This is a genomic window from Natronorubrum halophilum (assembly GCF_003670115.1).
Lineage (GTDB): Archaea > Halobacteriota > Halobacteria > Halobacteriales > Natrialbaceae > Natronorubrum > Natronorubrum halophilum.
Window position 1 is genome coordinate 448,627 of record NZ_QQTY01000004.1, and the last position, 57,359, is coordinate 505,985.

51 protein-coding genes (1 of these 51 running past the window's edge) are annotated in these 57,359 nt (G+C 64.6%); 25 read left to right on the forward strand and 26 right to left on the reverse strand.

What is annotated here, in order from left to right; translation table 11 throughout:
• Together metX and DWB23_RS17665 are read right to left on the reverse strand one after the other, a co-directional pair.
• On the reverse strand, nt 1-1,237 hold the 5' portion of the coding sequence (gene metX, locus DWB23_RS17660) for a homoserine O-acetyltransferase MetX (RefSeq protein ID WP_121744091.1). It extends 17 nt beyond the left edge of the window; the window shows 1,237 of its 1,254 coding nt (coding positions 1-1,237); its start codon is at nt 1,235-1,237; the stop codon falls past the left edge of the window.
• The gene (locus tag DWB23_RS17665) at nt 1,234-2,571 is read right to left on the reverse strand and encodes an O-acetylhomoserine aminocarboxypropyltransferase/cysteine synthase family protein (RefSeq protein ID WP_121744092.1); all 1,338 of its coding nucleotides are present in this window, start codon (nt 2,569-2,571) and stop codon (nt 1,234-1,236) included. The genes metX and DWB23_RS17665 overlap by 4 nt, the downstream gene beginning before the upstream one ends.
• A gap of 218 nt (nt 2,572-2,789) precedes the next feature.
• On the opposite strand from DWB23_RS17665, the gene DWB23_RS17670 reads away from it, so the two are divergent.
• Nucleotides 2,790-3,128: a DsrE family protein gene (locus DWB23_RS17670; RefSeq protein ID WP_121744093.1), complete on the forward strand. Its 339-nt coding sequence runs from the start codon at nt 2,790-2,792 to the stop codon at nt 3,126-3,128.
• A 76-nt stretch (nt 3,129-3,204) separates the two neighbouring features.
• Here the strand turns inward: DWB23_RS17670 and DWB23_RS17675 are convergent, their stop codons facing one another.
• Nucleotides 3,205-3,858: a DUF6517 family protein gene (locus DWB23_RS17675; RefSeq protein WP_121744328.1), complete on the reverse strand. Its 654-nt coding sequence runs from the start codon at nt 3,856-3,858 to the stop codon at nt 3,205-3,207.
• A gap of 131 nt (nt 3,859-3,989) precedes the next feature.
• Between DWB23_RS17675 and DWB23_RS17680 the strand changes: the two genes are divergently transcribed.
• The 3 genes from DWB23_RS17680 (at nt 3,990) to DWB23_RS17690 (ending at nt 7,414) form a co-directional block, all read left to right on the forward strand.
• Nucleotides 3,990-5,222: an MFS transporter gene (locus DWB23_RS17680; protein WP_121744094.1), complete on the forward strand. Its 1,233-nt coding sequence runs from the start codon at nt 3,990-3,992 to the stop codon at nt 5,220-5,222.
• Nucleotides 5,223-5,281: 59 nt separating this feature from the next.
• The gene (locus tag DWB23_RS17685; RefSeq protein WP_238717496.1) at nt 5,282-5,905 is read left to right on the forward strand and encodes a cupredoxin domain-containing protein; all 624 of its coding nucleotides are present in this window, start codon (nt 5,282-5,284) and stop codon (nt 5,903-5,905) included.
• A 396-nt stretch (nt 5,906-6,301) separates the two neighbouring features.
• Nucleotides 6,302-7,414, forward strand: a complete 1,113-nt coding sequence (locus DWB23_RS17690) for a pyridoxal-phosphate-dependent aminotransferase family protein (RefSeq protein WP_121744329.1) — start codon at nt 6,302-6,304, stop codon at nt 7,412-7,414.
• Nucleotides 7,415-7,480: 66 nt separating this feature from the next.
• Here DWB23_RS17690 and DWB23_RS17695 read toward each other — a convergent pair whose 3' ends face one another.
• Both DWB23_RS17695 and eif1A read right to left on the reverse strand, forming a co-directional pair.
• Nucleotides 7,481-8,821 (reverse strand): S8 family peptidase, encoded by a 1,341-nt coding sequence (locus DWB23_RS17695; RefSeq protein WP_121744096.1) that lies wholly within the window; start codon nt 8,819-8,821, stop codon nt 7,481-7,483.
• Nucleotides 8,822-9,215: 394 nt separating this feature from the next.
• Nucleotides 9,216-9,506 carry a translation initiation factor eIF-1A gene (eif1A, locus tag DWB23_RS17700; RefSeq protein WP_121744097.1) on the reverse strand — a complete coding sequence of 97 codons (291 nt, stop codon included), beginning with the start codon at nt 9,504-9,506 and terminating at the stop codon, nt 9,216-9,218.
• 126 nt (nt 9,507-9,632) lie between these two features.
• On the opposite strand from eif1A, the gene DWB23_RS17705 reads away from it, so the two are divergent.
• Nucleotides 9,633-9,812 (forward strand): DUF7470 family protein, encoded by a 180-nt coding sequence (locus tag DWB23_RS17705; RefSeq protein WP_121744098.1) that lies wholly within the window; start codon nt 9,633-9,635, stop codon nt 9,810-9,812.
• Between the two features lie 299 nt (nt 9,813-10,111).
• Here the strand turns inward: DWB23_RS17705 and DWB23_RS17710 are convergent, their stop codons facing one another.
• The 5 genes from DWB23_RS17710 to DWB23_RS17730 form a co-directional block, all read right to left on the reverse strand.
• Complete coding sequence (locus DWB23_RS17710) at nt 10,112-12,085, reverse strand: DUF460 domain-containing protein (RefSeq protein ID WP_121744099.1); 1,974 nt, start codon at nt 12,083-12,085, stop codon at nt 10,112-10,114.
• A gap of 275 nt (nt 12,086-12,360) precedes the next feature.
• Entirely contained in the window at nt 12,361-13,320 is a 960-nt protein-coding gene (rnz, locus tag DWB23_RS17715) for a ribonuclease Z (RefSeq protein WP_121744100.1), read from the reverse strand.
• Between the two features lie 78 nt (nt 13,321-13,398).
• The gene (locus DWB23_RS17720; RefSeq protein ID WP_121744101.1) at nt 13,399-14,499 is read right to left on the reverse strand and encodes a hypothetical protein; all 1,101 of its coding nucleotides are present in this window, start codon (nt 14,497-14,499) and stop codon (nt 13,399-13,401) included.
• Nucleotides 14,496-15,734 carry a Mur ligase family protein gene (locus tag DWB23_RS17725; RefSeq protein ID WP_121744102.1) on the reverse strand — a complete coding sequence of 413 codons (1,239 nt, stop codon included), beginning with the start codon at nt 15,732-15,734 and terminating at the stop codon, nt 14,496-14,498. Before DWB23_RS17725 ends, DWB23_RS17720 begins: the two co-directional genes overlap by 4 nt.
• Before the next feature lie 37 nt (nt 15,735-15,771).
• Nucleotides 15,772-16,953 carry a poly-gamma-glutamate biosynthesis protein PgsC/CapC gene (locus DWB23_RS17730; RefSeq protein WP_121744103.1) on the reverse strand — a complete coding sequence of 394 codons (1,182 nt, stop codon included), beginning with the start codon at nt 16,951-16,953 and terminating at the stop codon, nt 15,772-15,774.
• Between the two features lie 623 nt (nt 16,954-17,576).
• On the opposite strand from DWB23_RS17730, the gene DWB23_RS17735 reads away from it, so the two are divergent.
• On the forward strand, nt 17,577-18,719 hold the full coding sequence (locus DWB23_RS17735; RefSeq protein WP_121744104.1) for a DUF7282 domain-containing protein: 1,143 nt from the start codon (nt 17,577-17,579) through the stop codon (nt 18,717-18,719).
• Between the two features lie 59 nt (nt 18,720-18,778).
• Complete coding sequence (locus DWB23_RS17740; RefSeq protein ID WP_121744105.1) at nt 18,779-19,783, forward strand: AAA family ATPase; 1,005 nt, start codon at nt 18,779-18,781, stop codon at nt 19,781-19,783.
• Nucleotides 19,784-19,803: 20 nt separating this feature from the next.
• Here DWB23_RS17740 and DWB23_RS17745 read toward each other — a convergent pair whose 3' ends face one another.
• Complete coding sequence (locus DWB23_RS17745) at nt 19,804-20,316, reverse strand: DUF21 domain-containing protein (protein WP_121744106.1); 513 nt, start codon at nt 20,314-20,316, stop codon at nt 19,804-19,806.
• Between the two features lie 100 nt (nt 20,317-20,416).
• Between DWB23_RS17745 and DWB23_RS17750 the strand changes: the two genes are divergently transcribed.
• Nucleotides 20,417-20,860, forward strand: a complete 444-nt coding sequence (locus DWB23_RS17750; protein ID WP_121744107.1) for an acyl-CoA thioesterase — start codon at nt 20,417-20,419, stop codon at nt 20,858-20,860.
• Between the two features lie 25 nt (nt 20,861-20,885).
• Here the strand turns inward: DWB23_RS17750 and DWB23_RS17755 are convergent, their stop codons facing one another.
• Nucleotides 20,886-22,286, reverse strand: a complete 1,401-nt coding sequence (locus DWB23_RS17755; protein ID WP_121744108.1) for a hemolysin family protein — start codon at nt 22,284-22,286, stop codon at nt 20,886-20,888.
• A gap of 101 nt (nt 22,287-22,387) precedes the next feature.
• Between DWB23_RS17755 and DWB23_RS17760 the strand changes: the two genes are divergently transcribed.
• From DWB23_RS17760 to DWB23_RS17770, 3 genes are all read left to right on the forward strand, one after another.
• Nucleotides 22,388-22,711, forward strand: a complete 324-nt coding sequence (locus DWB23_RS17760; RefSeq protein WP_121744330.1) for a glutaredoxin family protein — start codon at nt 22,388-22,390, stop codon at nt 22,709-22,711.
• Complete coding sequence (locus tag DWB23_RS17765) at nt 22,711-23,223, forward strand: redoxin domain-containing protein (RefSeq protein WP_121744109.1); 513 nt, start codon at nt 22,711-22,713, stop codon at nt 23,221-23,223. Before DWB23_RS17760 ends, DWB23_RS17765 begins: the two co-directional genes overlap by 1 nt.
• A 151-nt stretch (nt 23,224-23,374) precedes the next feature.
• A complete protein-coding gene (locus DWB23_RS17770) occupies nt 23,375-24,028 on the forward strand; it encodes an L-threonylcarbamoyladenylate synthase (protein WP_121744110.1) in 654 nt (217 codons plus the stop codon).
• Here DWB23_RS17770 and DWB23_RS17775 read toward each other — a convergent pair.
• Both DWB23_RS17775 and DWB23_RS17780 read right to left on the reverse strand, forming a co-directional pair.
• Nucleotides 24,011-24,697: a CRISPR-associated protein Cas4 gene (locus DWB23_RS17775; protein ID WP_121744111.1), complete on the reverse strand. Its 687-nt coding sequence runs from the start codon at nt 24,695-24,697 to the stop codon at nt 24,011-24,013. The two genes, DWB23_RS17770 and DWB23_RS17775, sit on opposite strands and share 18 nt — an antisense overlap.
• A gap of 265 nt (nt 24,698-24,962) precedes the next feature.
• Nucleotides 24,963-25,553, reverse strand: a complete 591-nt coding sequence (locus tag DWB23_RS17780) for a conditioned medium-induced protein 4 (RefSeq protein ID WP_121744112.1) — start codon at nt 25,551-25,553, stop codon at nt 24,963-24,965.
• Nucleotides 25,554-25,755: 202 nt separating this feature from the next.
• On the opposite strand from DWB23_RS17780, the gene DWB23_RS17785 reads away from it, so the two are divergent.
• Nucleotides 25,756-27,954: a (Fe-S)-binding protein gene (locus DWB23_RS17785; protein ID WP_121744113.1), complete on the forward strand. Its 2,199-nt coding sequence runs from the start codon at nt 25,756-25,758 to the stop codon at nt 27,952-27,954.
• Nucleotides 27,955-28,138: 184 nt separating this feature from the next.
• On the opposite strand, the gene DWB23_RS17790 is transcribed toward DWB23_RS17785, so the two are convergent.
• Both DWB23_RS17790 and DWB23_RS17795 read right to left on the reverse strand, forming a co-directional pair.
• Nucleotides 28,139-28,885, reverse strand: coding sequence for a type 1 glutamine amidotransferase (locus DWB23_RS17790; protein WP_121744114.1), 747 nt, complete (start codon nt 28,883-28,885; stop codon nt 28,139-28,141).
• Nucleotides 28,886-29,014: 129 nt separating this feature from the next.
• Nucleotides 29,015-30,247: a class I adenylate-forming enzyme family protein gene (locus DWB23_RS17795; RefSeq protein ID WP_121744331.1), complete on the reverse strand. Its 1,233-nt coding sequence runs from the start codon at nt 30,245-30,247 to the stop codon at nt 29,015-29,017.
• Between the two features lie 247 nt (nt 30,248-30,494).
• Here DWB23_RS17795 and DWB23_RS17800 point away from each other — a divergent pair, with 247 nt between their 5' ends.
• Nucleotides 30,495-32,573: a cation:proton antiporter gene (locus DWB23_RS17800; RefSeq protein WP_121744115.1), complete on the forward strand. Its 2,079-nt coding sequence runs from the start codon at nt 30,495-30,497 to the stop codon at nt 32,571-32,573.
• Between the two features lie 78 nt (nt 32,574-32,651).
• Here DWB23_RS17800 and DWB23_RS17805 read toward each other — a convergent pair whose 3' ends face one another.
• Nucleotides 32,652-33,446, reverse strand: a complete 795-nt coding sequence (locus DWB23_RS17805) for an alpha/beta fold hydrolase (RefSeq protein ID WP_121744116.1) — start codon at nt 33,444-33,446, stop codon at nt 32,652-32,654.
• Nucleotides 33,447-33,549: 103 nt separating this feature from the next.
• Between DWB23_RS17805 and DWB23_RS17810 the strand changes: the two genes are divergently transcribed.
• Nucleotides 33,550-34,860, forward strand: a complete 1,311-nt coding sequence (locus DWB23_RS17810; RefSeq protein ID WP_121744117.1) for an ArgE/DapE family deacylase — start codon at nt 33,550-33,552, stop codon at nt 34,858-34,860.
• A 101-nt stretch (nt 34,861-34,961) separates the two neighbouring features.
• Here DWB23_RS17810 and alaS read toward each other — a convergent pair whose 3' ends face one another.
• Nucleotides 34,962-37,736, reverse strand: coding sequence for an alanine--tRNA ligase (gene alaS / locus DWB23_RS17815; protein ID WP_121744118.1), 2,775 nt, complete (start codon nt 37,734-37,736; stop codon nt 34,962-34,964).
• 327 nt (nt 37,737-38,063) lie between these two features.
• Between alaS and DWB23_RS17820 the strand changes: the two genes are divergently transcribed.
• Nucleotides 38,064-38,744, forward strand: a complete 681-nt coding sequence (locus tag DWB23_RS17820; RefSeq protein ID WP_121744119.1) for a hypothetical protein — start codon at nt 38,064-38,066, stop codon at nt 38,742-38,744.
• Complete coding sequence (locus DWB23_RS17825; protein ID WP_121744120.1) at nt 38,741-39,430, forward strand: hypothetical protein; 690 nt, start codon at nt 38,741-38,743, stop codon at nt 39,428-39,430. The genes DWB23_RS17820 and DWB23_RS17825 overlap by 4 nt, the downstream gene beginning before the upstream one ends.
• Nucleotides 39,431-39,544: 114 nt before the next feature.
• On the opposite strand, the gene DWB23_RS17830 is transcribed toward DWB23_RS17825, so the two are convergent.
• Nucleotides 39,545-40,537, reverse strand: coding sequence for a replication factor C small subunit (locus tag DWB23_RS17830; RefSeq protein ID WP_121744121.1), 993 nt, complete (start codon nt 40,535-40,537; stop codon nt 39,545-39,547).
• Nucleotides 40,538-40,710: 173 nt separating this feature from the next.
• On the opposite strand from DWB23_RS17830, the gene DWB23_RS17835 reads away from it, so the two are divergent.
• The 6 genes from DWB23_RS17835 (at nt 40,711) to DWB23_RS17860 (ending at nt 45,067) form a co-directional block, all read left to right on the forward strand.
• Nucleotides 40,711-41,793 carry a bactofilin family protein gene (locus DWB23_RS17835; RefSeq protein ID WP_121744122.1) on the forward strand — a complete coding sequence of 361 codons (1,083 nt, stop codon included), beginning with the start codon at nt 40,711-40,713 and terminating at the stop codon, nt 41,791-41,793.
• Between the two features lie 131 nt (nt 41,794-41,924).
• Nucleotides 41,925-42,158, forward strand: coding sequence for a ubiquitin-like small modifier protein SAMP2 (gene samp2, locus DWB23_RS17840; RefSeq protein ID WP_121744123.1), 234 nt, complete (start codon nt 41,925-41,927; stop codon nt 42,156-42,158).
• Nucleotides 42,159-42,304: 146 nt separating this feature from the next.
• Complete coding sequence (locus DWB23_RS17845; RefSeq protein ID WP_121744332.1) at nt 42,305-42,841, forward strand: redoxin domain-containing protein; 537 nt, start codon at nt 42,305-42,307, stop codon at nt 42,839-42,841.
• Between the two features lie 3 nt (nt 42,842-42,844).
• Nucleotides 42,845-43,261, forward strand: a complete 417-nt coding sequence (locus tag DWB23_RS17850) for a GNAT family N-acetyltransferase (RefSeq protein WP_121744124.1) — start codon at nt 42,845-42,847, stop codon at nt 43,259-43,261.
• Between the two features lie 196 nt (nt 43,262-43,457).
• Nucleotides 43,458-44,615, forward strand: coding sequence for an MFS transporter (locus DWB23_RS17855; RefSeq protein ID WP_121744125.1), 1,158 nt, complete (start codon nt 43,458-43,460; stop codon nt 44,613-44,615).
• Between the two features lie 92 nt (nt 44,616-44,707).
• The gene (locus DWB23_RS17860) at nt 44,708-45,067 is read left to right on the forward strand and encodes a hypothetical protein (protein WP_121744126.1); all 360 of its coding nucleotides are present in this window, start codon (nt 44,708-44,710) and stop codon (nt 45,065-45,067) included.
• A 68-nt stretch (nt 45,068-45,135) separates the two neighbouring features.
• Here the strand turns inward: DWB23_RS17860 and DWB23_RS17865 are convergent, their stop codons facing one another.
• The 3 genes from DWB23_RS17865 to DWB23_RS17875 all read right to left on the reverse strand — a co-directional run bounded on the left by DWB23_RS17865 (nt 45,136) and on the right by DWB23_RS17875 (nt 48,272).
• On the reverse strand, nt 45,136-46,485 hold the full coding sequence (locus DWB23_RS17865; protein WP_121744127.1) for a tryptophanase: 1,350 nt from the start codon (nt 46,483-46,485) through the stop codon (nt 45,136-45,138).
• A gap of 147 nt (nt 46,486-46,632) precedes the next feature.
• Nucleotides 46,633-46,947, reverse strand: a complete 315-nt coding sequence (locus tag DWB23_RS17870) for a hypothetical protein (protein WP_121744128.1) — start codon at nt 46,945-46,947, stop codon at nt 46,633-46,635.
• Nucleotides 46,948-47,093: 146 nt separating this feature from the next.
• On the reverse strand, nt 47,094-48,272 hold the full coding sequence (locus DWB23_RS17875; protein WP_121744129.1) for an aspartate kinase: 1,179 nt from the start codon (nt 48,270-48,272) through the stop codon (nt 47,094-47,096).
• Between the two features lie 273 nt (nt 48,273-48,545).
• Here DWB23_RS17875 and DWB23_RS17885 point away from each other — a divergent pair, with 273 nt between their 5' ends.
• On the forward strand, nt 48,546-48,983 hold the full coding sequence (locus DWB23_RS17885) for a hypothetical protein (RefSeq protein WP_121744131.1): 438 nt from the start codon (nt 48,546-48,548) through the stop codon (nt 48,981-48,983).
• A gap of 357 nt (nt 48,984-49,340) precedes the next feature.
• Complete coding sequence (locus DWB23_RS17890) at nt 49,341-51,023, forward strand: acyl-CoA synthetase (RefSeq protein WP_121744132.1); 1,683 nt, start codon at nt 49,341-49,343, stop codon at nt 51,021-51,023.
• A gap of 75 nt (nt 51,024-51,098) precedes the next feature.
• Here the strand turns inward: DWB23_RS17890 and DWB23_RS17895 are convergent, their stop codons facing one another.
• Together DWB23_RS17895 and DWB23_RS17900 are read right to left on the reverse strand one after the other, a co-directional pair.
• Nucleotides 51,099-51,857, reverse strand: coding sequence for a hypothetical protein (locus tag DWB23_RS17895; protein WP_121744133.1), 759 nt, complete (start codon nt 51,855-51,857; stop codon nt 51,099-51,101).
• Nucleotides 51,858-52,029: 172 nt separating this feature from the next.
• A complete protein-coding gene (locus DWB23_RS17900) occupies nt 52,030-53,586 on the reverse strand; it encodes a DNA-directed DNA polymerase II small subunit (RefSeq protein WP_121744134.1) in 1,557 nt (518 codons plus the stop codon).
• Between the two features lie 256 nt (nt 53,587-53,842).
• Between DWB23_RS17900 and DWB23_RS17905 the strand changes: the two genes are divergently transcribed.
• Nucleotides 53,843-54,796: a S24/S26 family peptidase gene (locus DWB23_RS17905; RefSeq protein ID WP_121744333.1), complete on the forward strand. Its 954-nt coding sequence runs from the start codon at nt 53,843-53,845 to the stop codon at nt 54,794-54,796.
• Nucleotides 54,797-54,931: 135 nt separating this feature from the next.
• On the opposite strand, the gene DWB23_RS17910 is transcribed toward DWB23_RS17905, so the two are convergent.
• A complete protein-coding gene (locus DWB23_RS17910) occupies nt 54,932-55,375 on the reverse strand; it encodes a hypothetical protein (protein WP_121744135.1) in 444 nt (147 codons plus the stop codon).
• Between the two features lie 195 nt (nt 55,376-55,570).
• Nucleotides 55,571-57,265, reverse strand: coding sequence for a Cdc6/Cdc18 family protein (locus DWB23_RS17920; RefSeq protein WP_121744137.1), 1,695 nt, complete (start codon nt 57,263-57,265; stop codon nt 55,571-55,573).
• Nucleotides 57,266-57,359 lie beyond the last annotated feature (94 nt).

Consider the following 57,359-nt stretch of genomic DNA (forward strand, 5'->3'; position numbering starts at 1 on the left):
TCGTGTGGACAGGCGCGAACGATTCCGGTTCGTCGGATTCGGACTCGGTGTCGGTGATCGTCCGCCCCTCGAGCCCCATCTCGAGCAACTCCGAGAGCGGCGGCCCGACCTTCTCGGGTTCGACGAGGAAGGCGTCGTGGCCGTGGTCGGATTCGACGACGTGGTGGGCGACCTCGACGCCGGCCGTCCGGCAGGCGTCGGCCAGCACCTCGGCCTGCTCGACGGTGAAGTGCCAGTCGCCCGTAAAGGAGAGGAGGAGGAGTTCCCCCTCGAAGGCCGCGAGCGCGTCGGCGTCTGACTCGTAGCCCGCCGAGAGGTCGAAGTCGTCCATCGCGCGGGTCATGTAGAGGTAGCTGTTGGCGTCGAAGCGGTCGACGAACTTGTCGGCCTGGTAGTCCAGGTACGACTCGACCTCGCGGTAGGGGAAGAAGGCGGCCGCGGGGTCCGGCGGTTCCTCGCGAACGGCCTCCCGCCCCGCCGATCGGCGGCCGAACTTCCGGGACATCGAGGCCTTCGAGAGGTACATGATGTGACCGATCTGGCGCGCTCGAGCCAGCCCGTCTACGGGCTCCGAGCCGCCGTCGGACGAGTCCGACGAGCCTCCGGTCTCGTCGTTCGCGGAGACGCCGTAGTAGTGACCGCCGTTCCAGTTCGGATCGGCGGTGATCGCTCGCCTGGCGACCGTATCGAGCGCGAGACACTGGGGATCGAGTCTGGCGGCGGTGGCGACGGCACCCGCGCGGTCGACGTCGTCCGGGAAGCGCCGCAGCCAATCAAGGACGTTCATCCCGCCGACGCTGCCGCCGACGACGGCGTGGAGGCGACCGACGCCGAGTTCGTCGAGGAGCGCTCGCTGGGTGCGCGTCCAGTCGCCGACGGTAACGGGCGGGAAGTCGGTACCGTAGGGCTCGCCAGTTTCGGGGTTCTCGCTCGACGGTCCCGTCGTGCCGTAACACGATCCCGGCGCGTTCGCACAGACGACGTAGTACTCGCTGGTGTCGATCGCCTTTCCGGGGCCGACGACATCGCCCCACCAGGAGCGGGCCTGTCCGGCGGTCTCGCCGCCGGCGTCGGGTCGACGGGCGACGTGAGCGCTGCCGGTCAGGGCGTGACAGACCAGCACCGCATTGTCGCCGGTGAACTCGCCGTAGGTCTCGTAGGCGACCTCGAGGGACGGAATCGTCTCGCCCGAGAGGAACTGAAACTCGCCGAGGTCCATCGTGTTTTTCGTCGTCATGGATCAGTCGGTGCTCGTCCGCCCCGCGACGCCGTCGCGATCGCCTGCTCGAGGTCGGCCAGAACGTCCGCGGGATCCTCGATCCCGACGGACATCCGAACGAGGTCGTCCGTCACGCCCGCTTCCTCGCGTTCGTCGGACGAGAGTTGACCGTGGGTCGTACTCGCCGGATGGATAACGAGCGTCTTCGCGTCGCCGATGTTGGCGAGGAACTGCGCGACCTCGACGCTCTCGCAGAACGTTTTGCCCGCCTCGAACCCGTCTTCGAGCCCGAACGCGACCATCCCGCCGAAGTCCTCGAGATACCGCGTGGCGTTGTCGTGGGTCGGGTGGTCCGCGAGTCCCGGGTGGGTGACCCAGGCGACGTCCTCGTGATCCGCGAGATACTCCGCGACGATGGCGGCGTTCTCGCAGTGTTTTTCGACGCGCAGGGGCAGCGACTCGAGGCCCTGGAGAGTCTGCCAGGCGTCGAAGGGGGACTGCTGGTTGCCGAGACTGCGCAGCGAGCGGAATCGGGCCGCCGCGGCGAACGGAGCGTCCGAAAAGTCCCGGGAGAAGTCGACGTCGTGGTAGGCGTGGTTCTCCCCCGCGATCTCGTCGTAGCCGTGCTCGCCCCACGGGAAGGAACCGCCGTCGACGAGGATGCCGCCGACCGTCGTCCCGGAGCCGTGGAGCCACTTGGTGGTCGACTCCCAGACGACGTCGGCCCCATGCTCGAGCGGCCGACAGAGCGCCGGCGTCGCGAAGGTGTTGTCCACGACCAGCGGAACGCCGTTGTCGTGGGCGATTTCGGCGACGCGCTCGAAGTCGGGCGTGACCAGTGACGGGTTGCCGATCGTCTCGACGTGAACGAACGCGGTGTCCTCGTCGATCGCGTCTTCGTAGGCGTCGTACTCTAACGTGGGGACGTATTTCGTCTCGATGTCGCGCCGACTCGCGGTCTTCGAGAAGTAGGCAGTCGTCCCGCCGTAGGTGTCCGTCGAGCAGACCACGTTGTCGCCCGCCTCGGCGAGGATGAGGACGGCCGAATCGAGGGCGGCCATCCCGCTGCCCGTCGCGACCGCGCCCGCGCCGCCCTCGAGGTCGGCGAGGCGGTCCTCGAGCGTCGTGACGGTCGGGTTGGCGATTCGAGAGTAGATGTAGCCCTCGGCCTCGAGGGCGTAGCGGTCGGCGGCGGTATCGGCGTCGTCGAAGACGTAGGAGGTCGTCTGATAGATCGGCGGGGCCATCGCGCCCGTCTCGGGGTCGGGGGATTGGCCGGCGTGTACGCTTCGCGTCCCGAGACCGCGCTCGGGACACGGTTCATCAGTCCCGTCGCTCGCATCGTCGCTCATGTTTAGTATGCATACTGCTGCACGTTCTTATGCGTCGCAGTAACGGCAAAAACCGCAGCCGATTCGGGGTGATTCACACACGAAGCCCGGAAGGAGTCGGTCGGACGACCGCTCCGAACACGGTGCGGTTCACGACCCGACGCGACACGTCACTCGGTTGCTGGAGCGCTTCTCTTGCAGGCCCAACCACTACCGCAGCGTACAACGGAGGGACGAACGTGCAGACAGTCTTCCACCTCACGAGCGACGATCCGGAACAGCAACAAACCGTGCTCACGATCGCCGAGAACCTCAGTACAGACGACTCCGTTGAGATGGACGACATCGCGATCGTCGCCCAGGCGGGCGGCATCGAACCGCTGACGGCCGGCGGCGACGGCAGCGACACGGTCGAATCACTGCTCGCCGACGGGTTTTCGGTGAAAGCCTGCGGCAACACGCTGGATCTCGAGAACCTCGAGGAATCCGACCTCGTCGACGGCGTCGAGACCGTTCCCTCCGGCGGCGGCGAACTCACGCGCCTTCAGGACGACGGCTACGCCTATATCCGACCGTAGCGATCGACAGCAAACCGTACTGAACCATCGCGCCGTCGCCATCGCACTCCGGTATCGTAACGTCAGAACGAACTATTCACTCGTGTTCGACGCTCTCGAGTAGCGTTCGAACCGCGCCGGATTCGGTCTCGAACCCGCGTACTTGCGGGTAGACCGCGACGCAGATCACGAAATCGTCGCCGTGAGCGACGGGTTCGCTGAGTTCCACGAAAACGTCGACCGTCGCGTCGACGGCGGCCAACCGGGCGCGCGCGGCGTAGCGGGAGAGCGCCGTCTCGGTACCCAGAATCGAGACGGGCCGGTCGTCGACGTACTGCACGTCCTCGAGTTCGTCGTACCGGTTCTGGATCAGTTCGACGAGTTCGTCCGTCGAGTACTCGCCGACGGGGTTGAACGTTCGGCCGAGGAACGACACCTGCGGCGTGGTAAGAACGGAGACGATCGCCGCCTGCACGCGCGTCAACCCGAACATATCGAGCGAAATCGAGCGGTCGTACTCGGCGTACCAGTTCGTCACCTCGATCGAGCGCTCGAGGCCGAACCGACTGATCGAGCGTTCGACGGGGAACTCCTCGACGGTGTGCTCGCCGTAGCCGGTGTCCTCGAGCGCCGCTCGAGAAACGATTGCCGGCCTCGATGCGAGTTCCTCGGAGAGGTCGGTACAGCCGGCGATCATCCCGCCACCGACGGTCGCCCCGGCCGCGAGGAAGCGTCGGCGCGTGACTGTCATCGAGAAAAACAGGCCGGCAGCGAACGAAAACGTGTCGGTTCGGCCGGTATCCGGTGGGTTCAACGGCGACTCCCGCCGTCGCTCGAGGCGAGACGAACGGCTTGATAGTCCCGTAGTGTCAAGTAACGACCGTGCACTCGAGTGACCGCGACCGCATCGTCCTCGCCACCGTCGTCTTCGCCGTCTTGTTCTCACAGTTGTTGCTCTATCCGGGCGTCGGGACGCTCGTCGAGACGCTGGGAGCCGACGAGACGGCGTCGTCGTTGGCGGCGACCGAACTCGACGCGAGCATGTGGTTTCTCGTCGCCGAATTTGGAGGCTACGTCGCCTTCGTCGGCGTCTGGGGCGCTGCGAGCGACGTAACGGGTCGACGAACGCCGTTCATCGTCGCCGGAGCGCTGGCCGGAGCCGTCGGCTACGCCGCCCTCGCCGCCGTCCCCGCGGTGGGATCGATCCCCTTCGAGGGGGTCCTCCTCCTGCGAGTCTTCCAGGGCGCGATGACCATCGGCGCGTTCTCGCTGACCATGACCATGCTCATGGATCTCGAGGGCGGTCACGGTCGAAACATGGGCGCGGCCGGGATCGCCATCGGACTCGGGGCCGCCCTCGGCGCGCCGATCGGCGGTCAACTCACCGAACTCGACCCGATCGCGCCGCTGGTCGGCGCGACCCTCCTGCTCGTCTGTATCGGCGCGCTCGTCACCCGCGTCGAGGACCGGTCGCCGAGCGGGAGGCGGACCGCTCGAGCGCTCCTCGAGGGCGTCCGAAGGCGGCCGACGCTGTCGATCCCCTACGCCTTCGGCTTCGTCGACCGACTGACGGCGGGCTTTTTCGCACTTGTCGGCACGCTCTACTTTCAGGAGACGTTCGGCCTCGAACCCGCCGCCACCGGGCTCTTGCTGGCGTGCTTTTTCGCCCCGTTCGCCCTGTTGCAGTATCCCATGGGCGCGCTCTCGGACCGAATCGGCCGGACGATTCCGATCGTCGTCGGCTCGCTGTGTTACGGGCTTGGCATCCTCGCGGTCGGTGCCGCGCCGTCGGTCGCTCTCGCAGCGGTCGCGATGGTCGCCGTCGGCGTGCTCGGAGCGCTGGTCTCGCCCGCGACGATGGCGTTGGTCACCGATCTCGCCGCCGAGAGCGAGCGCGGAATCGCGATGGCCGGGTTCAATATCGCCGGCAGTCTGGGCTTTCTCGGCGGTTTTCTCGTCGGCGGCACGGTCGCCAGCGCCTACGGGTACGACCTCTCGTTCCTTGTCGTCGGCAGCCTCGAGATCGTGATCGCCCTCGTCGCCGTGCCGGCGTTCCTCCACCTCTCACTCGGGCGAGGGGAACAGCTCACGGCGGACGACCGAGATCGCGCCTGATCGCCCTCGCACTATTTCCGACCGGTCGGTAGATGAGAATTATCGGTGTCGAACGTGGTATGGAAACGCATGACAGCGACGAGGTAGAGCGTATCAATTTTTATGTGCTCAGCGTTAATCATCGGTTGATGACGCGAGATAACACAGTCACACGGCGAACAGCGATGAAGCTCACGGGAGCAGCGGCGGCAACCGCACTCGTTGCCGGTTGTTCCAGCGACGACAGTGGCGACGATGACAGCGATGACGACAGCGGAAACGACAACAGTGCAGAAGCTTGGGAGGGGGTCTCCGAATTTTCCCTCCTTGGCAAGACAGGTGGCTGGGAAGGCGTCGAGCCTGAAGCGATCGCGGGCGTACAGAACCCGACCCTCTATCTGACCGCAGGCGAAGAGTACGAAGTCTCGTGGGAGAACGACGACGGAAGCACCCACAACTTCACCATCGAAAGCGGAGAGGGTGAGGACCTCGAGCAGACCGATGATGTGGGCGAACAGGGCGAAAGCACGTCGATGTCCTTCGACGCCTCCGAGGAGATGGCGGAATACTACTGCGTGCCACACCCCGACGCCATGCGTGGCGAAATCGACATTCAGGAAGGTAACGGCGGCGGGAACGGCAACGAAAGCGGCAACGAAAGCGGCAACGAAAGCGGCAACGAAAGCGGCAACGAAAGCGAATAACTCCACCGTCGTGTCGACGTAGCGGTTTCGTCGCGTTCGACCGGTGCCGATCTTTTGTGTATCTCCCGACGTTCGCCCCGAGTACTTCTTCGGAGATGTGCCGATTCGTTTGTACTTCGTGACGGACGTACTGCGATCGAGAACCAACTCGAGGCCGAGTCTCGCGGACGAACTCGTCGAAGACGATAGCGAGTCGCTCGAGTCGACGTGAGTTATCGGGGTCGTCACGCCCCGCGAGAACGTCCAGATCGAGAAGGACGGGAACGCGACGCTCGAGTTCGGCAGAGAGTGACCGGCAGCGATGGCAACGCGACGACGGCGGTTCGGACCGGTCCTGAGCCGCATCAAAAGTACCTTACCGCCGCACATCACAGAGGGCAGTATCAGGTGAGTTTCGTGCCCACAAAACGCGAATACAGAGACGACTATCCGGACAAGACGCTGTACATCCCGGGTCCGACCGAGGTACGCGAGGACGTCATCGAGGCGATGTGCGAGCCGATGTTCGGCCACCGAATGGACCGGATGACGGACCTCTACACGACCGTCGTCGAGGACACGAAGGAGTTCCTCGGCACCGACAACGAGGTCATCATCCTCACGGGATCGGGGACCGAGTTCATGGAGAGTTCGATCCTCAACCTCGTCGACGAGAACGTGCTCTGTACGACCTGCGGCAGTTTCAGCGAGCGCCAGGCCAACGTCGCCGAGCGGCTGGGCAAGAGCGTGGACACCCTCGAGTACGAGTGGGGGCAGGCGGTCAAACCCGAGGACGTGCGCGAGGCACTCGAGGAGAGCGACGCCGAGTACGACGTCGTCACGTGCGTGATGAACGAGAGCTCCACCGGCGTCCGCAACCCCGTCGAGGAGATCGGCGACGTCGTCGCCGACTACCCGGACACCTACTTCGTCGTCGACGCCGTCTCCGCGCTGGGCGGCGATTACGTCGATATCGACGAGCACGACATCGACGTCATCTTCACGTCGGTCCAGAAGGCGTTCGCCATGCCGCCCGGCCTCGCCGTCTGCGTCGTCAGCGACGACGCCTACGAGCGCGAACTCGAGTCCGAGTCGGCGTCATGGTACGGCGGCTTCCAGCGCACGATCGACTACTACGACCGGAAGGGACAGACGCACTCCACGCCGGCGATTCCGATCATGCTCGCGTATCGCAAACAGATGAAGCACATGCTCGAGGAGGGCCACGACGCGCGCGACCGGCGCCACCGCGAGATGGCCGAGTACACGCGCGAGTGGGCCAACGAGCACTTCGCGATGTTCCCCGAGGAGGGGTACGAATCGCAGACGGTGGCCTGCATCGAAAACACGCAGGGGATCGACGTCGCCGGGACCATCGCGGCCGTCGACGAGGAGTACGGCATGGTCTTCTCGAACGGTTACGGCTCACAACTCGGCGAGGAGACGTTCCGCATCGGCCACATGGGCGAACACGACCTCGAGTCCATTCGGGCACTGACCGACGCTATCGAGGACGTCGCCGGGCTGTAACTGCGTTCGACGCTTCGGACGAACCGCTCAGTCGAATTCGCGTCTCGTCGCTCGTCACGCGGAGAGCTACCGAAACAGCCCGGCGAGCCAGTCAACGAGAGCCGCGATCAGATCCGCGATCCACTCGAACACCGAGCGCAGCCAGCCGCTGTCGGTGAGTCTACCCCGCTCCGAGCCGTCGGTCGCGCGGTCGTCGCCGAGCGCCGCGCGGGCATCGATGAGACCCTCTCCCTCCTCACACGTTCCGAGCACTGTTTCCGCCGATTCGGTGAGGATCTCCCTGACCTGCTCGGTCGGTCCAGGACCGTCCTCCTCGCGGGTTCCCCAGACCAGCGCCGCGACGCCGGTGACGAACGGGCACGCGATGCTCGTCCCGCTCGCCCGGGCGTACTGGTTGTCGACGATGGTCGAATTGATCTCCGTGCCCGGTGCAAGCAGGTCGACGGTCGATCCGACGCTGCTGTAGGACGCCAGCGTGTCGTTCTCGTTCATCGCAGTGACCGCGACGACGTCGTCGTGCGTCGCGGGATAGGTCATCGTCTCGGCTTCGCACGATCCGTTCCCGTCGTTTCCGTCGTTGCCGGCCGCACACAGGAGCAGGTGTCCCGCCGAGTGGGCCGCCTCGATCACCCGATCCATCGTGGAACTGCCCGACTCGCCGCCGAGGCTCATCGAGATCAGTTCGATATCGTTCGACATGCACCAGTCGATCCCGGCGGCCAACTCGCTGTACCGGCCCTCGCCGTCGTCGTCGAGCACTTTCACGGCGTGGAGGTTCGCACCCGGTGCTACCCCGACGACTCCGACGTCGTTGTCGGTCCCAGCGGCGACTCCCGCGACGTGCGTCCCGTGGCCGTGACGGTCCTCGTAATCGCTCGAGATGCCGTCGCGGGTGAAGTTCCGCCCGCCGGCGACCTCGAGGCTACAGTGTTCCGAATCGATTCCCGTATCGAGGATCCCGATGTCGACGCCCGAACCGTCGGGCTCGACGGCGTCGGCACCGATTCGTTCGACGCCCCAGGACGGCCGTTGCTCCGGATGCGTCGAACAGTCGCTTCTGTCGCCGGGATTCAGGAAGTCCAACAGGGATGGCGACCAGTCCGAGGGAATCCCCGTCTCGTCGTCCTCTTCGACCGACGCCACGCGACGGTCACCGCGCAGGTCGCCCAGCCTGTTCGACGGCACCTCCGCGACCACGAACTCGAAGTTGTCGAACTCGAGGAGCGTTGTCCCGCCGACGGCCTCGATTACATCGACGAGTTCGCTGATTCCGTCGAGCAGTCCCGTCCGCGGGTGAACGAACAGCCTGGTTCGGTCGGTTTCAGCCGCCGACGCGGGCGCACCGAGTATTCCGGCCGCGACGCTAGCCCCGACACCCTGGAGTAGCCGCCGCCGGCTGAGTTGCATAGCCGGGCCGAGGAACGAGGGCGGAATAAATCTTCCGTCGGATCGTGACAGTCAGTGTGAGCGACTGGTTCGCGCCTTCGGTTCGTATTCGACGAACGGGGGTCCTCGAGATCGCCCCAAAGGTCGGTTGTCTCCCAGTGAACGCGCCGTAGCTGCTTCCGTTCCGTGAACGTCAGAAATACGACACCCAACGACGGGAACTGACTCCTCTCCTCATATCGTCGCCACGCGAGTGGTGCGAAGAACCCGAACGAAACGGTTCGGAGCCCAGAGGGCGAGAGCCGCGGACAGCGAGCGGTGAACAGAGTGAACCCGAGCGACGCCGTTCGTCGCCAGCAGCCGTTGGACCGCTCGAAGGAACGAAGCTCCCTCTCCGTTTACGGTGAGGAGGATATTACTGAATGTGGCCTTCGCGCCGAAGCTGGTCGGCGTCGCTCTTCTCGTAGCGCCACGTGATGTCGGCCTTTTCGTCCTGCCAGTCCCACGGCTCGACGAGAACGACGTCGTCCTCGCGGATCCAGACGCGCTTTTGCATCTTGCCGGGGATGCGCGCGGTGCGCTCCGTCCCGTCGGCACAGCGTACTTTCACGCGATTCGCCCCGAGCATGTTGGTGACGGTCGCAAAGACCTCGTCGTCCTCAGGCATGCGGAGGTTATTCCGACCACCCTCACCGTCGTCACTCATGGCCCGTACTTCGGATTCGAACGGTTTAATCCTTTATCGATCTCGGTTGGGAATCCGGCCGCCGGCGATGGTGCCCGAAACCGGAGAACCACGCCGTTTATTTCCCTCGGCTGGACACTCCTGGGTATGCTGAAGAACCTCGGACCGCTGGGAATTGCGGGCCTCGTGATCGTCCTCGCCGGAATCGCGCTTATCGCCTACGAGAGCCTCCTGATCGCAGCCGGGATGGCGCTGGTCCTCGGCGGCCTCGGACTGGTCGTCAAGGCGCTGGTCTCGGGACTGCTCCAGAGCTTCGGGATGTTCTAAGGGGCGGACACAACAGCTCTCCCGTGCACCGACGTGGGTTTCGTTTCTCGAACACGCTCGAAGACGCGCGTCAGTCGACGAGCGCGCCGTCTCACCTCGAGTTCCCGGATCGAGCACTGTACGGTCTGCTGTAAGTCATTTCCGGTGCAGCCGGGACCTGTTCTGCGGTTGCACCGGTAAATCGTTACAGCAGACCGTATGATCGACGACGCGATGGTGGGCCCCGAGATCGGGGAGGACCACAGCCGCCGCCACCCGTGGGATCTCCGAGCGGGCGGTTCGCGGTACCGAAGACGGACTCAGACCTCGTTGTCGCCCGCTCGGTGCTCGCTGATGAGTTGATCGACCATCGATGCCTTTCGGTTGCGCCGTCGCTCCGCCGCGCGCTCGAGCCAGTCGTCGACGACCGCGTCGACGTCGTCCTCGCGGGCGACCGCGAGTTCGTCGACTTCCTGCATGGCGACGTCGTCGGCGGGACCGACCGGGATCTCGCTGTCGAAGAGGATCTCGTCGGCGATCTCGGAGAGCCCTCCCTCTTTCAGCACGACGCGGGGATCGAACTCCGCCAGCAGTTCGGCCGTGGACCTGCCGGCACCGCTCGCATCCCGAACGTAGACGACGTCGCCGGCGACGATGCCGTACTGTTCGTCGGCCGCACGGATCGCCCCCTTCGTGAACTTCTCGATCACCTTGACGGGGACTAGCCCCTCCTTCTCCGCCGAGACGTCACTGAAGTTCGAGTGATCGAGCTTCCAGAGCGCCTTCATCCGCTCGACCTTCCGCTCGAGATCGGTGATCTCCTCGCGGGCCTCGTCGCGTTCGCGCTCCAGCCGGTTGGCCTTCCGCTCGAGGCGGTTTACCTCGCGGTCCTTGCGAACCTGCGTTCGCTCCTCGCGGCGAGCAAGGGAGAGTTTCGATTCGAGTTCGTCGATCCGGTCGTCGCGATCCTCGATGCGTCCCTCGAGCGTTCCGACGTGCGACTGGAGGCGCTCGACCTGCCGCTCGAGGTCTTTGATCCGCCGTTCTTCCTCGGTGAGCTCTCGGGGCTCGTGTTCGGTGGCCTCCTCCTCGGCCTCCTCGTCGTCCTCCAGTTCTCTGAGGACGGCCTCGACGCTTTCCTCGCCGGCGACGACGCGGGCGGTCACCTCGCCGCGATCGAGTCCTGCCGGAAGTTTGCCGGCGATGCGCTCGAACTGGTCCTCGTGAGAATCGAAGGCGTACAGCGCGGCGGCCATCGCGTCGCGCTGGTGGTCGTCGTCGTACGACTCCTCGCGCGTTCGGTGTTGCTTCTCGTCGATCGGGAGGTCGCTGCGGGGCGTCCAGCCCGCGGCGTCGAAGCTCCGGCGAAATTTCTCGACGGTTTCGGGCATCGGCGTCACGTCCGCCGCGACGATGATCGGGCGACCCCGTTCGACGATCCACTCGATCACGTCGGCGGTGTCGCTGGTGCGCGAACTCCAGACGTCGAGCACCTCGCCCTCGAGCGAGACGATGGCGACCGCGGTCGTCGTCCCGGGGTCGATACCGACGATGACGTGATCGCGGCGTTTGGCGAGGGGCCGGAACTCGATACCGTCCCGACGCTCGCGCTCGATCTCGACGCGAACGTCGCCCGATCGGTTGCGCGAGACCGGGATCTCGCCGGGCCGGGCGTGGACGGTGAAGACGGTGTTTGCGAAGCCGCCGTAGGCCTCCCGTACGTCCTTCTCGTACTCGAGGTTCGCGTCCTCGAGGTCGGCTTCGACCTCGCGGGAGCGCGTTCTGACGGAGCCGTGGATGCGTCGGGTGTAGCGGTCCTCGCTCCAGCCGCCGCTGCCGGTGGAGCGCCCCCTCGAGACCTTCACCTCGGTCGTGTCGGTAAAGGCGGAGACCTCGTGGCCGACGTTGTGTGCGGCCAGCCGAGCGGCGGCCTCGGCTTCCTGCATCGGATCCTTCCCGTAGGGAATGCCGTGGCGTTTGGCGACGCGAGAGAGGGGTTCGGGCTGTTCGTCGCCAGTCACCTGCACGAGCTTCGTTCCGGACGGGAGCGAGCCCAGAAAGTGAACGAGTTCGTTCTTATCCGCCGCTAGCTCGTACATGTTGTCCGTCGCGATGATCGCCGGCTCCTCGTCGTCGATCAGCCGCCGGAGTTTTCGGTGGGTGACGACGTCGCGGGAGACGTCGTCGCCGTCGTAGACTGCCAGCGCGTACGACGGCGCGTCGCCCCGTACGTCACCGCTCTGGATATCGACACCAAAGACGACCGTGTCAAGGGCACTCGTTCGCGTACTCACGGACGGTCATAGGGGCGAGTCGAGTATAAATCCGGCGCGGATTCGTCTCGAGCGCTGGCCCGTTCGCCACAGCCCGAAGCGTCGTCTCGGCCGTATCGACCACCCGGCGTAAATGCCGGCTCGTCGGCGAATTCCCGTCCGCGCGGAGGCCTGGTCAAGTATCGGATTCCGGCCCGTAGTACCGAACGCTCGAGAAATCGGACGAAGATCGCGTACGGAGCGTTTCGACGGATTCGGTTTCTGCCCGGACGGGTACCTCGCTCCCCGACCGCCGTTCACTCCGCCGAGTCGGCCTCGGATGAGACGTCGCCCCCGTCGGGATACGGAATCTCGAGGGCTTGCCCGTCCTCGGGCACGAACACCTCGCCGTCGTACACCTCGCGGGCCTCCGCGAGGTGGTCGTCGGTGTGCCCCGCGTACCGCGAGGAGAGGTGCATCAGCGCCAGTCGCTTCGCGCCCGCTCGGCTGGCGATTTCGGCGGCCTGCCGAGCCGTCGAGTGGGCGGTCATTCCGGCGCGTTCGGCGCGGTCGTCGGCGAAGGTCGCGTCGTGGATCAGCAGGTCGGGTTCGTCCGCGATCTCGATCGTTTCCGTCGTGGGTCGCGTATCACCGGTGTAGACGATCGATCGGCCGGGGCGGGGCTCGCCGACGACCTGCTCGGGGTCGACGACGGTGCCGTCCTCGAGTTCGACGGACTCGCCCCGGTGGAGTTTCGAGAACTTCGGACCGACCGGCACGCCGAGCGATTCGGCGTGTTCGCGGTCGAACCGGCCCTTGCGGTCGTCCTCGACGAGCGCGTACCCGACCGACCGGGCGTCGTGGTCGGTTTCGAAGGTACGAACCTCATACTCGTCGGCGCGGTAGGCGACGTCGCCGTCACCCACCTCGTTGATTCGCACCGAAAACGACGGCCGGTTGCCCAGGGCGTTCACCAGCGACTCGAGTTGGCGGCGCGTCCCGTGTGGGGCGTGGATCGTCAGGGGGTCCTCGCGGTCGTTAAAGGCCATGGTCTGGACGAGTCCGGGGATCCCGAGCACGTGGTCGCCGTGGAGGTGCGTGACGAACAGGTGCGAGATCGAAAATCCCGTTCCGAAGCGCATCATCTGGCGTTGGGTCCCCTCGCCGGCGTCGAACAGCAACTGGTCGCCCGCTCGAGCGACGAAGATGCTGCTCGGATTCCGTTCGGTCGTCGGAATCGCCCCCGCCGTCCCAAGAAACGTCACGCGCAGTGCCATCGGTTGCTGTTCGGTCCGGGACGAGTATACGGTCTTCGAATCGGGACGAAAAAATCGAACTCGAGGGGCGTTCGGTGGCTATCTGCAGCTACTGCTCAACTCGGCCGACTCGAGGTCGTCGTCGAACGCAGCGGCGACGCCGTAGGCGATCTCCTTCCAGTACGCTCGCCGGGTCGCGTAGCTCTGCGAGACGAAGATACTGTCGTCGCCCAGACGGTTGCTCAACATCGCGTCGGCGGTTCCCTTCGGTTCGTCGGGAAGCTCCGCCTCGACCGCACAGGGCGGTAGTGCTGCGTTGATCGAGTCGCGGACCGCCGCACGGAGCGTCTCGTCGGCAGTGCCGCCGATATCGATTCCCGCCTCGCAGACGCCGCCGAAGTCGACTGAAACGTCGAAGTCGGTGTCGGCGATCCGGTCGAGTTTGGGGAACGATGCCGGAGAGAGTTCGGTCGATGGGACGTACCAGCGGCGGAACGCCCCGGCGGCGGGGGTCGGCCCCCATCCGAGCGCCCGCCAGCTGGTCGCCGAAACGAGTTCGCTCGCGTAGGCTGCCTGTTCGTCGGTCCGGGGCTGCATTCCGCCGCCGTGTGGGGCGATCATGACGAGCGAACTGTCGCGCTCGTCGAGCTGTTCGATGAGTTCGCCCTGATCGCGCGCCTCCGGAACCGAGAGGTCGGCGGTCGGAATCGTCGTCGAGATGGCCGCTTCGAACTCGTCGTCCAGCGAATGCTCGCTCCGCGGGTCGGGACAGCTATTCAGGGAGTCCGACGAGGGCTCGACCTGGGAGCCGAGATCGAGTCGGGACTTCGCGCTGTCCGCCATGCGAACGATATCGTCGGGTGCTTCCGGTCGGTCTTCGGCGACCGTGTACACCGAGAATTCGTCTGTTCTGTCGATTCGGACCTGCTGGCCGACCGAGAGATTCCTGGCGTCGAGGAGCCTCGGATCGGCCGAAATCGCCGTCCGGCTGTCGACGATATCGTCCTGTCCATCAGCTGGTTTGCATATGAGGCCGGTATCGTACGCTCCGTTACCGTCATAACGCGATACCGCCTCGTAGCTCCCGACGCCGAGCCCGAGCAGTGCGGGCGAGGCGAGGGCAACCCCGAGGAACTTTCGTCGCGACGATCGGGAACTGGTCTGTTCGTCAGTGTCGTTGTCAGTGGTTTCGTCTGTCATTGATGTGGGGCGATTGGATGTTCATCCGCTGTAGTCGTGTTCCGACTCTCCGAACCGTCCTCCGATTGGAGGGACAGTTGCGGCGAGTCGAGCTGTTCGCTATCGGGTTCGGTGTGCTCGCGCTGTTCGACCGCCTCGTTCCGCCGCTGAATCTCGTCGTCGAGATCTCGCATGAACGCTGCAACCGTGTTCCCCATGATGAGAAGCGGACAGCCGTCGGCGACTGCATCGTCGAGAACGTCGCCTGCGTCTTCAGCTTCCTCGTCGTGGACGATGACCGGGAAACTGGTCTTCTCGGCGAACAGGTCCGCGTGGCCGCCAGCGACGCGCGCTTGATCGATCGCACCCTGATCGGCGAGCGACTCGAGATAGTCGCGGAACGAGGCGGTTCGAGCGCGGCGGTCGCGACGCAGGTAGACGAACGGCTGGATCACCTCGTCGTCGTCGACCAGCGACTGCCTGACGAGTTCCGTACTCTCGACGTCGTTGACGTCGGCGGCGTTGAACACTCGTCCGCCGGGAATCGACTTCCAGTCGACGCGGAACTCCTCTAGCATGTCGTCGATCGCGCGATCCGACAGCGGCGGCTCGTCGATCGCCTCGAGGACGTTGTTGATGCCGTACACCGTCTCCGCACCCGGTAAGTCGCTGTGTTCGTCCGGAACGTCGACGTGAGAGATCGTCGCGCCGACCGTCTCGAGTTCGCGCTCGAGATACGCCTGTAGCCGCGGGTCCTGCTCGCCGCTGACGACGTGGGTTCCCTCGGGGGTCGCCCTGGCGAACGCGCGAGCGATGTCGGCGCGACTGCCGCCGAGCGTATCGCGGTGATCCTGACGAACGTTCGTCACGACGAGGACGTCGGGCTTCCCGAACGTCTCGTTCATCATCCGCGTCGTATAGTCCGTAATGCCCTGATTCTCGAGAATCAGCGCGTCCACGGGCGTATACTTGCGGAGTTCGCGAACGTTCTCGTAGAGCGTGACGCGCTCGCCGCGACTGATCTCGTTTTCCGTGCCGTCGTACAACGACAGCGGGTGGTTGCCGGTTATCTTCGCGTAGGCGTCGTACCCGCGGGACCGAAGGACGTCGTACAACCGTTCGGTCGTACCGGACTTCCCGCGTGTCCCCGAGACGACGATGCGGACATCGATCTCTTCTAACCGTTGGCGGTGGTTACCGCCGCGGTTGAACGGTTTTGTGAGTCGCTTTGCGATTCGTGTAAGCGGTTCAGTCACTGGTGGTTTCGGGTTGGGATATGACATCGGAGGAGAGTTAGGTATGTTCATGCGATCTGATACGTCGACGTTCCGTTGCGCTCGGTCGACGTCGTTCGAGTCGGATCGCAGTGATCGCGCCGGCGGTGATCGCGGCGGTGATCGCGGTAGCTGCGACGCCGAGCTCGATGAGGCCTATGTCGACGAGTAATCCCGCCTCTGCCGGGGTAACCAGCAGTCCCAGGATGCCGAGGAAGAGGACGAACGCGCACGCGGAGAGCGCGATCGACGTCGATCGGTGTTTCGGCGGCATCCGGTGGAGGTTGTACGCACCGATTCCGACCAGAATCGCCGTGAAGAACAGGTGAAGCCCGGTAGTCACCGGTGCGACGATCGCGATCGGTATGGAACCGGCGACCGAAATCGCCAGTCCGGTTGCGAGCAACACCCGTCCGTACAGGAGCGTCCGGCGGTGAATCTGCGTGATCAACCAGTAGACGACTGCGAGTCCGACGACGTACAGCGGGAGCACCGAAGCCGACTGGAGCGTGAACAACGCCAGCAACGGTAAGGCGATGATTCCGTTGAGTCTGATCCCCCAGCGAAGATACACGCCCTCGGAGACGATCATCCCGACGAGGGTGGCGCCGAGAATCAACGAGAGCGATGCGTCGAGGGAGAACGTCGTTCCTCCCACTGCCGCCTGCTGGAGTGCAGCGATGTCAGAGCCATCACTGTACAACACCGGTGGCGTGTGGTGACCGAGGTGTGGGGCCAGGCTGAGATTGACGAGCCCGGCACCAAGCCCGATCAGGCCGACCAGCGTCGCGGCGCTCAACAAGACGTCTTCCCGGCGTCGGTCCGAGTCGAGTTGATGGTAGTTGTACGCCGCCACGCCTGGGAGAATACTCCACACGAACGTGACGTCGGTGAACGTGAGTCCGGGGATACCGGCCAGCGTGAGTCCACCGAGAACGCCGAGCGGGACGATCATACTGATCCCCATGCTCGCCAGCAGAAGCTGACGCCCGAACAGGAAGGTTCGGCGCTGGAGAACCGTCAGACCGACGTAAGCGGCTACGGTGCCGAGTATGAACGCCGGAACCGCCACGAAATCGTACAGCGCGTACACTGCAAATAGCGGCACGACGAGAACTCCGGAGAGTCGAAGTCCGTACCACTGGACGATTCCGATTCCGATCAATAGTCCGAGTACTGTCAGTATCGCGGCAATGATCATCGATTATCTACGTGAATCATCGTTCGATTTCGTTCAGTTCGACTACCACGGGTAACTGCTGTTGGCAGTGATACTGGCCTTTGGCGAACAAACGACCGACTGCGAAGGGTGCGATCATCGGTGCCGGTCGTTCGAGAGACAGCGTTCAGCGGCGGGGGCCTCATATATCCATACATCACAGATCCATAAATAAACTTTATCTAGCTAATATTTTATCTAAATTTTGGGTGGTTTAGTATAATCACATATCTAAATAATCATATCGTGAAAGTAACAACGCCAGGAGACAAATAGGAATTCCTCGCGTATCTCGCTAGCCGTGGGTAGAAGTAATACGCATAAAGATTCCGGCCATCAGCTATTCACACAGGATAATATATAATTAAATTTCAGCAGTGACGAGAGATAACATATAGACCGATAGCTATTCACAGACAAAGGCTCCGCCGATCGAGATCGATCGTCACATCCGAGTGATTTCGCGCGGTTTCAGATCGCACTGAATTACCGGTGCCAGCGAATCACCTCGACGTTTTACATCCATGCGCCGTTAACCGACTATCAATGGTGTTCAACACCACTCGCGTGTCTCTTCGCGACTCCCATACAGTTAGATTTCCACAATGAGCACGAAATTGACGTTCGGAACCATCAAACGCGTCGGCGCGATCCTGATCGCGATCGTGATCGTCCTCGCCGCGGGAATCGTCGTCGGTCAGGCTCCCGCCCTGTTCGGCGTCGAGGACAACCCCGAGGCGTCGATCGAGTTCGAAGACCAACGCGGCGACGGGAGCTCCGTCGTCGTCGACGAGGTTTCCCTGTCGGATGGCGGCTTCGTTGTCATCAGGGACAGCGGTGACGAGCCACTCGCCGTCTCCGACTCCCTCGAGTCGGGTACTCACGAGAACATCACTATCGAACGCGACGAAAACGAGGGTGACGAACTCGTCGGGCAGCTTAGCGCGACGGTCCACCAGGACGCACCCAGCGACGGAAGCTACACGTACGAGGAGAGCGACGGCGAGGAAGACCATCCCTACCTCGAGAACGGCTTCCCGGTTGCGGCCACCGCGACGGTAACGACGACCGAAGACGGCGGAGCACTGTCGGACTCGTTCACCGTCGACGGCCTTACCGCCCCGTCGTCGGCGAACACGAACGAAACGATCAACGTCACCGCCGAGGTCACCAATCCGACCGAGCTTGCGACCCAGCAAAACGTCGAATTCCGTCTCGACGGGACCGTCCTCGAGCAGCGGGCGCTGGAGCTCGACGCCGGGGAAACCCGCGAGATAACCTTCCGGATCGATACGAGCGGTACGCCGCCCGGCGAACAGACGATCGGCGTCTACACCGAGCGGGACGGCGCGATCGAGACGATCGAACTCGAGTTCCACACCGACCCCGCAATCGAGGTGGTCGATACGAGCGATGACGGCGTCACGGTCGACACCGCGATCCCCGCAACGGGATTCGTCGGACTCGAGAACGAAGGCGGCGATCTGATCGGGACCAGCGACGAACTCGAGGCCGGCGAACACGACAACGTCACGGTGGCGTTCGACGAGAACGTCACGGTCGAGGACGACGAGGAACTCACCGCCGTGCTCTACGAGGGCGATCCGGACGAGCGCGAAGCGGCGACGGCGATCGAACACGAGGGCGAACGCGTCGAAACGACGGTCACGCTCGCGGACGCGGCTGGCGATGACGAAGGCGACACCGGTGACGAAAACGCATCCGACGACGGCGAGGACGGAGCGTGAGACGCGCGTCCGAAGACTAACCGACCGATTCTTACCCGACCCGCTCCTACCGACTGGCGATGGACGCGCCGCTGTGGACCGACACCCACGCCCCCGAGCTGGCCGAGTTGCCACAGGACGACGCTCGCGAGTACTTACAGCGAGCCGTCGACGAGCCGATCAACCTGCTCCTCCAGGGGCCGCCCGGCAGCGGGAAGACGGCGGCGGCGCGCGCACTGGCTCGCGAGGCGCACGCGGATCCGGACAACGATCTGGTCGAGATCAACGTCGCCGACTTCTTCGGGCGGACCAAAACGGAGATCAAGAACGACCCTCGTTTCAAACAGTTCCTCGTCGGCCGGTCTGCGATGTCCAAGCGGGACATGATCAACCGCGTGCTCAAGGAATCCGCGAGCTACGCCTCCGTCTCCGGCGAGTACAAGACGATCCTGCTGGACAACGCCGAAGACGTCCGCGAGGACTTCCAGCAGGCCTTACGGCGGATCATGGAACAACACCACCGGACGACGCAGTTTATCATCGCAACCCGCCAGCCGACCAAGCTCATCCCACCGATCCGCTCGCGGTGTTTCCCCGTCTCGCTGCGGGCTCCCTCGAGCCCCGAGATCGTCGCCGTCCTCGAGCGCATCGTCGAGCGGGAAGGCGTCGCGTACGAGGACGACGGTCTCGAGTTCGTCGCCGGCTACGCCAACGGCAACCTTCGGCAGGCGATCCTGGCGGCCCAGACGACCGTCGAGGACGAGGGCGAGCTCACGATGAGCGCGGCGTACGAGACCATCGGCGAAGTCGGCCTCGAGGACGAAATCGAGGCGATGCTCGAGGACGCCGAAGCCGGCGAGTTCACGGACGCCCGGTCGACGCTGGACGACCTGCTCGTCGACGAGGGGTTAGACGGCGAGGAGGTCCTCGATTCGGTCCTCGGCGTGGCTCGCAAACGCTATCACGGCGAGAAACTGGCTCGAATGCACCGCCTGGCCGCGGATGTCGAGTTCGAGATGCACGAGGGCTCGAGCGACCGGATACATGTCTCGCACCTGTTGGCGGAACTCGGTCGAGACGCCTGACGCGATACCGACCGGCTGCCTCACTCCACGTACGGCCGCTCGAGTGCGTTTTCACCGCCGATACGGCTGCTGATCCAGCGAGTGACGACGTCGAAGACGGTCACCACCGGCGACAGCGCACGTTCGACGAGCGAAACCGGCCGTGCAACGGTGATCGCCCACCGCTGGGCGTTTCCCAGTCCGTAGGACTTGGGGATGATTTCGCCGAAGATCAGGACGATGACGCTGACGACCACCGTCGCAGCGGTCACGGCGATGCCGGTGGGAAGGTAGGTGACGAAGACGACCGTCACGATGCTCGAGAGCGCCACGTTGACGACGTTGTTGCCGACCAGCACCGTCACGAGCAGTCGGTGCGGATCGTCCCGCAACCGTTTGAGGGCGCTCGAACGCGAGTCGGCAGTCGCCCGGTCGTCGATCCACTCGATCGGCAGCGAGAAAATAGCCGTTTCGGCGCTCGAGAAGAACGCGCTACAGACGAGTAGTACGACGGTGGAAGCGAGTCCGAACCACGCCAGCGTGAGATCGACCATGCGCGCACTTTCGCAACAACACGCAAGAAGCCGTGGGTTTTATCGATCCCGACGAGTCCCAATACGGGACGTTATTCCCCTCCCGAGCGAACGAGCGGCTATGCCAACCGTACTCGAGACGCGAATCGAAAACCGATTCCGCGTCCAGCCGAACCATGCGAACAACAACGAGACGCTTCACGGCGGCAACCTCATGAAGTGGCTCGACGAGGTCGGCGCGATGTCGGCGATGCGCTTTGCCGGCGAGACGTGCGTCACCGCCCGCGTAAACGAACTCGACTTCGAACGGCCGATCGGAATCGGTGACACGGCGGTAGTCGAGGGATTCGTGTACGACGCCGGCCGAACGAGCGCCCACGTCGGCCTCCGCGCGTGGCGCGAGGAGCCACGGACCGGCGAGCGAGAGCGGACGACCGAATCGTCGTTCACCTTCGTCGCGATCGACAAGGATAACTCGCCGGTGGCGGTCCCCGAACTGAGGGTTGACTCCGAACGAGGCGAGGAGCTTCGAGCGCGAATGCTCGCGGTCGAACCCGGCGAGTAACGGCCCGCGATCGCGAGCAAAACGGTCAGTCCCGCGCGACCGACTCCTCGTCGACCTCGTCCGCTTCCTCGTCGTCGTCCGGTTCGGGTGGCTGCTCGAGCTTTCGCAGTCGCGCCTTCATAATGCGAGTGTTTTCGACCTCCTCGACGGTGATGCGGACGCCGTCGTAGGTGGTCTCCTCGCCCTCCTCGACGAGGCGGCCCGCGCGGTTGAAGATGAACCCGGCGATGGTCTCGAACTCCTCGCCTTCCGGGAGATCGATATCGAGGGCTTCGTTGACGTCCTCGATGTTGACCTCGCCGCGGACGATCACGGTGTTGTCGTCGACTTCCTCGACGGGCTCATCTTCGCCGGATTTGAGGATCTCGCCGACGATCTCCTCGATCATGTCCTCGACGGTCACCAGCCCCTCCGTCGTCCCGAACTCGTCGATAACGATCGCCATGTGCATCCGGTTTTCGCGCATCTCGGTGAGCAGTTCGTCAACGTTCTTGGATTCGGGGACGTGCAGCGTCGGCTGAATGAGATCGTCGAGTTCGAGGTCCTCGGCCTCGGTTTCGCCGTAGTTGAGGTCGCGGACGAGATCGCGAATGTGGACGACCCCCTGAACGTTGTCGAGGCTCCCCTCGTAGACCGGAACCCGGGCGTGGCCGCTCTGAATACAGGTCTCGATAGCCTCGTCGATGGCGGCGTTTTTGGGAACGGCCGTCATATCGAGTCGCGGAGTCATCACCTCCTTGACGATGGTGTTGTTAAAGCGGAAGATCCGGGTGAGCATCTCGTGTTCTTCCTCCTCCAGGACGCCCTCGCGCTCGCCGGACTCGATCATCTCCTGGATCTCGTCGCGGGTGACGTAGGGCGACTCGATCGCACCCGTCGAGCCGGTGAGTTTGTTGACCATCCGGGTGAGATAGTCGAAGAGGATGATCAGCGGGTAGAGCAGATACTCCGTGGCCTTCAGCGGCCTCGAGACCTGAATCGCCCACGAATCGGTGTTCTCGACCGCGTAGGACTTGGGGACGCTCTCGCCGAACAGCAAGACGAGCGCGGTGATCCCGAACGTCGCCAGCAAGACCCCGACCAGTCCGCCGAAGTGGAGCGACAGGATCGCCGTCGCGATGGAGGACATCGCGATATTCACGATGTTGTTTCCGACGAGAACCGTCACGAGGAGTCGGTGCGGATCGGCCTTGAGGGACTTCACCAGCTTCGCTCCCGGCACCCCGTCCTCCACCATTCCCTCGAGACGGTGTTTCGGTAGGTTGAACATCGCGATCTCCGAGGAGGAAAAGAACGCGGAGAGTGCGATGAGAACGACGATTGCGATCGTCCCGAGAACGGTCACCGTCGACTCGTCGAGCTCGAGGCCCACGACTGGCACCTCGTAGGCGGCAAACACGACCTCGAGCAGCGGAGACAACGCCATTGATTCGTGAGTTATGGCCGGATCGGTTAACCGTTTACCATTTATCGGTCGATCGGACCGCCGACGACACGTTTACCCAGCCGTTTCCCGAAGGAACGAGCATGGGAGCATCCGCCACCGAAGCCACCGACGCGCCGATCACGTTCTACCGATTGCAGGCGTGTCCCTACTGTGAACGCGTCGCCCGACTGCTCGACGAGTACGACCTCGAGTACCGATCGCGGTTCGTCGAACCGATGCACTCGCGACGCGACGTCGTCAAGCGAGTCGCCGGCGTCCGCACGGTTCCCGTCATCGTCGACGACGACACCGGCGTGACGATGGCCGAGAGCGCGAACATCGTGCGCTATCTCGAGCGGACCTACGGCGAGGACGACGCCGACCGCGCCGAAGCGACCGCGGCGGAGTCCGGAGGTGAGGCGTGATGCCCGACTTCGAAGTGGTCGAACTCGGTTCGGCGGACAGCCTCGAACCCGGCGCGGAGGTCCCCGACTTCACGCGACCGCTCGTCACCGACGAATTCTGGGAGGACCGCAGCCTCTCCGAGACGAGTTCCGACGAGGGGCGGACGATTCTCGTCTTCACGCCCATGATCGGTTCGTTCGTCGCCAAGTACATCTGGGACGAACTCGCAGACCGCGACTGGTTCGACCGCGCGGATCGCGTGATCGGCGTCACGGCCTCGACGCCATACGGCATCTCGCGATTTCTCGACGAGAACGAGTTTCCGTTCGCGATCTTTGCGGATCCGGGTAACGACGTCGCCGACTCCTTCGGCATCCCTCACGACCTCGACGGAATGGCGGGCATCAGCGAACCGCGAACGGCCGTTTTCGCCCTCGATCCGGAGCTGACCGTCGAAGCCGCCTGGGTCGCCACCGAGTGGCCAGAGTTCCCCGATTACGACGCCCTCGAGTCGCAGTTGGGACTCGAGTGAACGGGACGGGCTCCAGAAGTCGACGAGTCTCGCTCAAGCGAACGTGCGCGAACGAGCGGATCGGACCGAAACGCACCGCTCCACCCCGTCCGTTCACTCGCGAGCCACGGCGGACGGTACGCTTTTGCCGCCGAAACGGCGATGAGTAGCTATGGACGCGGACGAACTCGAGCGCGCGGCGGCGGCGATTCGTGAGGGAGAGGTAGTCGTATATCCGACCGAGACCGTCTACGGACTCGGTGCCGACGCGCTCGATCCCGACGCCGTCGAGCGCGTGTTCGAAGTCAAGGGTCGAGACCGCTCGAAACCGGTCTCGCTCGCCGTTCCGACGTTCGAAACGGCCATCGCGGAGGGATACATCCGCGCCAGCGACCGCGAGCGCGAGTTCGCCGCGACGTTCCTTCCGGGTCCGGTGACGCTCCTCTGTGAGCGTCGAGCGGTCGTTCCGGATATCCTGACGGCTGGCCGCGAGCGCGTGGGCGTTCGGGTGCCCGACTGCGAGCCCGCACTCGAGTTGCTTGAGCGCGTCGATCGACCGATCACCGCGACGAGCGCTAACGTTAGCGGGCAGCCGAGTGCCCGCCGAGTCGACGACATCGATGAGCGGGTTCGGAACGCCGCGGTCGTTCTGGATCTCGAGGGCGGACGGTACTCGCCGAGTCAGCCCTCCTCGGACCGGGACGAATCCGGCGAAGTCGGGAGCACCGTCGTGGACCTCTCGACGGCGACGATCCACCGACGCGGTGCACTCGCCGACGAGATCGAGGCGTGGCTCGAGGATTCGGACCTAACCGAACCCGAGTAACGAGCGCAACGTCCGCGTTCGAACGCCACATCGTTCGGCAAACTCACAGGACTCGCACTTCGATCGATTGGAGATTCGAGCCGGCGGTCCGTCGAGTTCCCGAACCGTTCTGAGCGCGCGACGGAACCGTGCCTTCCGGCGCGTCGTGAGTTCCACGGAGCGAACGATCCCGTAGGCGGGGTACTCGAGCCAGGCGCGGTCGACCGTCGTCTGATACTCCCAGGCCAGCGCCTTCGCGGCCGCGACGGCGTGGACCGACTGGGGCTCCCAGACGCCCCGCTCGGGCGGTTTGCCGGCCGAAACAAGGGCGGGCTCGAGCGGCTCCTCGAGAACCTTGTGAACGATCCCGCGACAGTGCTGTCCCGTCGCCAACACGTCTCGATGACTCGGTTCACAGAGCCGACGCCAGCGGCCGGCGTCCGCGAGTCGGTCGCGGGTTGCCTCGAGTCGGTCGCGATAGCGAACGGCGGCGACGGCGATGGGTTCCTCCTCGAGCGCGCCCGTCGGAGCCGCGAGTAGCTCCTCGTAGCGCGTCGCGAGCGCACGGATCGACTCGACTTCCGGCGGCGGTTCGCGGTCGTAGTCGTCGTCCGTCCGCTGATAGTAGCACTTCCGGGGACAGTACGTCGCCGTCCGCAGGTCGCTAAACGAAACGCGGGCTCGAGACACGGGCCGTCTGGCCGCCCCTTTGCATAAAAAGTCTCGTCCGGAACCCGTGGTGACGGGTTCGTTCGGGGCAAGCAGCGGCGCTGCGCGGAAGCGCAAGCAGTAGTATCGAGTGCGCCGACGGCGCGCTCGGCGTTTTTTCATCGACGTTTTTTGGCTGGGTTCGAGCGAGCGAAGTCGCTCGAAAGGCGCGAAGCGCCTTTCGTGATGACGAGAGACCTCGGTCTCTCGAACCACGAGCGAGGACCCAGTTAAAAAAGTTCGTTGGTTAGAAATCCACGTCCGTCTCCATCCCCTCGGTCGCGTCCTCGAGTCCGTCCTCGCGGACGTCGGTCGCCATCCGCTCCGAGAGCTCCGAATCCGCGAGAACGCTGTCGAACTCGTCGCGGTAGCGGTCGTTCGCCGCCCGCGACTCGTCTTCGGCGGCAGCGATTCGGCGGTAGTGCCGGATCTGTGCCTCGCTCACGTCGTACTCCGTAGCCAGCGCGGCGTCGTCTTCCTCGCGGTCGCGGATCGCCACGAGATCGACCTCGTCCGCGTCGTCATCGCTCACGAGATGCAACGACATTCGCGCCTCGAACACGTCCTCGGGTTCGATACCGAGGTCGTCGGCGATTTCCGCGTCGCTTTCGCCCTCGTAGAAGGACTTCGCGACGGTGATGAGTTCGTCGTCGGATAGCGGCGTCTCGAACTCGTATCGGTTGCGCATCTGCGTCACCACGTTCTCGAGGCGTTCCCTGGTCGTTCGCTCGTCTCGCTCGAGCGAGCCACGGGTGTCCTCTTGCGATTCGGTAACCGTGGCCTCGCCGTCGGTGACGTTGGTGAAGATATCCCGGAGTTCCTCGGTTTTTTCGTTCATGGGTGCACACTCGCGGCGGGCGGCTATTTAAGCCTGTTGCCAGATAGGATAGGGGGTGCGTGTTGAGAATGAACGTTTATTATAAACTCGAAATTAGGGGGAAATTTTCGCAAGACGGAAAGGTGGTCGGCTACTGGACAGTGGGGCAAGAATTAAGTCACATCCCTGCACGTGATTCATCATGCACGTTACCGCCCGGCCAGTGAACGTGATAGCCCAATCGGAGGCTACCAGAGAAACGTATCTGGGGATCGGTGACATCGGCTATGCGATGTTTTATCTTCTCGTCGCGATTACCCTCGCCGTCTTCGCCTACGGCGTCTACCAGCGTTTTAGCCGGTACGCACGGGGCGACGACGACCCGTTCGCTCGGCTCGACGATCTGCCGAACCGAATCGTGAGTTCGGCCAAGATCGTCCTCTCGAACGAGAAACAGTTCAACAGGGACCTCTACGGCGGCCTGATGCACTCTTTTATCATGTGGGGATTCCTGACGCTGCTCATCGCGACGCTGATCATCGGCTTCGAACAGTACGGTACCGATCTACTGCTCGGTATCCAGTTTTGGCGGGGCGACTTCTATCTCACCTACCAGTTCATCGTCGACGCGATGGGGCTGTTGTTCGTCGTCGGAATCGGGATGGCGCTCTACCGACGCTACTGGGTCCAGAACCACCGTCTCTGGGGCCGTCACACCTCTAACGAGGACGACATCTTCATCTGGACGCTGTTCGGGCTCGGCGTCGGCGGCTTCCTCCTCGAGGGATTTCGGATCTACATCACCGGGATGCCGGAACACGAAGTCGTCAGCTTCGTCGGCTACGGGCTGGCGATGGTGTTCGACGCGATCGGTATTTCGACGACCGAAGCGGCGACGGGCGCGGGCTACTCCGCCGTCGCCAATCTCGGCTTCAACGCCGAGACGCTCCACTGGCTGACCTGGTGGTCTCACTCGCTGCTCGCGCTCTTTTTCATCGCGTGGATCCCCTACGCCAAGCCGTTCCACATGATCTCTTCCTTTGCGAACGTCGTCACCCGCGACGAGAAGGCCGGCAAACGCCTGCCGAACGTCCCGTCGGACCTCGACGCGACCAACGCCGAATCCATCGACGACTTCACCTGGAAGGAGATCCTCGACCAGGACGCTTGTACCAAGTGCGGCCGGTGTTCGTCGGTCTGTCCCGCGAAGGCCTCCGACCGCCCGCTCGATCCGCGAAACGTCATCCTCGACCTGAAGACGTACCGCGAGGAACTCGACGCCGGCGGCGAAGAGAAGCCGATCATCGCCGACGGCGGCACGAGCGTGATCAACTCGGAGACGATGGAGTCCTGTATGGCCTGTATGGCCTGCATGGACGCCTGTCCCGTCGAGATCGAGCACCTCCAATCGTTCACCCGGCTCAACCGCCAGCTAACCGACCAGGGCGACGTGTCCTCGAGCATGCAGGACGTCTTCCAGAACGTCATGCAAAACGGCAACACGTTCGGCGATTCGCCTCGAAATCGCGGCGACTGGACCGACGAACTCGACTACGACGTCCCCGACGCCCGCGACGAGACGGTCGACTACCTCTGGTACGTCGGCGACTTCCCGAGCTACGACGAGCGCAACAAGAAGGTCGCCCGCTCGCTGGCGACGATTCTACAGGAAGCCGACGTCAGCTTCGGCATCCTCTTCGACGACGAGAAGTACGACGGCAACGACATCCGCCGCGTCGGCGAGGAGTTCCTCTACGTCGAACTCGCCGGTCACCACGTCGAGACCTGGGAGGACTGCGAGTTCGATACGATCGTCTGCACCGACCCGCACTCCTACAACACCTTCAAAAACGAGTATCCGGAGGTCGACTTCGAGGAGTTCGCTGACGACCCGATGATGCCCTTCGATTACGAACAGCGGTGGAACGCGGACGGCGAGACCGACGTGCTCCACTGGACGCAGGCGGTCGAGGAACTGGTCACAGACGGTAAACTCGACCTCAACGGCACCGAACTCGACTACACGGTCACCTACCACGATCCGTGTCACCTCGGCCGGTACAACGACGAGTACGAGGCTCCCCGCGAACTGATCAAAGCGACCGGCTGTGAACTCGACGAAATGCCCCGCAACCGCGACAACTCCTTCTGTTGTGGCGGCGGCGGCGGCGGCCTCTGGATGGACTTCGAGGAGGAGCCAAAGCCGAGCGAGGAACGGATTCGAGAGGCGCTCGAGGACACCGACGCCGGCGCGGGCGTCGAGAAGTTCGTCGTCGCCTGCCCGATGTGCATGACGATGTACGAGGACGGCCGCAAGACCGGCGGCTACGAGGACGAGATCGACGTCGTCGACGTCGCCGAACTGATCGTCGAGGCGATCGGCGCAGCGGAAAAAGCGAAACTCGAGGTTGCGGCCGACTGACCGCCGCGTTTCATCGAGCCGATAGCCGTTCTCCTTCGACGTGTTTCTGACCGAACGAGAGTGGTGCCACCACAGCAGTAAGAGCCGCAATCAGCCACCGGTAGTCGGTCGAGCGATACCGACGATCGAGGTTCGATTCGGCCCGAGAGACAGAAGAGCGAGACGAACGGTTTCGCGTCGGAAATTAGTCGGAACAGCCGACGGACGTCGACGCGTCCGTGCCCGGTGCATCGGCGGTGACGTCGGCCGTCTTCACCTCGCGGACGAACGCGAGGAAGTTGTCGAACACCTGTTTCGCCTCGCAGGCTCGCCGGTAGTTCTCCTCGGTGATCTCCTCCAGGACGGACTCGAGGCGATCGTCGGAGAGTTCCTTGCGGTGGACGAGTTCACGAGCGGTCCTGATGTCGTACTCGGGGTGGAACTGGACGCCGAAGACGCGGTCCTTTCGGAAGCCGTGATTGGAGTAGTGATTCTCCGCGAGCGGTTCCGCACCTGGGGGTAGTTCGACGACCTCGTCGGAGTGGCTCGTGAAGGCGGTAAAGCAGTCGCTGATGCCCTCGAACAGTCGCGAGTCGACTTGCTCGAGTTGCTCGATCTCGCTGTAGCCGACCTCGTAGGCACCCATATCCTCGACGGTTCCGCCGAGGACGTCTGCGAGTAGCTGGTGGCCCCAACAGACCCCGAAGAACGGAACGCCGCGGTCGATCGCGTCCGCGACCCATTCCTTGGTGGATTGCATCCAGTCGTCGTCCCAGTAGACCGACGATCGAGAGCCGGTGACGACGGCGCCGTCGTAGTCGAAACCGTCGGGCACCGCACCCTCGGTAGCGTCGAATTCGGAGAGGGACGCGTCGAGTTCGCGTCGGAAGTTTCGCGTCGTGTTCTCGCCCTGGTGTGACGCGTTCAGGACGGCAATACGGAGCTGACTCATCGTCCAATACTGGCTACTCCGGAAAGATATGCTTTCCGCCCTGCGTCGACGTTGCCGCAACCGTCGATACTTAGATATTCCCGTTATCGAGCGCTATAACCGACATTCAGTTCCGCTGATAACGATCGATTACCGCGGTCGGTAGGTTCCGTCTCCGGCGCGATGGAATCGTTCGTCGGTGCGGAACCAGCCGTCTTCGAAGCGGCCGCGGCCACCGGTATCGTCGTCCGAATCGCCCCGGATTTCGTCGGGTTCGTACCAGTTCTCGTCGTCGGTTCCGGCAGCGGTTACGTAGCCCTCGGCGACCACCGGTCCCGAAAGCGCGAGCCGTCCGTCAGCCTCGCCCTCGAGTACGGTTCCGTCCACGTCGATCAGACGGACTCGACAGTCCGGAACCGGCCGACCGACAGCGGCCGGGTCGCCGTCCGACGGGAACGACTGGCTCAACGCGGTCGGGCACTCGAGTCGGCCGTAGGCGCGAGCGATCGGGACGTCGGCGTCACGATACCGTCCGCGGGAATCGTCGTCGAGCGAGCCCTCGAGGACCGCCCGCTCGAGCGAGTCGACGGCGTCTTCGAACCCGGATTCGGCCGCCATATCGGTGAGCGCTCGGGCTCGCCCCGCGAGGACCGTCGCGTTCTCCGCGTCGATGGCGGTCAGCGTATCGCCGGGATCGAACGCCCGATCGAGCAGGAGGGTGCCGCCGACGTAGAGGATCGACAGCGCGACGCGAACGAGCCCATCGGCCGCCGACAGCGGCGTGACGAGCGGGGCAACGTCGTCCCCCGAGAGCCCCCAGGCCACGATACTCGAGATGCAGTTCCACTCCAGGGTGCGGGCTGAGTAGCCGACGACCGGACGTCCGTCGTCACCGTGAAGGAGCAGTAGCGGCCGCTCGGTATCGCGCCCGGATTCACGGCCGTCGTCGACCGACTCGCGGTCGGCGTCGGCGAGTTCCTCGAGCGTCACCGATCGGTCGAACGGAATCGACCGCACGAGGTCGCGTTGGGCGGCTTCCGAAACCACGAGGTCGGGGTCGACGACGTCGAACGGACGGTCGACGGAGGCGGGCGTCAGCCAGTGAGAGATCGGCGCGAGGGTCGCACCGAGGCGACGGCAGGCGAACAGGAGTGCGAGCGAAGCGACCCGGTTTCGCGTCACCAGACAGACGATATCGCCGGGTCCGACGTCGAGCGCCGAGAGGCGTTCGGCCGTTCGCGCCGCGATCCTCGAGAGGTCGCCGTACGATACCCGGTTCTCGTGGATGGTTTCGGCGGGCGCGTACAACCGCTCTTCGGAGATGTCGACGACCGCCGTCCGATCCGGAAAGCGTTCGGCCCGACGAGCCAGCGAGAGAGTCACGGAACTGCGTTCCACCCCGGAATCCGTAGTAGCTGGGGGGTCAATCGCAAGCACTCGAGGCGGCTCGAGGGGACGGAGCCGCGCTCACCGCCGGGCGCGCTGAACCGCGGAGAGCGGCGAACGAACCGACCGTTGAGGGCCTCGAGGCGGCTTCGATACTCCCGCCGCGGGAAGCGAGCGCTCCGAGAGGGGATACGACCCGGATAAAAGCACCACACAAAAGGCGGACCTGCCCGTTCGTGAACGCATGCAGTTCGCGTGGTCTGACGGACCGTCGGGATACGCAATCGCGATTCCGGAACTACCGCTCGAGGAGCCGGTGCTCGTGTTCACCCTCGCGCTGACGGTCTTCTTGGTCGGCCCCCTACTCGTGCGGCGACTCGGCCAGCCGGGCATCGTCGGGATCGTCCTGTTCGGCGCGATACTCGGCCCGGGCGGTATCGGGCTCGTCGCACATAGCGACGCGATCGTCCTGCTCGGCGAGGTCGGACTGATCTACCTCCTCTTTACCGTCGGCCTCGAACTCGACCTCCGGCAGTTCGCCGAGGATCCGGGTAGCGCGGCCCTGTTCGGCCTCACCAGTTTCGGGCTGCCGTTTATCGTCGGGACCGGCGTCGTGATGGCCCTGCTCGACGTGAATCTGCTCGCCGCGTTACTCCTCGCGGCCGTCTTCGCCTCGCACACGCTGCTCGCGTATCCGGTCGTCAACCAGTACGATATCACCCAAAATCGGGCCGTGACGGCGGTCTTCGGCGGCATTCTGTTCACGGACACGCTCGCCCTGTTCGTCCTCGCGCTGGTCCGGAGCGCGTCCGAGGGAGGTCTCACCGCCGCCGTCGTCCTCGAGAAAGTCGTGGCACTGGTCGTGCTGGTCGGGGGCGTCTGGTTCGTCGTCCCGCCGATCGCCCGACAGTTCTTCCAGAACTTCAGCGAGGAGAGCTACTTCGAGTTCCTCTTCGTCACGGTGGTCTTCTTCGCTGCGGCCAGCGTCGCGACGCTGCTGGACATCGCACCGATCCTCGGCGCGTTCGTCGGCGGTCTCGCGCTCAACCGATTGATCCCAGAGGGCGGCACGCTGCTCTCTCGTATCGAGTTCGCCGGCAACGCCCTCTTCATCCCCTTCTTCCTGCTGCACGTCGGGATGCTCGTCGACGCGACGGTCATCCTCGACGGCTGGCGGACGCTCGAGGTGGCGGCCGTCGTCATCGGCACCATGGTCGCACTGAAGTGGCTCGCCGCATGGCTCGTCGGCCGGATCCAGGGGTACACCCCCGACGAACGGGGCGTCATCTTTGGCCTCTCGATCGGACAGGCCGCGGCGGCGCTCGCGATCACGCTGATCGGGTACGACGTGGGACTGTTCGACGCCGCCGTCCTCAACGCGGTGGTGCTCATGCTGCTCGTGACCGCGGTCATCAGCCCCTGGCTGACGAAGCGGGCCGGACGACGGCTCGCGCTCGCCGAGGACGTCGAACCCGGCGACGAGGCGCCCACGGATCCGCGAATCCTGCTGCCGGTCACCCACGCCGACGACCAGCAGCGTCGGCTACTCGAACTCGCCTTGCTGTTCAAGGACGGGCGGAACCGCCCGATTCACACGCTGACGGTCGTCCGGCCCGATCGGACGGGCGACCCCACCCGGGCGGTCGAGGACGCCTACGACGACCTCGAGGAGCTAATCGCCGTCGGCAACGAGGCCGAGGTCTCCGTCGACGCGGAGATCCGCGTCGACCACAACCCCGCCTCCGGGATCGTCCGCGGAGCGGTCGAAGTGCAGGCAGACCTGCTTCTGCTCGGCTGGGACGCACAGCGTTCGATCGGTCAGCGGCTGTTCGGATCCGTCATCGATCAGGTCCTCGACCGCACGACCGATCCCGTACTGGTCGCCAGGCTCGGCCATCCGATCAACACGACCGACCGGCTCTTCGTCGTACTTCCGGCAGGTATCGACCATCACGCCGGGTTTTTCGAGAGCGTCGCCCTGCTGAAACGGCTCGCGGGTCGACTCGGGGCACCGCTGACCGTCCTCGCGGTCGGGGGGTCGGCCCACCAGTACGAACGGCTCTTCGAACTCGTCGAACCGGAACTGGACGCCGAGTTCCGCGAACTGACCTCTTGGTCCGCATTGCGGACGCAGCTGGCGGAGGAAGCGACGGCGGACGACGTGGTCAGCGTAATCTCCTCGCGGCCGGGCAGCGTCGGCTGGCACGACGCACTCGCGGACTTTCCCTACCGGCTGGCGGAGCTACCGACGGAGTCGTTCGTCCTGTTACACCCGCGGGAGGACGATCCGGAGTACGACCGCCAGTTCCTCAGGTTCGAGTAGGGAAGCGGGACGGCGGCTCGAGCCGGCCGGACGACCGCTCACTCGTTATCGGCGAGGGCGGTCGCTTTCCTCGGCCGGTCACCCGTCATCGGTGTGAGCCTCGAGAACGCCCAGAATCCGATCGTTGACCGTCCGCGAGCGCTCGATCTGGCACAGATGACCCGCCCCTTCGAGGACGTCGAACTCCCCTCGAGGCAGCCCTCGAGCGAGGTCCCGGCCGGCCGAAGGCGACACCAGTTCGTCCGCCCCACCGTGCAAAATCCGCGTCGGTTGGGTGACCTCGACCAGCCAGTCGGTCGCGTCGAAGCTCTCGAGTGCGGCCACCTGCGCCTCCCATCCCGCCCGATCCGCGTCACCATCGCTCCGCCAGTCGACGACTCCATCACAGACCTCGGGCTGGGACTCGCAGAATTCGTCCGAGAGCCCCGCCGAAAGCGAGTCCCGGAGCGCTTCGGAATCGTTCAGCGGCGCGAACAGCGGGTCGAGCTCGAACGCCGATTCCCGCGCCGCGGTCCCGAAGAGCGTCAGCGTCTCGACCCGACTCAGGTCTCGAGCGGCGCGAAGCGCAATCGTCCCGCCCAATCCGCAGCCGACGAGGTGGGCCGTGCGGATCTCACAGTCGACGAGGACCGCCTCGAGATCGGCGACGAGCGTCTCGAGGGCGTAGGGTCCGGACGGCGCGTCCGACCGGCCGGTTCCGCGGAGGTCCCAGACGACGACCTCGTGAGGACCGGCGAGGGCGGCGTGTTGCCAGCCCCACAGCCAGCCGCCGAGGCCGGCCTCGGAGACGAAGACGACCGACTCGCCGTCGGCCCCGTCCTCGCCCGCGCGGTCGTAGTACAGCGAAACGGTGCCGTTCGATGCGGTGGGCATACGAGAACGGTCTCGACGCAGCAAGGCGACGGTTTCGGTTCTCGAGCGTCGCCGCGACGGCCCCAGTGTACACCTATATCAGACCGACGCGCGATATGCCGGCATGAACGAGCGAGACGCGAAGGCACGAGTCGCTGACCGAATCGCCGACCGAGAGGACGACCTGCTGTCGATCCTCGAGCGACTCGTCGCTGCGAAGTCGGTGACCGGACACGAGCCGCGCGGACAGACCGTGATGGTCGAAAAGTTCGACCGACTCGGTCTCGAGGTCGACGCGTGGGAACCGAGCGCGGAGGCGCTCGAGGACCATCCGGGCTTCTTCCGGACGTCGTCGTACGACGAACACGGCTACGAGGGACGGGAGAACGCGGTCGTGGAGATTCCCGGCGAAGGAAACGGGCCGACGCTCGCGCTCTCCGGTCACATCGACGTCGTCCCGGCGGACCCGGAGTCGGCGTGGGAGTCAGACCCCTGGACGCTTCGCCGCGAGGGTGACAGGCTCTACGGTCGCGGCGTTTCGGACATGAAAGGCGGACTCGCCGCGATACTCCTCGCCGTCGAGACCCTCGCCGACGAGGGCGTCGACCTCGCGGGCGACCTCATCGTGCAGAGTACGATCGAGGAGGAAGCGGGCGGCGTCGGCGGTCTCCTCTCGGTCCTCGAGCGCGGCTACGTCCCGGATGCGGCGATCATCCCGGAACCGTTTGGCCTCCCGAACGTCGGCATCGCCAGCGCCGGCGTGATGTTCTTCGACGTGACCGTCCCCGGCAAAAAGGCCCACGCCGCGTGGGGCCACCAGGGCGTCAGCGCCTTCGACAAGGCCTGTCTCGTCCGCGCCGCGCTCGAGGAACTGAACGACGAGCGCCAGGCAAGCATCGACTTCCCGCCCGCCTACGGGGCCGATCCGTCGCTCGAGGGCCGCGTCACCAACATCAATATCGGCGTCGTCGAGGGCGGCGACTGGCCCGCCTCGGTGCCCGCCGAGATACTCATGAAGGGCCGCGTCGGCTGGCCGCCGGGAGAGAGCAGAGCGGACGTTCGCGACGCAATCGACGGGGCGATCGAGGACGCCGCGAACGACGACGAGTGGCTCGCCGAGAACCCGCCGACCGTCGAGTGGACCGGCTGGAACGCCGCGCCCCACGAGGTACCTCGAGACGCCGATATCGTCGAGATCGTCAGCGGGAACGCGGAGTCGATCACCGGCGAGGAGGGCACGTTCGTCGGCGGCAACGCCGCCCTCGACGAGCGGTTCTACCAGCGCTACTACGATGTGCCGGTCGTCACGGCGGGTCCCTACGGCCCGAACCTCCACGGCGTCGACGAGTACACGACGGTCACGTCGCTGCTCGAGACCGCACGGACGCTCGCGACCTCGGCGATCGACTACTGCGGCGTCGCGGAATCGGCGTAGCTGCACGCACGAGATGCCTCCTGCTCGAGACCGAGAAAACCGGAACGCGAGCGAGAGCAAAGTTGTGAAACGGACGCCTCGAGACCGAGAAAACCGGCCGATCAGGCGTCCTGGACCTGCCGTAACACGTCCGGCGCATCCTCGAGCGCCTCGTCCAGGTCCTCGACGTTGGGACCGCCGCCCTGCGCGAAGTCCGGCGGACCGCCGCCGCCGCCGCCGACGCGACCGGCGAGTTCGCCGACGACTTCGCCGGCGTTGACGCCCGACTCGTCCGGCACGGCGACGACGAACTGAGCGCCGCTCTCGCCGCTTCCGAGGACCGCGATCTTGCCCTCTTCGACCAGGGCGTTCGCGGTCGCGCGCAGTTCACCCATGTCGGCGTCGATGCGGTCCACGACCGCGGCCGTATCGCCGACCTCGACCTCCTCGCTGCCGCCCCCGCCGCCGGCCCGGGCCGCGGCGAGCTGTTCCGTCAGGTCCTCGATCTCCTTGCCTCGAGCCTTCCACTCCTCGAAGAACCGCTCGGCGGTCGCCGGCACCTCCTCCGGCGTGACGTCGAGAATCTCGGCGGCCTCGTAGAGGGCGTCCTCTTTGCGCTGGGTCGCCTCGAGCGCCGCGTCGCCGGCCGCGAAGGTGATGCGTTCGACGCCGTCCTGGACGCGCTCGGTGCTGAGCACCTTGATCGAGCCGATATCGCCGGTTCGAGCGACGTGGGTGCCGCCGCAGGCCTGAACGTCACTGTCGACGTGAATCAGTCGGATCTGCTCGCCCGGCGGAATGCCACCCTGATAGAGGCCGAAGCCGTGTTCCGCTTCCGCGTCGTGGCGGTCGGGCCACTCCTGGGTGACCGCGGTGTTGTCCATCACGATCTCGTTGGCGAGGGACTCGATCCGCTTGATCTCCTCGCGGCTGATGCGGGCGTAGTGACGCATGTCGATCCGCGAACTATCGACGCCCTTCTGCGCGCCGGCTTGCCGGATGTGCTCGCCGAGAACCTGTCGGGCCGCGTGGATGACGATGTGCGTCGCCGTGTGGTGGCGCATAAGCTGGCGTCGACGGGTCGCGTCGATCTGTCCGTTGACGAACTCGCCTTTTCCGGGGGAGTCGTCGGTTCGGTGGAGGATGACGCCGTCGACGATCTGGACGTCTTCGACTTCGACCGTCGCGTCGTCCGTCGACAGCGATCCCACGTCCGCGGGCTGACCGCCGCCTTCGGGGTAGAACATCGTCTGGTCGAGGACGACGTCGTAGCCGCCCTCGCGCTCGAAGACGTCCAGTACGACGGCTTCGAACTGCGTCCGCTCCTGATCGTCGTAGTAGAGTTTCTCCGTCTCCGGAAGATCCTCGAATCGTTCCTCCTCGTTCTCCTCAGCCGCCCCGGCACCCTCGGGCGTGTCGTGGCGCTTCGCGACGAGGCTGTAGAAGTCGTCCGGCACGTCGACCTCGGCACCCGCTTCCTCGGCGATCTCCGCGACCATGTCGGGCTGGATGCCGTGTGAGTCGTAGAGTTCGATGAGTTCCTCGGTCGGGATCGGCTCGCCCTTCTTGGCGTACTCCTCGGCCAGCGTTTCGACCCGGCGACCGCCGCGCTCGAGCGTCTCGCGGTACTTCTCGATCTCGGTGCGGACGATGTCGCGGATCGTGTCGCGGTTCTCGTACTCGAGGCGTTCGGCCTGCATGTCGACGAGTTCGTCCAGCGGCGCATCGACGCCGACGGTGTCACAGAGCCGTTTCGTGCGTCGGAGCACCATCCGCGCCAGATAGCCCGTGCCGACGTTCGAGGGGACGATGCCGTCTCCGAGCATGTAGGCGAGGGTACGACAGTGATCCGCGATGGCGTAGATATCCTCGAGGGGCTCCATCAACGCGGTGAGTTCGTCGACGTCGACGCCGAGTTCGGCCGCGATTTCGCCGCGAGCGGTCTCCATGTCCTCGGCCTCGTCGATGTCCATGTGACCCGCGAGCTTTGCGGCGCGGTGGAGCAGTTGCTCCTCTTCGTCGGTGTGTGCGAGTTCCGCGTTGTCCTTCAGGAAGGCGATCATGTCGGGGTAGACCGCCTCGTAGACAGTCGGGGTGCCCTGGGAGACCCACGTCCACCGCTCTAACCCGTAGCCCGTGTCGACGATGTAGGTGTCCATCGGGCTGTAGCGGTTCCCGTCTTTCATCTCGTACTCGCCGTCGGGGTCCTGTTCCATCGACATGAAGACGAGCGTGGCGAGTTCGACGCCGCGGAAGATGACCTCCATGGCGGGACCGGCGTTACCGCCGCCGACCCACGGATCCTCGATGTAGATGACTTCTTCGAGGTCGACGCCGAGCGACTCGAAGAAGCCGTCGCAGAGTTCGACGGCCTCGTCCTTCCAGTAGACCTCGCCCTCGTAGGCGTACTTGTCGAGGGCGTCCTCGCGCGTGTTGAACGCGTGGTGGGCCATCATCTCGAAAGCCATCGTGTGGCGACCCGTCTTCCCGACGTTGTCGATGTCCTGCATCCGGATGCAGGGCTGGGAGATAGTCAGCGGGTTCGCCGGCGGCGGCGTCTCGCCGCTCGTGACGAGGGGCTGGAAATCGTAAATCGACGCCTGCGTAAGCAGGACGTCGTCCCGCCAGCGGTTGGCCGCGACGGGGTAGGGATCGATCCGCTCGTGACCGTGCTCCTCGAAGTACGAGAGGAACACCTCGCGCATCTCCTCGAGGCTGTACTCGTCGTCGAAGCCGGCGTTCTCGATGAAGCCGTACTCCTCGCACGGTGGCTCACCGCAGGTTACCCGTTCGTGATCGCGGGTCCAGAAGTGAGCGCCACAATTGGGACACTCCTTGCGTTCGAATCCTTCCTCCTCGAAGTACTCGAGGCGGTACGCTTCCGCAAGTTCGCTCATTACACGTGTGTTGGCGAGCCAGCGCCTAAAACAGTTCCGCAACGGCTATTTCGAACCCGAACTCCGCCGCCAGCGACGTCACTGAGGGAGTTGACGTCACCGCCGTACCACCGTTATCGGGAACGCCGCTCGCACGTCGACCATCCCGATAGAAAAGCATATGGTAACGGAAGAGAGTCTTATTATAACGTAATAATCTTATGACAGGATCCGGGCGAGATCGGCGGACAACACGGCTACGCTCGCCTCGAGAACGGCGCTCGAAGCCGGCGGCAACGGTACTGGCGATACCGCAGGGACCATCGGCTCGTCGGGCGTGATCCACGCGTGCAAACGAGACGATCACTGCTCCGAACCGGCGCGCTGACTGGCGTCGGGACAGTCGCCGCGATCGCCGCGTTGCCGTCGCCACCCAACGCGACGTCGATCGATCGGACGGTCGAAGGAGTCGAACCGCCGGCTGCCGTGATGGAGTGGGTCGACGGGACGATCACCGACGAGTCCGAGACGCCGATCGCACGCCACCAGTACCAGCCGATCGACGACGGCGTCGACAGGGCCGACTTCGATTCGTTCGTCGCGACCGCACCGATCAACGTCGTCGTGGTCCCCGAAATCGACGTCGAGGGGGACGGTCTCGAACGCGTTATGGGCGTCCTCGAGGACGAGGGCTGGCTTCGTCATCCCGAGGAGTACATCCGGTTCGCGTGGGATCGCACGGACGACGTATTCGTCCCGCAGCAGGCGACGGCGGCCGAAACCTACTACGGCACCAGCGACCGCCTCCACGTTCGCTGCTGGTCGTTCGAAGGCATCGTCTCGGTGCAGGCCCACCAAGATTCGGGTGCCCGGCCGATCCACGGAATCGCCTCCTACAAACGCGGCCGGAAGGCGATGGAGGCCATCTACGCCGAAGCCGGCTGGAACGTTTCGCCGACCGTGATCGACCTCGACAACGAGAAGCGCGATTACGAGGGCGTCGCGACGGTCATCACGGAGGAACCGTGAGCACCGACGATCACCACGCGTTCGGCTGGCAACCCACCATCGACACCGTCCTCGAGCATCCGCTGAGCGGCGTCGAACGCCGTCGAACGCGCGTCGCAATCGGATTCCTCGTGGTCTTTGTGGGTCTGTTCGCCGTCAGCTACGCGGGGTCGGTACTCACGATCAACGGCGAAGCCCTCGAGACGTTGACGGAGCGATTCGACATGGTCAGTACCGTGTTGATCGCGCTCGCAGCGGCGGCGGTGACGATCGTTCCGTTCCTGTACGCGACCTGGAACGGCGGCCCCGCGCTGTCGTTTACGCTGCCGCTGGTGCCCGTAACGCTCGGCCACATGGCCGCCGGCCAGTACGCCCTCGGGCTGGACACGATAATCGCGCTCACCGTCGGCAGCGCCGCGAGCGCGCTCGCGCTGTTTGCGGCCGACATTCGTCGGACGGGTTCGCTCCGTCCCTGGAATACCGGGCATCGCGACGAGTCCCAGTTGCTGTTCGTCACGATGCTCACGGTCGTCGCCGCCGTCAGTGCCAGCCAGTTCGTCGCCGGTGCCCCGCCGCGGAGCCTCGAGTCGTATCTGCCCTTCAGCGTGCTCTGGCTCGTCCCCCTGGGAATCGTCGGTGCCTACTGGCAGGCCGCGATTCGAACGACGGTTGCGGCGCGACTCGAGCGCGGACGCTCGGAGTCGTAGTCGTCGCCGGGGATATCGCGGCCGACGGCTCTCGGATACGACGTCGCGTTCGGGACGCCTCCGCTCGACCGTTACTGGGTACTGAGAGCGATGCCGAGCGATCGAGACCGGACGTTAGGCGTCGTTTTCGAGCGCTAGCGACGCCAGCATCGCCTCGAGCTGCAGTCGCTCGTTCGCCCCTTCCGTAATCCGATAGTCGACCTCACCGAGTCGCTCGAGCAGGCGAACCGTCGCCCGCTCCGGAATGTCGAACTCCCAGGCGGAGCGGTGGAGTTGGTCGATCACGTCGCCGCCGGCGAGGCCGCGGTCCATCAGGAGATCCTCGAGCGCCGCTCGAGCGGCGGTGAAGTCGCCCTCGATGGCGTGACCGACCATCGTCTCGACTTCCTCGGGGCGGGCCGTCGCGGTGATCGCGAAGACGGTCTCCTCGTCGACCGCGTCGCCCATCACGGCGGCGGCCTGCAGGGCGTTGATCGCCTTTCGCATGTCGCCGTCGGCCGCGTAGACGAGGGCGTCGACGCCGTCGTCGGTGACCTCGATAGCTTCGGTGGCGGCGATTTCGCGCACCTGCGCCTCGATCGCCTTCTCGGAGAGTTCGGTGAATCGGAACACCGCACACCGCGACTGGATCGGGTCGATGATCTGATTCGAGTAGTTACACGAGAGGATAAACCGGGTGTTGTTCGAGAACTGCTCCATCGTCCGGCGCAGGGCCGACTGGGCGTCGGAGGTCAGCGCGTCGGCCTCGTCCAGAAAGATGATTCGGTGGGAGTAGCCGCCGAAGGAAGCGCGCGCGAAGTCCTTGATCCGGTCGCGGACGACATCGATCCCCCGCTGGTCCGAGGCGTTGAGTTCGAGGAAGTTCTCCTGCCAATCATCGCCGTAGACCTCTCGAGCGATGCTCTTGGCAGCCGTGGTTTTTCCAGTGCCTGCTGGGCCTGCAAATAAAAGGTGGGGCAGATCGTCCTGCTCGACGTAGTTTTGCAGGCGCGGGACGATATCCTCGTGGCCCTTGATCTCGTCGAGTCGCTCCGGTCGGTACTTTTCGATCCAGACTTCGGTCTTGCCGGGAGTCGACTCCGCCGCCTCGGCGTCGGCCTCGCTCATACCACTCGAGAGGGAGTGGCGAAAGATAAAACGACCGAACGCCACCGTCGGTCTCGAATCCGGCCTTCGAATGCGCACCGACGGATGACCCGCGACCACCACGGACGACGGACAGTTTCCGTTATTGACAATACAGTAACGTATTTTTTGCGGCACACGGCGTACGAGTTCGTATGCGGACCACCAGCCGATCACGAACGATCCTCGTCGTCGCCGTCCTCGCTCTCGTCGTCCTCGGAACGATCCCGATCACGGCCGTAGCGCAGTCGGACGCACGGACCGGCGGCACGGTCGTCGTCGAGGAGGGAGAAACGGTCGACAGCCTCGAGGCGTTTTCGGGAACCGTCATCGTCGAGGGAACCGTCACCGGCGACGTCAGCGCGGTCGCCGGCGACGTGCGGATCGAGGGCGACGTCGGCGGTGATCTCGAGGCCGCCGCCGGAAGCGTGACGATAGCCGGAACCGTCGACGGCGACGTCGAAGTCGCCGCGGGCAGTTTCACGGTCGCCGAGGGCGCGACCGTCGGCGGCGACGTCTCGGCCGGTGCCGGAAACGTCGCCATCGACGGTACGCTCGAGGGCGACGCGGATATCGGAGCCGATACGATCCAACTCGGCGACAGCGGCGCGATTGCGGGCGATCTCCGATACAGCGGGAGTCTCGAGGGGAACACCGCCGCCGTCGCGGGCGAGGTCCAGCAGGATTCCTCGGTCGGCACCGATCTGGGGCCGACGATTCAGCCGATCGCCTCGTGGCTGTTCGCCGCGTACGTGCTCGCGTTGAATCTGTTGCTCGGAGCCGCGTTACTCGCGCTGTTCCCCCGCTTCTCCGACGGAATCGCGAACCGAGTCGCGAGCAGCCCCGTGCGATCCGGGCTGGTCGGGTTCGGCGTGCTCGTCGTCGTCCCCGTTCTCCTGGTCCTGATCGCGATCACGATCGTCGGAATTCCGTTCTCGATCGTCGGCGCGTTCGGATTCGCCCTCGTCATCTGGATCGGGACCGTCTACGGCCGGTACGCCGTGGCCGCGTGGCTCCTCTCGACGGTCGGCGTGACCAACCGCTGGCTCGCGCTCGTCGTCGGACTCGTCGCGGGCGCGATTCTCGCACAGATCCCCATCGTCGGCGGGCTGATCAACCTCCTCGTCTTCTTGCTGGGGCTCGGTGCGCTCACGTTCGGTCTGTACGCCCACCGACGGACGGTCGGGAAACAGGAGCCGCGAAGCGGTGTCGGCTCCGACGGCCCGACGACCGACTGACGCGTGGCGATGGCCACCGTCGGCGAACGCGAGCGCTCGCTCGAGGCTCCGCAAACGACGCAGTTCGACGGTGACACGCGCGAGCACGGTTCGAGCGACGCGCTCAAGTCTGTGCCCTCGTAACGACGACCATGCACGTCACCGTCGACGTCAAGGGCGAGGACACCCACGAGATCGATCTCGAGGCGGTGTCAGGGACGAACACCGACGCGACGCCGACCTATCAGGACGTGCTTCGCGAGATCGATCTCAGCCCCCACGAGGTGAGCGTGCTCGTCGACGGTCGCCCGGTTCCGGAGGATCAACCGGTCGAAAGCGACCGTATGACGGTGTTGCGGCTGATCAAGGGCGGCTCGACCGAGTAGCCGGACGCGGGGACCGGACCGCTGATACGGTCTGCTGTAACGATTTACCGGTGCAACCGCAGGACAGGTCCCGGCTGCACCGAATGACGTACAGCAGACCGTATGAAAGCCCGAGCGTTTTCACGGCGACCGTCGTAGCCGTTCGCATGACAACTACCGCCGCCGAAGTGACCCTCGAGAACGTCGGTCCGGGTCCGGACCCGCTCACGCTCGCCGAATTGGCGGCACCGGTCGAACCGGCCGATCCCACGACGACCGACGATCCCGATCCGGCCTACGACGCCATCCTCCTCTTGCTCCACCGCGATCACCACGCCGGGCAGTGTCGTCGCCAGGTCCGCGCCGTCGCCGACCGCTACGACGAGTTCCGCGACCGGGGGTGTCAGGTCGTCTCGGTCGTTCCCGAGCCCAGAGAACGCGTCCAGAAGTGGCAGGATCGGTACGACCTTCCGTTCCCGCTCTGTGCTGATCCGGAGGCGACCACGGGCGAGACGTTCGATCAACCGGTCCGCCTCGGCGCGCTCGGCGAACACTTCGACGTCGTCGGTCGGATGCCCGCCGCGATCGTCCTCGATATCGATGACGAGGGAGAGATCAGCGTCGTCGAAACCTATCGCGGCCACACCAATCTGGATCGGCCCGAGATCGACGAGTTGTTGACGACCATCGACCAACGGACCTGACGAATGGACGGCTACGTCCGCACTGCCACCACGGACGATATTCTCGAGGTTCGGCGCATCCTCGACGCGGCCATGCTCGAGCCGGGAAACGTCGAGCGTCGAATCGCCGAGGGGAACGTCCTCGTCGCCGGCGACAACCGCGGAGGGACGGACTCGAGCGAGCGCGTCCTCGGAACGATCGTCCTCGAATCCGACGCCGGCGAGCGCGGCGCACACATCTCCGCGATCGGCGTGCGTCGTCGCCACCGGGCGCGCGGCATCGGCACCGGGCTGATCGAACGCGCGCTCGAGCGCGAGGGACGGCTGACGGCGCAGTTCGACGACGGCGTCCGTTCGTTCTACGAGGCGCTCGACTTTTCGATCGAGCCGATCGACGACCGACGGTATCGAGGCGTCGTGGTGGCGAGTGAGCGACCGTAATCGCACGAGCCGTCGGTAGTACGGTGGCGGTCAGTACAGCGCTCGAACTCTGCACGCCCGACCAGACCACGAGCTGTCGTAGTACCGCGGCGATCAGTGGCGTGGCTTCGGGATCTCCGAGATAGTCGTGAAAGCGAAACAGCACGAGGCATTCCGGTTCCGGAACGTTTGAGGCCTCTTGCTGGGAATACCGGCCGTGGCCCGTGCTCGACTCTTCGCATCCCTCTGTGGTCTCGTCTTCCTGCTCAACCTCGCCAGAATTATCTTCGCACCGCTTCTGGACGTGTTCATCGGCGAGTTCGCGATCGGCGAGGCGACCGCCGGACTCATCGTCACGCTCGCGTGGGTCGGAAGCGCGTCCCTTCGACTGCCCACCGGGTGGCTGCTCACGAAAGTTCCGAGACACAGCGTCGTGATCGGGTCCGGAGTGATCCTCGCGGTCGCGTCCGGAATCACGGCGACCGCGATGACGGTCCCACAGCTCATGGCCGGGGCCTTCCTCATGGGCATCGCCTCCGGCGTGTACTTCGTCGCGGCGAATCCGCTGCTGAGCGAGCTGTACCCGGCGCGTATCGGCCGCGTAATGGGTATTCACGGGGCTTCCAGCCAGACTGCCGCGGTGGTCGCGGCCCCCTTCGTCGCCCTCACGCTCGTCATCGACTGGCGACTCTCGCTGTGGACGATCGCCGTCGGTGCCGCAGTGATAACGGCGTACACGTGGTTCGCCGCCAGGGGAACCGACATGCCGAGGGCGGGACGGGCCGATCGCGACTTCGTTGCCGGCGCGCTTTCGGAGTGGCGTCTCGTCGTGACGGCGCTGATAATCGTCGGCGCGGCGTCGTTCATCTGGCAGGGCCTGTTCAACTTCTACGAACTGTACATGCAGTCGAAGGGACTCTCCGATCGAGCCGCGGGGGCGATGCTCACGATCGTCTTCGCCGCCGGCGTTCCCGCGTTTTACTTCAGCGGCGACCTGGCGGACAGATTCCCGCACGTTCCGTACCTGCTGGGAATCGTCGGCGCGTTCGCCGCGAGCCTGCTCGCGTTGACACTCGTGGAAGGACTGGTTGCGCTGGCCGCGATCAGCGGGATCGTCGGCTTCGTCATTCACGCTATGTTCCCCGCCACGGACACGTACCTCCTCGACACGCTCCCGGATTCGACGCGGGGCAGTACCTACGCCGTGTTCAGTTCCGCGTGGATGCTCACCCAGGCGCTCGGTTCGTACGTTTTGGGCCTGTTTATCGAGCGCGGCTACTCCTACGATTCGGTGTTCGCCAGCGCCGCGCTCTTCCTCGGGACCACGGTCGTTGTCCTCGTCCTCCTCGAGCGGACGGGGCGCCTACCGAGTTGAATCGGTACCGGTCGGCGATCAGCGGTCGCGGAGGCGCGTGCCGGCGTGTTCCGGCGGAGCTTTATCAGAGAGAACGTGGTACGTCGCGTCGCATGGATTTCGGACAGGTACTCAGCGGCGACCCATCGAAAAGCTCGAAGCTCTACCTCGCGATCGGCGGCCTCTCGCTGGTCAAGGCGATCGCGGTACGCAACGACCGAAACCGGTTCCGTCGGGAACTGCTGGACGCCGGGATGTTCATCGGCGTCGGGCTCGCGTTGCGAAAGTACGGCCAACTCAAGGCGGAGAAGCGCCGGGAGCTCGAATCGCAGGTTCCCGACTGGGCGGTCGGCATCGCGACCTCCGAACCGGCAAAGCGGGGCGTACGAAACGTGGCGAAACAGCGCCTCGGAAACCAGTCCGAGACGGAGTCGGGCCTGCGAGACCGCGCTCGAGGAATGCTTTCGAAGTAACCGGCGATCGGCTGCGGTCGATTTTCGACACGTTTCGAGAGTGTCGGCGTCTCACGCCCGCGAACCGATTAGAGCGGGATCGGCTCGAGAGCCGCCGTAAAGTGGCGTAGCTCGGGAACCGTGGGTTCGGTGGCGACCTCGAGCCCGGAGATCGTCTCTCGGTTCTCGAGAACGACCGCGGCCGTCTCGACGACGTGCTCGAGGTGTTCTTTGTGGTAGGTTCGACGGGGGATCGCGAGTCGGACCAGTTCCGGTCGGTCAGTGTCGGGGAAGGCGAAGCTCCCGAGTTCGACACCGCGGACGCCGCCCTCTCGGTAGAGGGCGCAGACGAGCGCCTGGCCCGGGAACTCGTCGGACGAGAGATGGGGGAGCGCGGCGCTCGCGTCGAGATAGACGGCGTGGCCGCCGGGCGGGGTGTAGATCGGCACGCCGGCGTCTTCGAGCATCGCGGCGAAGCCGCGAACCTGCTCGAGGCGGTCCGTGACGTACGCCTCCTCGACGGCCTCCCGAAGACCGACGGCCATCGCGGCGACGTCTCGTCCGGCCATTCCGCCGTACGTGGGGAAGCCCTCGTAGAGGATCGCCCGCTGCTTGCAGCGCTCGAAGAGCGCGTCGTCCTCGGTTGCGACGAAGCCGCCGGCGTTCACCAGCCCGTCTTTCTTTCCGCTCATGACGAGCGCGTCGGCGTAGCCGAGTTGCTCGCGGGCGATCTCGACGATTTCAGCGCCGTCGGCGAACGCCGCCTCGCGCTCCCTGACGAAGGCGGCGTTCTCGGCGAACCGACAGGCGTCGATCACGAACGTCGCGTCGATCTCGTCCGCGAACGCCCTCACGCGACGGGTGTTCTCGACGCTGACCGGCTGACCCGCCGCCGAGTTGTTCGTGATCGTCGAGATCACCAGCGGCACGTTTTCGGCCCCCACGTCGTCGACGACCTCGCGGGCGCGCTCGATCGAGAAGTTGCCCTTGAACGGCTCGTCCGCCGCCAGATCGTGTGCGGCCTCGACCGGACAGTCGACCGGATCGCCGCCCTGATTCGCGACGTGGGCCCGCGTCGTATCGAAGTGCATGTTGTTGAGTACGACGTCACCCTCCGAGACGAGCGTCCCGTACAGGACGTTCTCGGCCCCGCGGCCCTGATGGGTCGGCACGACGCGCGAAAACCCCATCACCTCCCGGACGGCCGACTCGAGCTCGTCGAAACTCCGCGAGCCGGCGTAGGACTCGTCGCCCCGGATCAGGGCGGCCCACTGGGCGTCGCTCATCGCGCCGGTTCCGCTGTCGGTCAAGAGATCGACGAAGACGTCCTCCGCAGCGAGATTGAAAACATTGTAACCGGCCTCCTCGAGCGCCCGTTCGCGTCGTTCTCGAGAGGGGAGCCGGATCCGTTCGACCATTTTCGACTTGTACGCGACCATATTCGTTACACGTCGCCGCGCGTGTTCAGTCTAGCTGGAATCTCGTGTCCGCTGGCGTCTCGAGGCGTCCGCTCTCGGACGGATCGGTCCATCAATGGACGGAATCGGCGACGGCCCATCACGAACGGCTCGCGAGGGTTCGGAGAATCAGCGCATATCGGCGTCGACGCTACGGAAGACGTCATTGGTGATCCGCGTCGGCGTCGGGTCGGGACCGACGAGTTCCGTCTCGTTCGAGGACTCGGAGTGGACGGTGATCGTCCCGTCCGGATCGCCGGCGAACTCGAGGCCGCCGTCGCCACTCCGACCCTCGTCACGAACCCGCTCGTCGGCAACCGGATCGTGGGCACCGTCCGCCTCGAGGAGATCGTCGGGCGATTCCACGCCGAACTCGGCGAGGACCGCATCCGGATCGGGGTCGACGTCTTCGAACACGTCCGTTCCTGTCGAATTCGAACTCATAACAGCGGCTGTGATACTCGCGGTATTCGTTACGAACCCGTTACCAACGATTCACGGACCGACTACGCGAACCGAGGCTGCAGTCGAAACGAGGAGCCTCGAGCGCCGCCCGAGGGAAAAAACGGCCAAGAGCCGCGAATCGAGCCTTAGAAGAGGTCCTGAGTCAACTCGAGGGTCTCCTCGCGGTCGTCCCACTCGACGAAGAGCGCGACGCTGGTCGCGCTCGTGATGATGTCCTGCAGGTGGATCCGCTCCTCGGCGAGCGGGTTAACGATCTCGCTGATGATCCCCGGTTGATTGGGGAGTTCGCCGCCGGTGACGCGAATGACGGCGATCGGCGAGTCGACCGTAACGCTCGAGAGTTCGTCTCGAGCGATGACCTCGCGGTGGAGGATGTTCTCGGCGCGTTCGGCCTCCTCCTCGTCGATGTAGAACGTGACCGTATCCATCCCGCTGGCGACGGCATCGATGTTGATATCGCTCTCGGAAAGCGCCTTCGAGAGGTGGTTGAAGATGCCGGGCTGATTGCGGATCGCACGGCCGGCGACGGTCAGACAGGCCAGCGGCCGCTCGCGAAGGTCGACGAGGTTCTTGAACTCGCCCTCGATGCTGGTGCCGCCGGAGAGCAGATCGCCGTGCTGGTAGTGGACGACCCGGACGTCGAGGTTGCCGCCCTTGTACGACAGTGCGGAGGGCGCGACGACTTCGGCCCCGCGAAAGGAGAGGTTGCGGAGTTCGTCGACGGAGATCTCGCCGACGTTGCGAGCGCCTTCGACGACGTGGGGATCGCCGGTCATGACGCCCTCGACGTCGGTGACGATGACGACCTCGTCGGCGTCCATGTACTTGCCCATCATGACGGCCGTGGTGTCGCTGCCACCGCGGCCCAGCGTCGTGATCGAGCCCTCCGGCCCTTCCGCGAGAAAGCCCGTGAGAACCGGGACGGTGTCCTCGAGGCCCTCGGCGACCTCGAGGGCGCGTTTCTGGGTCTCCTCGACGTTGACCTCGCCGAACTCGTCGGTGACGACCGGCCAGTCGTCGCCGCCGGGTTCGAGGAACGTCGCGTCGATGCCGCGAGCCGACAGTGCGGCCTTCAACATCCGGACGGACGTCCGTTCGCCCATGCTGACGATCTGGGCGCGGTCGGCTTCGTCCGTCTCGAAGGTGATGTCGTCGAGCAGGTCGTCGGTCGTCGATCCCATCGCGCTGGCGACGACAGCGATCTCGTGACCGTCCTCGACGGCCGCCGCGATCGAATCCGCCGCGCGGTTGATACGATCCCCGCTCCCGAGACTCGTGCCGCCGAATTTGGCTACGACGCGCATACTGCCACCTCATCCCCGACTCGACTGATAATCGCTTCGCTCATATGCCACTCCGTTACCAGAGCGAGCAGATAACTGTGTCCATCGTTCGTATTTTTACCGTCGTTCGCCGCTCGAGCGAGCGCGAGGACCTCGTTCGAATAGCTGGTGACAGCGGATTCGACGTACGTGGCCACAGATCGTGTCGCTGCCCGAGAGGGTCTCTCGAGACGTCATCACGTTGCCGGGATCGCGGGCGGGATTTATGTTCGTGCGTAGCATTGCCACACGACAATGAACGTACGGGACGCTCTCGAGGCGGACGCCGACGCGCTGGCGTCGATCGCCGACTCGCCGACCGACGTGATGCGAAACCTGGTCCACGACCGGACGGTGCGCGTCGCCGAGGACGGGGCCCACGATCCGAACATGGACGTCGCGGAGTCACAGTACAAGGGCTCCGATCCCGAGGATCTGCTGGGATTCATCAGCTTCGACGCGAAAGCGGACACCGTCCACGTGACCCAGCTCGACGGAACGAGCGAAGCGTGCAAGCGACTGCTCGCCGAGCCGGTTCGGTTCGCCGAGCGCGAATCGATGGCCGTCGAAGTGCTGGTCTCGCCCGACACGGAGACCATCGAGACGGCTGCCCAAGAACTCGGATTCGAGCGACGGGGACGCGGTCCGCGCTTCGACGGCTCCCCGACGGTTCGGTTTCGACTCGAGCCCTAGTCGACGCGCCATCCCCATTCTTATAGGAGCCACTGAACGTCACTGCACACCAGATCGCACGAGGCCAGCGCGGTTCGGAGCGAGCGCGGTTCGGAGCGAACGAAGTGAGCGAGAACCGCGGGAACGCGAACGGTGAGCCCTGCGAGCCGTGAGCGAACGAAGTGAACGAGAACTGCGGGGATGCGATCGGTGTGTAACTCGTTTCAGTTGTGACTATAGCGACGACGAGACGCACCGATCGCCGACGCCGAGGACGCGCGAGAACGACGTCCGTCTCTGCGGTCGCGGGTTTTCTCCAGTATCTCGGCTGTGAAAATACCCGAAGCAATTATTGCCGCAAGCGATGGCGTCCGGTGTATGGTATCTGACCACAACATGCCCGACTACGAGCAAGTGCGGGACGGATTCGCGTGGACGGACATCTACGAGGCAGCGGACTGGGACGCGCCCGAGGAACTGAACATCGCCCACGAGGTCTGTGACCGCCACGCCGAGAACAACGAGACGGTCGCGCTCTACCAGGTGAGCGAGGACGGGGAGTTGACCACGACGACGTTCTGGGAACTGGCCGAGGCGACGAACCGGTTCGCGAACGTCCTCGAGTCCCTGGGGATCGAACGAGGCGACCGCGTCTTCTCCTACATGCCGCGGATCCCCGAACACTACGTCGCGCTGGTGGGAACGCTCAAGCGCGGTGCCGTCTTCGGCGGCATCAACGAGCGGTTCGGCCCCGACGGCATCTCGTATCGACTGGCCGACTGCGACGCGACGGCGGTCGTCACTACCGCGGACAATCGCGATATCGTCGCTGACGCGCTCGAGGACGCCCCCTCGGTCGAACACGTCATCGTCGTCAGCGACGACGGGACGGGGATCCGACGCGGCGACGTCAGCTACCGCGCCGAGATGGAGACGGCGAGCCGCGAGTACGAAGCGGCGGATACCGGCGGCGAGGACGATGCGCTGCTGTACTACACCAGCGGCACGACCGGGCTGGCGAAGGGGGTACTCCACAAACACCGGTGGGTCGCCGGCGTTGCCGCCACGCAGAAGTACGCCGCCGACTTGCAGGCGGGCGATTGCTACTGGTCGACGGCCGACCTCGGCTGGCTGACCGGGCCGATCAACACGCTGGGTGCCTGGTACTGGGGTACCGCCTTGTTCACCTACGAGGGCGAGTTCGACCCCGAGGCGTGGGCCGACCTCCTCGACGCCTATCCGATCACCGTCCTGTTCTCGGTGCCGACGGCCTACCGGATGCTCCGCGAACACGAGGCGGTTCTCGAGGACGTCTCGCTGGATCTCCGCCACGCGCTCTCGATCGGCGAACCGCTCTCGGCGGGCGTCGTCGAGTGGGGCGAGGAGACTCTCGGCGTCACCATCCACGACACCTACGGCCAGACCGAGACGGGAAACATGATCATCAACAACTATCCGTCCATGGACGTTCGGCCTGGTTCGATGGGGAAACCGCTGCCCGGGATCGAGGCCGCCGTCGTCGACCCCGAGACCGGCGAGGTGCTCGAGCCCGGCGAGACCGGCGAGATCGCCCAGCGCGGGGACTACCCCTGCTTCTTCGCGGAGTACTGGGAGAAGCCCGAGCAGACCGCGGACTGCTTCGTCGACGGGCCGGAGAACGAGTGGTACCTGTCGGGCGACCTCGCGCACGCGGACGAGGACGGCTACATCTGGTTCGAGGGCCGGGCCGACGACGTCATCCTCTCCTCGGGCTACCGCATCGGTCCCTTCGAGGTCGAGAGTTCGCTCGGCGAACACGAGGCCGTCGCCGAAGCCGCCGTCGTCCCGAAGCCACACCGGGAGCGAGGCAACATCGTGAAGGCCTACATCGTTCCCAGCGACGGTGTGACGCCGTCGGCGGACCTCGAGGAGGACATCACGAACCACGTGAAAACCGAACTGTCGGCCCACGAGTACCCCCGCGAGATCGAGTTCCGCGACGAACTCCCGAAAACGGTCACGGGGAAGATCCGCCGAACGGAGCTCCAGGATGAGACCGAAACGGACGCCGAGACGACCTGAGACGGACTAAAGCGAGCGCTCGATCCGTGCCGCCGACCGCTACTTCCGAGTCCGGCCACAGATTCGATCGGGACGTCACACGAGCAACAAGATACCGGTGTACCCCATTATCCCGGCGACGAACGCCCAGAATCGGCTCTCGCGATCCCTGGGAAGCTCCTCCTTGATCACGTTGAGGATGATGCCGCCGGACAAAAACGCGAGCAGGAGGCTGATGAGGATCTCGGGAAGGCCGACGAGGAGTCCGATCAGCGTTCCGACGAGGATCGCGCCGGCGAGCAGCCATCGGCCGACGCGATCGTAGACCTCCCGGTGGTGCTCGCGCAGACCGTAGTCGTTGACGACGAAGTGAAGCCCCATCGCCGTCCCGTAGAGCAACAGGCTCGAGAGGCCAGTCTCCTCCTGATGCAATAAGAGATAGCCGATGAGTGCGTTGTACGCGGTAAACGAGCCGATGTGTATCCAGAACACGCTCGCTCCAGAGTGGATCGTCGTCCCGTCGGTCGCCCGCCGGTCCGGCTCGCGACGCGATCGCCGAGCGATCTGCTCGAGTCCGTAAAAGAGCGTGAATCCGACGAGCGCCGCGATGAACAGGGATCGTTCGTGAGTCGCCTCGAGGACGATGTTCGTCGGTTCGACGGCTTCGACGACTCGGGATTGGTGGTCCGTGATCTCGGGGAGTAAGTGGACGAAAACGTACGCGACGGAGACGCCGCCACACAGCGAGAGCCAGCCGCTTCGAGGAACGCCCTGGAGGAATCGGAGTCGGCGGGCGCCGATGTGCACCGCCGCGAGACCGCTAGCGACGAGAACCACACCGACTATCGAGACCATCGTCGGATACTTCGAGAAGCGCGGTGATAAAGTACATCCAGTGTACGGGGAGCGTGCGAGCGGTGTGCGGGCAATATGCGAGTAGGATACGGGAAATGTGCGAGCAACGTACGGGAAGTGTGCGGGCAGCGCGTGGATGACGTTTCGCGAGCGTCCGAACGGCCAGGAGCTGTCAGCTGAATTTCTGAACGGTCACGTCGAGCGTATCGAGATCGACGATGGGCGCGTAGCCGGCGTCTGGATCGATGTTGACGCTCTTCTGAAAATCCGTCTGGGACTGCCAGCAGCCGGAGTTGATCGCGAGCACGTTGTGGTACTTCCCGAAGCCGAGTTTGTGGACGTGGCCGGTGTGGAAGATGTCGGGAACGTCCTCCATGATGAGGTAGTCCTGCTCTTCGGGTGCGAGTCGCGTGTGGCCGCCGAACTGCGGGGCGACGTGGCGCTTTTTGAGAAGGTGATACATCGCCTTGTGTGGCTCCTCGTAGCTCGCCTTCTCCTCGGGCAGTTCCGCGATCACTTCGTCCAGCGAGACGCCGTGGTACATCAGTATGGAGACGCCCTCGAGCGTCACCGTCGACGGATTGCTCACGATCCGCGGGTCGTGAGCCGACATGATCCCGCGGAGTTCCTCGTCGAACCCGGGCTGGGGCTCCGCGAGGCGAACTGCATCGTGATTTCCTGGAATCATGACGATCTCGATGTCGCCGGGAACCCGCTTGAGGTATTCGTTGAAGGCTTCGTACTGGTCGTAGATGTCGACGATGTCGAGCTCCTCGTCCTGATCGGGGTAGATACCGACGCCCTCGACCATGTCGCCCGCGATCAACAGGTACTCGACGTGCTGGGCTTGCTCCGTGTGGAGCCAGTCGGCGAACCGGTTCCAGGCGTCGTGCATGAACTCCTGACTGCCGACGTGCACGTCGCTAATCAGGGCCGCCTGGACGTGGCGATCCGCCGTCGACGGCTCGTGCGTCCGGGGGATATCCGGGAAGTACATCGAGTCGACGAACGCGATTCCCGAGTCGTCGGCGAGGGTTCCCTCCATGGCCAACACCTCGTCGCAGAGCAGTTCTTCGACCAGATCGGCGTACTCCCGGTCTTTCATCACCAGCCACGGGAAGGTCCCGGTGGCGTCCTCGAGTTCGATCAACCAGTGGCCGCTCGCCGTCGACCGGATGTCGTTGACCAGCCCGACCATCGCCACCTCGCCGCCGCCCGGCATCTTCTGGATCGCTGTCGCCGGTCGGTGATTGATCCGGCTTCGCAGTTTTGCCCCTAATCGCTCGAGTCGATCCCGAAAGACGGCGACGAAATCGCTGTACTCGCCCGTCCCCGTACTCTGGCCGGTCATATCCCCATCGATCTCGAGCGATCGCAACGCGGGATCGACCGATCTCTCGGCGTCTGTAGACCCCTTCGTTTCAACTGGAGAATACCCTCCTATGGCGGTTGGATCCGAGACGGTGGCTCCAGTTGAAGCGGAGGGGTCTTCGCCGTCGGGTTCGGAACCGCCCGCTCCCGGTTTCGAGGTCGGGTCGGACGCCGAAAGCGTCGTTCGAACGTGATCGGATCGAACGACCAGCGCATCCTCGGGAAGGGTCTCGATAACGCGCTCGAGGGCGGCCTGCGGATCGTCGGCCGACGCGAGGTGGGTCACCGCTTCGCGCTCGGCGTTGTAGCCGCGACTGGTGAGTTCGCTGACGATCCGGGCCGACGCCTCGAGTGGCACACCCTTCGCATTCGCGAGCGGAGAGAAAAGGATACCGTAATAGTGCGATCGGTGAGCGACGGGGTCGAGATTTCGAACCGATACCTGCCATCGGTACCAGTGAACCTGTCGATTCGATCGGCGTTGACGGTGGATCGCGATCGAATCTGACGAAAGCGACGGCGTTTACCGTGTCTCTCCGCGGTATCGATATCCCGTCTCACCGGAAGTTGACGGAGCAGAAGGTTGATTGTGCGTCCCGGCAAAACGGGTGACGATGAGCGGTTCTAACCCCGGCGATCCACCTGACGACTCCGGTGATCGCGGCGAGTATACCCGTGATCGGCAGGGTCGAAGCGCAGACGACAACCGGAGTCCGCCCGGGGAATCGTCCGACACGCCCGAAACGGCCGCCGGTCCCAACCCCACCACCCGCAACGGAATGACGATCGAGGACGACGGCGTCGTCCGCTGGTTCCTGAAATCCGAGGACGGAACGGTCGTGATGGTGCGGGATATCCTCGGCAGCGTCGCTATCGTCGCCGTCATCGGCCTCATTCTCTTCGGTATCAGTGGCATCTGGCCGCCGCTGGTCGCCGTCGAGAGCGGCAGTATGGAGCCGAACATGCAGGAAGGCGACCTGATTTTCGTCGTCGCCGACGACCGATTCGTCGGCGACGGCTCCGTCGATAACACCGGTGTCGTCCCGCTTGAGCAGGGAGCGGAGAGCGGTCACGAGAAGTTCAACGGCGCTGGCGACGTCATCATCTTCCAGCCCAACGGTAATCCAGCGGAGACGCCGGTGATCCACCGTGCGCACTTCTGGGTCGAAGAGGGCGAAAACTGGGTGGATACCAAAGCCGACGAAGAGATCATCGGCGACGCGACCTGTGACGAGGTGTACACGTGCCCGGCGAAACACGATGGGTTCATCACGAAAGGTGATAACAACGACGGCTACGATCAGTACGGGAACGGTATCAGCGACGTCGTTAGACCTGACTGGGTCACCGGCAAGGCGATGTTCCGGATCCCGTGGCTCGGCCACGTCCGACTGGCGTTCGATTCGATTCTCGGGGGCACAATGGCTCCATCTCCGGTGATCTACGACGATCCGGCGGCATCGATCGACCCCAGGCCATCAGCCGCACACGCCGGACTCGCCGGCGCGACGGGAATCGCAGGTACCGGCGCGGGCGTCGCCGTCGCGATCGGTCGACATCGAACCTGAGTTCGCGATCACCGGCCGCCCGCCGGTGAAACGATTTTTGACGGCACCGTTTCGAGTCGAACCGACGGTGGTCGAGAAGCGACTCGGGGTGAACCAGCACCCGCGACGACTCCCGCGATCGAATAGGCGGCCCGATCACGCGGAAGTCGTGATCTCGAGTCGGAGTTCGTCGCCGTCGCGGACGTCGTACTCCGCCGGATCGACGGTTTCTCCGTTGACCACAAACGACAGTTCCGTGTCGGAATCGCCGCCGTCGTAGGCGATTCCGTTGATCGTGACGACGTGATCGTCGCCGTTCCGGGCGTACTCGAAGTGAGGGAGGAGATCGAGTCCCTCGACGAACGTGACCGGTTCCTCGCCCTCCATGTACCAGTACTCGTCTCGCTCGTGGAGATGGAACTCGATCGAGTCGTTTTCGGCGTGTTCGGACTGGAATCGGTCCGCGGAGAGATCGACCGGGGAGCCGTCGATGACGACGTCAATCCCACCGCGATCGTACTCGATCTTGCCGTCGGTGAAGACGCAGCCGGCGAGCGAGGCGAGACTCGCCGTCGTCGCGATGACGGCCCGTCGCTTCATGTCGAACCGAACTCACTCGACGTATATTGGTCCATCGTTGAGCCCCGCTGGGACGGATTCGACCTCGGAAACGCAGTTCGCACACGACGGGGAGATCACGGCGTACATCTCGAGAGACAGTCTGTACGGACACGTGCTCCGACGATCCGCCTGCAACACCGTCGCGATGACGGCCCGTCGCTTCTTCGCGTAGAATCAGTTCTCGAAGCGCGCCTGAACGAACGGCTGTACGTCGTCGATATCGCTCAGCCGAGAGTCCGAGAGGAGAACGGCCTCCGTCTCTTCGAGTGGAACCGAGAGGCTGATCTCCTTGGTCCGGCCGTAGCGACCCTTGGAGACGACGACGGCGTTGACGATCCCGAGCATGTCGAGTTCGCTGATGAGATCCGTCACCCGCCGCTGGGTCAGGACGTCGGCGTCGATCTCCTCGCACAGGCGCTTGTAGATGTTGAACACCTCGCCCGTGTTGATGCTGTGAACGCCGTTTTTCTCGAGCAGGATGATCGAAAAGAGGACGAGTTTGCTCTGTGTCGGCAGCGTGCGGACGACTTCGACCACGCGGTCGAGTTCGATCTTGTCCTGTGCCTGCCGAACGTGGTCCTCGACGATCGTCTCCGTCTGGGAGCGTTCGGCCAGTTCGCCGGCCGTGCGAAGGAGGTCCAGGGCGCGACGCGCGTCGCCGTGTTCCTGTGCGGCGAAGGCCGCACACAGCGGGATCACGTCGTCCGAAAGCGCACCGGCCTTGAACGCGACGTTCGAGCGGTGCTCCAAAATGTCCCGCAGTTGGTTGGCGTCGTAGGGCGGGAAGACGATCTCTTCTTCGCCCAGCGAGGACTTGACGCGCGGGTCGAGGAAGTCGGTGAACTTCAGGTCGTTCGAGATCCCGATGATCGAGACCCGGGAGTTCTCGAGTTCGGAGTTCATCCGCGAGAGGTTGTAGAGCGTGTCGTCACCGCTTTTCTCGACGAGCTTGTCGATCTCGTCGAGCATGATGACGACGACCCGTTCGTCGTAATCGACGGCGTCGAAGAAGACGCTGTAGACGCGGTCGGTCGGCCACCCGGTCATCGGCACCTCCTCGAACGACTCTTTGTCCTCCTCGAGGCTCTCGATGCGGGCTTCGATATCGCTTCGGGATCCGAACGAGGTTTCCTCGAGCGGATGGGCCGGACGATCCGCGGCGGTGTCGACGGCGGTTTCGGTTCCGGCAGCAGCGTCGATAGCGGCGTCAGTATCGGCGTCGGTTTCAGTCGAAATGGAGTCGTCGCCGATATCCGCATCCGGTCCGTCGAACGCGCTGTTCGGATCGGAGCGGTCGGGTTCACCGAGTTCGTCCCGAGCGTTCACCGCGGAACCGGGGTCGGACGCGGCCGTCGACTCGTACTCCTCGAGGTCGTCGATCAGGGCCTCGAGATCGTCGACCCGATCGTCGATCCGGGCTTCGTTCTTCTCGATGAATTTGTTCGCGAGCTGTGCGAGCACGCGGTACTGGGTGTCGGTGACCTCACAGTTGATGTACTCGACGTCACACGGAACGCTGTACTTCTGGGAGGTGCTCTCGAGTTCCTTGCTGACGAACTTCGCGCTCGCGGTCTTGCCCGTCCCGGTCTTGCCGTAGATGAGAATGTTCGACGGCGTCTCGCCGCGGAGCGCAGCGACGAGGATGGTCGCCATCTTGTTGATCTGATCGCTTCGGTGAGGGAGTTCGTGCGGCGTGTAGGAGGGGCGAAGGACCTCTTTGTTCTCGAAGATCGGTTCACCGCTGAGTAGATCGTCGAACAGCCCCTGGCTCGACTCTTCGTCGTCGAGATCGGAGCCCTCGAAGTTCGAGAACCCCGCTGTCTCGTCGATATCGGCCTCCTCTCTCGTGGTTTCTGAATCGTTTGACATCCGTCGTACACATACCCCCTCGTTTCGAGTGGAATTCCCGGCCCGAAAGCATGAAAATAGCGTAGTAAATGGCCTATGTGGGCCAATTCACTAT

Coding starts and splice junctions, on each gene's coding strand:
- alaS (WP_121744118.1), bottom strand. CDS start 37,736: ATGAGCGAACTTGCGGAAGCGTACCGCCTCGAGTACTTCGAGGAGGAA.
- DWB23_RS17695 (WP_121744096.1), bottom strand. CDS start 8,821: ATGCAACTCAGCCGGCGGCGGCTACTCCAGGGTGTCGGGGCTAGCGTC.
- DWB23_RS17860 (WP_121744126.1), top strand. CDS start 44,708: ATGGATTTCGGACAGGTACTCAGCGGCGACCCATCGAAAAGCTCGAAG.
- DWB23_RS17805 (WP_121744116.1), bottom strand. CDS start 33,446: ATGCCCACCGCATCGAACGGCACCGTTTCGCTGTACTACGACCGCGCG.
- samp2 (WP_121744123.1), top strand. CDS start 41,925: ATGCACGTCACCGTCGACGTCAAGGGCGAGGACACCCACGAGATCGAT.
- DWB23_RS17885 (WP_121744131.1), top strand. CDS start 48,546: ATGAACGTACGGGACGCTCTCGAGGCGGACGCCGACGCGCTGGCGTCG.
- DWB23_RS17870 (WP_121744128.1), bottom strand. CDS start 46,947: ATGAGTTCGAATTCGACAGGAACGGACGTGTTCGAAGACGTCGACCCC.
- DWB23_RS17685 (WP_238717496.1), top strand. CDS start 5,282: ATGGAAACGCATGACAGCGACGAGGTAGAGCGTATCAATTTTTATGTG.
- DWB23_RS17720 (WP_121744101.1), bottom strand. CDS start 14,499: ATGACAGACGAAACCACTGACAACGACACTGACGAACAGACCAGTTCC.
- DWB23_RS17705 (WP_121744098.1), top strand. CDS start 9,633: ATGCTGAAGAACCTCGGACCGCTGGGAATTGCGGGCCTCGTGATCGTC.
- DWB23_RS17845 (WP_121744332.1), top strand. CDS start 42,305: ATGACAACTACCGCCGCCGAAGTGACCCTCGAGAACGTCGGTCCGGGT.
- DWB23_RS17835 (WP_121744122.1), top strand. CDS start 40,711: ATGCGGACCACCAGCCGATCACGAACGATCCTCGTCGTCGCCGTCCTC.
- DWB23_RS17765 (WP_121744109.1), top strand. CDS start 22,711: ATGCCCGACTTCGAAGTGGTCGAACTCGGTTCGGCGGACAGCCTCGAA.
- DWB23_RS17730 (WP_121744103.1), bottom strand. CDS start 16,953: ATGATCATTGCCGCGATACTGACAGTACTCGGACTATTGATCGGAATC.
- DWB23_RS17780 (WP_121744112.1), bottom strand. CDS start 25,553: ATGAACGAAAAAACCGAGGAACTCCGGGATATCTTCACCAACGTCACC.
- DWB23_RS17850 (WP_121744124.1), top strand. CDS start 42,845: ATGGACGGCTACGTCCGCACTGCCACCACGGACGATATTCTCGAGGTT.
- DWB23_RS17665 (WP_121744092.1), bottom strand. CDS start 2,571: ATGAGCGACGATGCGAGCGACGGGACTGATGAACCGTGTCCCGAGCGC.
- DWB23_RS17905 (WP_121744333.1), top strand. CDS start 53,843: ATGAGCGGTTCTAACCCCGGCGATCCACCTGACGACTCCGGTGATCGC.
- eif1A (WP_121744097.1), bottom strand. CDS start 9,506: ATGAGTGACGACGGTGAGGGTGGTCGGAATAACCTCCGCATGCCTGAG.
- DWB23_RS17800 (WP_121744115.1), top strand. CDS start 30,495: ATGCAGTTCGCGTGGTCTGACGGACCGTCGGGATACGCAATCGCGATT.
- rnz (WP_121744100.1), bottom strand. CDS start 13,320: ATGGCACTGCGCGTGACGTTTCTTGGGACGGCGGGGGCGATTCCGACG.
- DWB23_RS17745 (WP_121744106.1), bottom strand. CDS start 20,316: ATGGTCGATCTCACGCTGGCGTGGTTCGGACTCGCTTCCACCGTCGTA.
- DWB23_RS17675 (WP_121744328.1), bottom strand. CDS start 3,858: ATGACAGTCACGCGCCGACGCTTCCTCGCGGCCGGGGCGACCGTCGGT.
- DWB23_RS17895 (WP_121744133.1), bottom strand. CDS start 51,857: ATGGTCTCGATAGTCGGTGTGGTTCTCGTCGCTAGCGGTCTCGCGGCG.
- DWB23_RS17810 (WP_121744117.1), top strand. CDS start 33,550: ATGAACGAGCGAGACGCGAAGGCACGAGTCGCTGACCGAATCGCCGAC.
- DWB23_RS17910 (WP_121744135.1), bottom strand. CDS start 55,375: ATGAAGCGACGGGCCGTCATCGCGACGACGGCGAGTCTCGCCTCGCTC.
- DWB23_RS17790 (WP_121744114.1), bottom strand. CDS start 28,885: ATGAGTCAGCTCCGTATTGCCGTCCTGAACGCGTCACACCAGGGCGAG.
- DWB23_RS17920 (WP_121744137.1), bottom strand. CDS start 57,265: ATGTCAAACGATTCAGAAACCACGAGAGAGGAGGCCGATATCGACGAG.
- DWB23_RS17875 (WP_121744129.1), bottom strand. CDS start 48,272: ATGCGCGTCGTAGCCAAATTCGGCGGCACGAGTCTCGGGAGCGGGGAT.
- DWB23_RS17740 (WP_121744105.1), top strand. CDS start 18,779: ATGGACGCGCCGCTGTGGACCGACACCCACGCCCCCGAGCTGGCCGAG.
- DWB23_RS17770 (WP_121744110.1), top strand. CDS start 23,375: ATGGACGCGGACGAACTCGAGCGCGCGGCGGCGGCGATTCGTGAGGGA.
- DWB23_RS17890 (WP_121744132.1), top strand. CDS start 49,341: ATGGTATCTGACCACAACATGCCCGACTACGAGCAAGTGCGGGACGGA.
- DWB23_RS17735 (WP_121744104.1), top strand. CDS start 17,577: ATGAGCACGAAATTGACGTTCGGAACCATCAAACGCGTCGGCGCGATC.
- DWB23_RS17830 (WP_121744121.1), bottom strand. CDS start 40,537: ATGAGCGAGGCCGACGCCGAGGCGGCGGAGTCGACTCCCGGCAAGACC.
- DWB23_RS17755 (WP_121744108.1), bottom strand. CDS start 22,286: ATGGCGTTGTCTCCGCTGCTCGAGGTCGTGTTTGCCGCCTACGAGGTG.
- DWB23_RS17750 (WP_121744107.1), top strand. CDS start 20,417: ATGCCAACCGTACTCGAGACGCGAATCGAAAACCGATTCCGCGTCCAG.
- DWB23_RS17760 (WP_121744330.1), top strand. CDS start 22,388: ATGGGAGCATCCGCCACCGAAGCCACCGACGCGCCGATCACGTTCTAC.
- DWB23_RS17865 (WP_121744127.1), bottom strand. CDS start 46,485: ATGGTCGCGTACAAGTCGAAAATGGTCGAACGGATCCGGCTCCCCTCT.